This window comes from Microlunatus sp. M237, from assembly GCF_056896895.1.
On sequence record NZ_JBXHBL010000001.1, the window covers coordinates 735,935 to 793,605 of the forward strand.

General features: G+C 69.1%; 52 protein-coding genes and 4 tRNA genes (2 of these 56 running past the window's edge). 18 read left to right on the plus strand and 38 right to left on the minus strand.

The genetic code is table 11. The annotated features are described in order from the left end of the window. Together AC1XX3_RS03475 and treY are read left to right on the plus strand one after the other, a co-directional pair. Positions 1-313 carry the 3' end of a heavy metal translocating P-type ATPase gene (locus AC1XX3_RS03475; RefSeq protein WP_483319683.1) on the plus strand. 1,805 nt of this gene lie to the left of the window's left edge, so 313 of the gene's 2,118 nt are visible here — the last part of the coding sequence; its start codon lies off the left edge, out of view; the stop codon is at positions 311-313. Between the two features lie 71 nt (positions 314-384). After that, positions 385-2,631, plus strand: a complete 2,247-nt coding sequence (treY, locus tag AC1XX3_RS03480) for a malto-oligosyltrehalose synthase (protein ID WP_483319684.1) — start codon at positions 385-387, stop codon at positions 2,629-2,631. A 22-nt stretch (positions 2,632-2,653) separates the two neighbouring features. On the opposite strand, the gene AC1XX3_RS03485 is transcribed toward treY, so the two are convergent. From AC1XX3_RS03485 to AC1XX3_RS03555, 15 genes are all read right to left on the minus strand, one after another. Next, on the minus strand, positions 2,654-3,421 hold the full coding sequence (locus AC1XX3_RS03485) for an amino acid ABC transporter ATP-binding protein (RefSeq protein ID WP_483319685.1): 768 nt from the start codon (positions 3,419-3,421) through the stop codon (positions 2,654-2,656). Between the two features lie 64 nt (positions 3,422-3,485). Further along, positions 3,486-4,976 (minus strand): ABC transporter permease subunit, encoded by a 1,491-nt coding sequence (locus AC1XX3_RS03490; protein ID WP_483319686.1) that lies wholly within the window; start codon positions 4,974-4,976, stop codon positions 3,486-3,488. 100 nt (positions 4,977-5,076) lie between these two features. Then, positions 5,077-5,787: a GNAT family N-acetyltransferase gene (locus tag AC1XX3_RS03495; protein WP_483319687.1), complete on the minus strand. Its 711-nt coding sequence runs from the start codon at positions 5,785-5,787 to the stop codon at positions 5,077-5,079. Positions 5,788-5,930: 143 nt separating this feature from the next. Further along, positions 5,931-7,124 carry an elongation factor Tu gene (gene tuf / locus AC1XX3_RS03500; RefSeq protein WP_483319688.1) on the minus strand — a complete coding sequence of 398 codons (1,194 nt, stop codon included), beginning with the start codon at positions 7,122-7,124 and terminating at the stop codon, positions 5,931-5,933. A gap of 196 nt (positions 7,125-7,320) precedes the next feature. Beyond that, positions 7,321-9,366, minus strand: coding sequence for an elongation factor G (gene fusA, locus AC1XX3_RS03505; protein ID WP_483320205.1), 2,046 nt, complete (start codon positions 9,364-9,366; stop codon positions 7,321-7,323). A gap of 170 nt (positions 9,367-9,536) precedes the next feature. Then, entirely contained in the window at positions 9,537-10,007 is a 471-nt protein-coding gene (rpsG, locus tag AC1XX3_RS03510) for a 30S ribosomal protein S7 (RefSeq protein WP_483319689.1), read from the minus strand. Beyond that, on the minus strand, positions 10,007-10,378 hold the full coding sequence (gene rpsL / locus AC1XX3_RS03515; protein WP_483319690.1) for a 30S ribosomal protein S12: 372 nt from the start codon (positions 10,376-10,378) through the stop codon (positions 10,007-10,009). Before rpsL ends, rpsG begins: the two co-directional genes overlap by 1 nt. Positions 10,379-10,598: 220 nt before the next feature. Further along, positions 10,599-11,465: an aldo/keto reductase gene (locus AC1XX3_RS03520; RefSeq protein WP_483319691.1), complete on the minus strand. Its 867-nt coding sequence runs from the start codon at positions 11,463-11,465 to the stop codon at positions 10,599-10,601. 44 nt (positions 11,466-11,509) lie between these two features. After that, positions 11,510-12,178 (minus strand): MOSC domain-containing protein, encoded by a 669-nt coding sequence (locus tag AC1XX3_RS03525; protein ID WP_483319692.1) that lies wholly within the window; start codon positions 12,176-12,178, stop codon positions 11,510-11,512. Positions 12,179-12,254: 76 nt separating this feature from the next. Then, a complete protein-coding gene (locus tag AC1XX3_RS03530; protein ID WP_483319693.1) occupies positions 12,255-13,406 on the minus strand; it encodes a substrate-binding domain-containing protein in 1,152 nt (383 codons plus the stop codon). A gap of 200 nt (positions 13,407-13,606) precedes the next feature. Then, complete coding sequence (locus AC1XX3_RS03535) at positions 13,607-14,677, minus strand: ABC transporter ATP-binding protein (RefSeq protein ID WP_483319694.1); 1,071 nt, start codon at positions 14,675-14,677, stop codon at positions 13,607-13,609. Next, a complete protein-coding gene (locus tag AC1XX3_RS03540) occupies positions 14,671-15,528 on the minus strand; it encodes an ABC transporter permease (protein ID WP_483319695.1) in 858 nt (285 codons plus the stop codon). Before AC1XX3_RS03540 ends, AC1XX3_RS03535 begins: the two co-directional genes overlap by 7 nt. Further along, the gene (modA, locus tag AC1XX3_RS03545; protein ID WP_483319696.1) at positions 15,515-16,327 is read right to left on the minus strand and encodes a molybdate ABC transporter substrate-binding protein; all 813 of its coding nucleotides are present in this window, start codon (positions 16,325-16,327) and stop codon (positions 15,515-15,517) included. The genes AC1XX3_RS03540 and modA overlap by 14 nt, the downstream gene beginning before the upstream one ends. A 1-nt stretch (position 16,328) precedes the next feature. Next, a complete protein-coding gene (locus AC1XX3_RS03550) occupies positions 16,329-16,724 on the minus strand; it encodes a TOBE domain-containing protein (protein WP_483319697.1) in 396 nt (131 codons plus the stop codon). A 58-nt stretch (positions 16,725-16,782) separates the two neighbouring features. Then, positions 16,783-17,844 carry a LacI family DNA-binding transcriptional regulator gene (locus AC1XX3_RS03555; RefSeq protein ID WP_483319698.1) on the minus strand — a complete coding sequence of 354 codons (1,062 nt, stop codon included), beginning with the start codon at positions 17,842-17,844 and terminating at the stop codon, positions 16,783-16,785. 141 nt (positions 17,845-17,985) lie between these two features. Here AC1XX3_RS03555 and AC1XX3_RS03560 point away from each other — a divergent pair, with 141 nt between their 5' ends. From AC1XX3_RS03560 to AC1XX3_RS03570, 3 genes are read left to right on the plus strand one after another with little or no spacing between them, the layout of a single operon-like run. Continuing rightward, complete coding sequence (locus AC1XX3_RS03560; protein WP_483319699.1) at positions 17,986-18,690, plus strand: ThuA domain-containing protein; 705 nt, start codon at positions 17,986-17,988, stop codon at positions 18,688-18,690. After that, positions 18,687-19,796, plus strand: coding sequence for a Gfo/Idh/MocA family protein (locus tag AC1XX3_RS03565; RefSeq protein ID WP_483319700.1), 1,110 nt, complete (start codon positions 18,687-18,689; stop codon positions 19,794-19,796). The genes AC1XX3_RS03560 and AC1XX3_RS03565 overlap by 4 nt, the downstream gene beginning before the upstream one ends. Before the next feature lie 41 nt (positions 19,797-19,837). Next, positions 19,838-22,741, plus strand: a complete 2,904-nt coding sequence (locus tag AC1XX3_RS03570; RefSeq protein ID WP_483319701.1) for a helix-turn-helix transcriptional regulator — start codon at positions 19,838-19,840, stop codon at positions 22,739-22,741. A 127-nt stretch (positions 22,742-22,868) separates the two neighbouring features. Here the strand turns inward: AC1XX3_RS03570 and AC1XX3_RS03575 are convergent, their stop codons facing one another. The 4 genes from AC1XX3_RS03575 to rplJ form a co-directional block, all read right to left on the minus strand. Next, complete coding sequence (locus tag AC1XX3_RS03575) at positions 22,869-26,723, minus strand: DNA-directed RNA polymerase subunit beta' (protein WP_483319702.1); 3,855 nt, start codon at positions 26,721-26,723, stop codon at positions 22,869-22,871. Between the two features lie 100 nt (positions 26,724-26,823). Continuing rightward, positions 26,824-30,303, minus strand: coding sequence for a DNA-directed RNA polymerase subunit beta (gene rpoB / locus AC1XX3_RS03580; RefSeq protein WP_483319703.1), 3,480 nt, complete (start codon positions 30,301-30,303; stop codon positions 26,824-26,826). A gap of 391 nt (positions 30,304-30,694) precedes the next feature. Continuing rightward, positions 30,695-31,087, minus strand: a complete 393-nt coding sequence (rplL, locus tag AC1XX3_RS03585) for a 50S ribosomal protein L7/L12 (RefSeq protein ID WP_483319704.1) — start codon at positions 31,085-31,087, stop codon at positions 30,695-30,697. Between the two features lie 67 nt (positions 31,088-31,154). Then, positions 31,155-31,874, minus strand: a complete 720-nt coding sequence (rplJ, locus tag AC1XX3_RS03590) for a 50S ribosomal protein L10 (RefSeq protein ID WP_483319705.1) — start codon at positions 31,872-31,874, stop codon at positions 31,155-31,157. A gap of 470 nt (positions 31,875-32,344) precedes the next feature. Here rplJ and AC1XX3_RS03595 point away from each other — a divergent pair, with 470 nt between their 5' ends. Next, positions 32,345-33,292 (plus strand): C40 family peptidase, encoded by a 948-nt coding sequence (locus AC1XX3_RS03595; protein WP_483319706.1) that lies wholly within the window; start codon positions 32,345-32,347, stop codon positions 33,290-33,292. A 111-nt stretch (positions 33,293-33,403) separates the two neighbouring features. Continuing rightward, positions 33,404-33,916 (plus strand): GNAT family N-acetyltransferase, encoded by a 513-nt coding sequence (locus AC1XX3_RS03600; protein WP_483319707.1) that lies wholly within the window; start codon positions 33,404-33,406, stop codon positions 33,914-33,916. Here the strand turns inward: AC1XX3_RS03600 and AC1XX3_RS03605 are convergent. The 11 genes from AC1XX3_RS03605 to AC1XX3_RS03655 all read right to left on the minus strand — a co-directional run bounded on the left by AC1XX3_RS03605 (position 33,904) and on the right by AC1XX3_RS03655 (position 43,054). Next, complete coding sequence (locus AC1XX3_RS03605) at positions 33,904-34,716, minus strand: DMT family protein (RefSeq protein ID WP_483319708.1); 813 nt, start codon at positions 34,714-34,716, stop codon at positions 33,904-33,906. The two genes, AC1XX3_RS03600 and AC1XX3_RS03605, sit on opposite strands and share 13 nt — an antisense overlap. A 144-nt stretch (positions 34,717-34,860) precedes the next feature. Beyond that, positions 34,861-35,562: a 50S ribosomal protein L1 gene (gene rplA / locus AC1XX3_RS03610; RefSeq protein ID WP_483319709.1), complete on the minus strand. Its 702-nt coding sequence runs from the start codon at positions 35,560-35,562 to the stop codon at positions 34,861-34,863. A gap of 149 nt (positions 35,563-35,711) precedes the next feature. Then, positions 35,712-36,143 carry a 50S ribosomal protein L11 gene (gene rplK, locus AC1XX3_RS03615; protein ID WP_483319710.1) on the minus strand — a complete coding sequence of 144 codons (432 nt, stop codon included), beginning with the start codon at positions 36,141-36,143 and terminating at the stop codon, positions 35,712-35,714. A gap of 84 nt (positions 36,144-36,227) precedes the next feature. Further along, positions 36,228-37,145, minus strand: coding sequence for a transcription termination/antitermination protein NusG (nusG, locus tag AC1XX3_RS03620; protein ID WP_483319711.1), 918 nt, complete (start codon positions 37,143-37,145; stop codon positions 36,228-36,230). 35 nt (positions 37,146-37,180) lie between these two features. After that, positions 37,181-37,690: a preprotein translocase subunit SecE gene (gene secE / locus AC1XX3_RS03625; RefSeq protein ID WP_483319712.1), complete on the minus strand. Its 510-nt coding sequence runs from the start codon at positions 37,688-37,690 to the stop codon at positions 37,181-37,183. A 110-nt stretch (positions 37,691-37,800) separates the two neighbouring features. Continuing rightward, a tRNA-Trp gene (locus AC1XX3_RS03630) sits at positions 37,801-37,873 on the minus strand. A 123-nt stretch (positions 37,874-37,996) separates the two neighbouring features. Beyond that, complete coding sequence (locus AC1XX3_RS03635; protein WP_483319713.1) at positions 37,997-39,274, minus strand: aspartate aminotransferase type Ic; 1,278 nt, start codon at positions 39,272-39,274, stop codon at positions 37,997-37,999. 117 nt (positions 39,275-39,391) lie between these two features. Next, positions 39,392-41,146, minus strand: coding sequence for a malto-oligosyltrehalose trehalohydrolase (treZ, locus tag AC1XX3_RS03640; protein WP_483319714.1), 1,755 nt, complete (start codon positions 41,144-41,146; stop codon positions 39,392-39,394). Then, a complete protein-coding gene (locus AC1XX3_RS03645) occupies positions 41,143-42,183 on the minus strand; it encodes a UDP-N-acetylmuramate dehydrogenase (RefSeq protein WP_483319715.1) in 1,041 nt (346 codons plus the stop codon). The genes treZ and AC1XX3_RS03645 overlap by 4 nt, the downstream gene beginning before the upstream one ends. Continuing rightward, complete coding sequence (locus AC1XX3_RS03650) at positions 42,183-42,632, minus strand: MaoC/PaaZ C-terminal domain-containing protein (RefSeq protein ID WP_483319716.1); 450 nt, start codon at positions 42,630-42,632, stop codon at positions 42,183-42,185. Before AC1XX3_RS03650 ends, AC1XX3_RS03645 begins: the two co-directional genes overlap by 1 nt. Further along, positions 42,629-43,054, minus strand: a complete 426-nt coding sequence (locus AC1XX3_RS03655; protein ID WP_483319717.1) for an FAS1-like dehydratase domain-containing protein — start codon at positions 43,052-43,054, stop codon at positions 42,629-42,631. The genes AC1XX3_RS03650 and AC1XX3_RS03655 overlap by 4 nt, the downstream gene beginning before the upstream one ends. Positions 43,055-43,156: 102 nt before the next feature. On the opposite strand from AC1XX3_RS03655, the gene AC1XX3_RS03660 reads away from it, so the two are divergent. Next, entirely contained in the window at positions 43,157-43,918 is a 762-nt protein-coding gene (locus tag AC1XX3_RS03660; RefSeq protein WP_483319718.1) for a FadR/GntR family transcriptional regulator, read from the plus strand. 13 nt (positions 43,919-43,931) lie between these two features. On the opposite strand, the gene AC1XX3_RS03665 is transcribed toward AC1XX3_RS03660, so the two are convergent. The 5 genes from AC1XX3_RS03665 to AC1XX3_RS03685 all read right to left on the minus strand — a co-directional run bounded on the left by AC1XX3_RS03665 (position 43,932) and on the right by AC1XX3_RS03685 (position 45,497). Further along, positions 43,932-44,645 (minus strand): sirohydrochlorin chelatase, encoded by a 714-nt coding sequence (locus AC1XX3_RS03665; protein WP_483319719.1) that lies wholly within the window; start codon positions 44,643-44,645, stop codon positions 43,932-43,934. Positions 44,646-44,856: 211 nt separating this feature from the next. Continuing rightward, entirely contained in the window at positions 44,857-45,024 is a 168-nt protein-coding gene (gene rpmG, locus AC1XX3_RS03670) for a 50S ribosomal protein L33 (protein ID WP_483319720.1), read from the minus strand. A 43-nt stretch (positions 45,025-45,067) separates the two neighbouring features. Next, a tRNA-Met gene (locus AC1XX3_RS03675) sits at positions 45,068-45,143 on the minus strand. 74 nt (positions 45,144-45,217) lie between these two features. Continuing rightward, a tRNA-Thr gene (locus AC1XX3_RS03680) sits at positions 45,218-45,290 on the minus strand. Positions 45,291-45,415: 125 nt separating this feature from the next. After that, a tRNA-Tyr gene (locus tag AC1XX3_RS03685) sits at positions 45,416-45,497 on the minus strand. 234 nt (positions 45,498-45,731) lie between these two features. Here AC1XX3_RS03685 and AC1XX3_RS03690 point away from each other — a divergent pair. The 6 genes from AC1XX3_RS03690 (at position 45,732) to AC1XX3_RS03715 (ending at position 51,129) form a co-directional block, all read left to right on the plus strand. Next, complete coding sequence (locus AC1XX3_RS03690) at positions 45,732-46,223, plus strand: YajQ family cyclic di-GMP-binding protein (RefSeq protein ID WP_483319721.1); 492 nt, start codon at positions 45,732-45,734, stop codon at positions 46,221-46,223. Positions 46,224-46,313: 90 nt separating this feature from the next. Next, positions 46,314-46,598 (plus strand): hypothetical protein, encoded by a 285-nt coding sequence (locus tag AC1XX3_RS03695; protein ID WP_483319722.1) that lies wholly within the window; start codon positions 46,314-46,316, stop codon positions 46,596-46,598. Positions 46,599-46,679: 81 nt separating this feature from the next. After that, positions 46,680-47,732 carry an alpha-hydroxy acid oxidase gene (locus tag AC1XX3_RS03700; protein WP_483319723.1) on the plus strand — a complete coding sequence of 351 codons (1,053 nt, stop codon included), beginning with the start codon at positions 46,680-46,682 and terminating at the stop codon, positions 47,730-47,732. Positions 47,733-47,811: 79 nt separating this feature from the next. Beyond that, complete coding sequence (locus AC1XX3_RS03705) at positions 47,812-48,216, plus strand: VOC family protein (RefSeq protein ID WP_483319724.1); 405 nt, start codon at positions 47,812-47,814, stop codon at positions 48,214-48,216. Beyond that, entirely contained in the window at positions 48,213-49,496 is a 1,284-nt protein-coding gene (locus AC1XX3_RS03710; protein ID WP_483319725.1) for an alpha-L-fucosidase, read from the plus strand. Before AC1XX3_RS03705 ends, AC1XX3_RS03710 begins: the two co-directional genes overlap by 4 nt. Positions 49,497-49,563: 67 nt before the next feature. Then, positions 49,564-51,129: a beta-N-acetylhexosaminidase gene (locus AC1XX3_RS03715; protein WP_483319726.1), complete on the plus strand. Its 1,566-nt coding sequence runs from the start codon at positions 49,564-49,566 to the stop codon at positions 51,127-51,129. Positions 51,130-51,147: 18 nt separating this feature from the next. Here the strand turns inward: AC1XX3_RS03715 and AC1XX3_RS03720 are convergent, their stop codons facing one another. From AC1XX3_RS03720 to AC1XX3_RS03730, 3 genes are read right to left on the minus strand one after another with little or no spacing between them, the layout of a single operon-like run. Continuing rightward, positions 51,148-51,522, minus strand: a complete 375-nt coding sequence (locus AC1XX3_RS03720) for a 4Fe-4S binding protein (protein ID WP_483319727.1) — start codon at positions 51,520-51,522, stop codon at positions 51,148-51,150. Next, on the minus strand, positions 51,519-52,103 hold the full coding sequence (locus AC1XX3_RS03725) for an NADH-quinone oxidoreductase subunit C (RefSeq protein WP_483319728.1): 585 nt from the start codon (positions 52,101-52,103) through the stop codon (positions 51,519-51,521). Before AC1XX3_RS03725 ends, AC1XX3_RS03720 begins: the two co-directional genes overlap by 4 nt. After that, entirely contained in the window at positions 52,100-52,516 is a 417-nt protein-coding gene (locus AC1XX3_RS03730) for an NADH-quinone oxidoreductase subunit B (RefSeq protein WP_483319729.1), read from the minus strand. The genes AC1XX3_RS03725 and AC1XX3_RS03730 overlap by 4 nt, the downstream gene beginning before the upstream one ends. A 216-nt stretch (positions 52,517-52,732) precedes the next feature. Between AC1XX3_RS03730 and AC1XX3_RS03735 the strand changes: the two genes are divergently transcribed. The 4 genes from AC1XX3_RS03735 to AC1XX3_RS03750 all read left to right on the plus strand — a co-directional run. Further along, complete coding sequence (locus AC1XX3_RS03735; protein ID WP_483320206.1) at positions 52,733-54,607, plus strand: 2-oxoacid:acceptor oxidoreductase subunit alpha; 1,875 nt, start codon at positions 52,733-52,735, stop codon at positions 54,605-54,607. A 17-nt stretch (positions 54,608-54,624) separates the two neighbouring features. Then, positions 54,625-55,695 carry a 2-oxoacid:ferredoxin oxidoreductase subunit beta gene (locus tag AC1XX3_RS03740; RefSeq protein WP_483320207.1) on the plus strand — a complete coding sequence of 357 codons (1,071 nt, stop codon included), beginning with the start codon at positions 54,625-54,627 and terminating at the stop codon, positions 55,693-55,695. 19 nt (positions 55,696-55,714) lie between these two features. Continuing rightward, positions 55,715-56,674: an EamA family transporter RarD gene (gene rarD / locus AC1XX3_RS03745; RefSeq protein ID WP_483319730.1), complete on the plus strand. Its 960-nt coding sequence runs from the start codon at positions 55,715-55,717 to the stop codon at positions 56,672-56,674. Between the two features lie 137 nt (positions 56,675-56,811). Then, positions 56,812-57,671, plus strand: partial view of a hypothetical protein gene (locus AC1XX3_RS03750; protein WP_483319731.1) — the 5' portion only. The gene runs 460 nt beyond the window's last position; only the first 860 of its 1,320 coding nucleotides appear in the window; it begins with the start codon at positions 56,812-56,814; the stop codon falls past the right edge of the window.

A 57,671-nucleotide genomic window follows, 5' to 3' on the forward strand; every position in this document is an offset into this window, starting at 1 on the left:
CGACGTCGCCATCGCCTCTGCCGGGGTGGTGCTGGCCAGTGACGACCCACGATCGGTGCTGTCGGTGTTCGAGCTCTCCAGCGCCAGCTATCGCACGATGACACAGAACCTCGCCTGGGCCGCCGGCTACAACCTGATAGCCGTACCGCTCGCGGCCGGTGTGCTCGCCCCCGTCGGGTTCGTGCTCCCGATGGCGGTCGGCGCGTTACTGATGTCCGCCTCGACCCTGGTTGTCGCGGCCAACGCCCAGCTGCTGCGCCGTCTCGACCTTCGCCCAGACATCAGCACCCGGCGGATCCTTCATCGTTCCTGACGGGCTCCCGTCCGCCGCCCGAACCGAGGCTGGCTGCGGCCGTCGTGGTCGCTCACCTTAGGCTCGTTGCCGTGACGACTCCCAGCTCGACCTACCGTCTCCAGATCCGCGCCGGCTTCACCCTCGCCGACGCCACGGCGATCGTGGACTACCTGCGCGACCTCGGTGTCGGCGCTGTCTACCTCTCGCCCCTGCTGCAGTCCACCACTGGTTCCGACCATGGGTACGACACCGTCGACGTGCGCCGGGTCGACCCGGCCCGCGGCGGCGAGGAGGAATGGCAGCAGCTGCTGGCTGCGGCGTCCGATGCCGGTCTGCAGGTGGTGGTCGACATCGTGCCGAACCACCTCGGCATCTCCGTCCCGGCGGAGAACCCAGCCTGGTGGGACGTGCTGCGCAACGGGCAGGAGTCGGCCTACGCCGCCTGGTTCGACATCGACTGGAGCCGCGGCCGGATCGTCGTCCCGATCCTGGGTGACGACGCCGAGCTAAGCGTGACAGACGGCGAGCTGCGCTACTTCGAGCACCGCTTCCCGCTCGCCCCGGGCAGCTGGTCCGAGGGCGATGACCCCGACACGGTGCACGGCCGCCAGCACTACGAGCTGGTGCACTTCCGCCGCGGGAACTCCGAGCTGAACTATCGCCGCTTCTTCGCCGTCACCACCCTCGCCGGCGTACGAGTCGAGGACGAGCGCGTCTTCGACGCGACCCACGCCGAGATCCGCCGCTGGGTGGAGGCCGGCATCTCCGGGCTCCGGGTGGACCACCCGGACGGCCTGGTGGACCCGGGGCAATACCTCGAGCGACTCCGCGCGCTGGCTCCGGAGGCCTGGATCACCGTGGAGAAGATCCTCGAGCACGGCGAGGAGCTGCCCGTCGACTGGCCGGTCGACGGGACCACCGGCTACGACGCGATGCGCGAGGTCAACGGCCTGTTCATCGACCCGGCCGGTGTCGAACCGTTCACCGCCGCCTATCAGCGCCTGACCGGGGACCAGCTGTCGATCGCCGAGCACATCGAGATCGGCAAGCGGATGGTCACCGACGAGCTGCTGGTGGCAGAGATCCGTCGGATGGCCGCCCTCGCGCCGGACGTACCCGATGCGGGTGCGGCCATCGCGGAGGTCGCCATCGCGTTCGCCGTCTACCGCTCCTATCTTCCCGCCGGTGCTGAGCAGCTGGACGCGGCACTCGCCCTCGCCGCCGAGCGGCGGCCGGCGCTCGCCGAGACGCTGGAACAGCTCAGCCCACGGCTGCACGACCCGGACGACGAGCTCGCCCGTCGGATGCAACAGCTCAGTGGAGCGACCATGGCCAAGGGGGTCGAGGACACCGCCTACTACCGTTATGCCCGCTTCATCGCCCTCAACGAGGTCGGCGGCGACCCTGACCAGTTCGGCATCGAGGTGGCGGACTTCCACCGGCTGCAGCAGGTGCGCCAGGAGACCCAGCCCCAGTCGATGACCGGACTGTCGACCCATGACACCAAGCGGGGCGAGGACGTCCGCGCCCGGCTGGCCGTGCTCAGCGAGCTGGCCGACGCCTGGACCACCTTCGCCGAGACCTTCCTGGCCTCGACGGCCATCCCCAATCGTGCGTACGCATACTTCGTCGCCCAGACGCTGGTCGGCGCCGGTCCGATCGAGCGGGAGCGGATGCACGCGTACGTCGAGAAGGCCATGCGCGAGGCCGCCGACGGCACCGGCTGGGTGGACCAGGACGAGGCGTTCGAGGCGGCGGTGCACGCCGCAGTGGACAAGGCCTATGACGACCCGGAGCTACGTGGCGCCTGGGAGCAGCTGCTGGCTGCGGTCAGCGCACCGGGACGGGTGAACGCCCTCGGTCAGAAGCTGGTGCAGCTGACCATGCCCGGCATTCCCGACGTCTATCAGGGCACGGAGATCTGGGAGGACTCGCTGGTGGACCCCGACAACCGGCGCCCGGTCGACTTCGCCGCCCTGCGTACGCTGCTGCAGAGCAGCGAGGCACCCGCGGTGGACGACAGCGGCGCCGCAAAGCAGTGGCTGGTCAGCCGGGTGCTGCGGCTGCGGCATGACGAGCCCACCCGTTTCACCGGCTACACCCCACTGGCGGTGCACGGATCGGCCGCCGACCACCTGGTGGCGTACGACCGGGGCGGGGCGATTGCGCTGGCCACCCGGCTGCCGGTCGGCCTCGCCGCGGCAGGTGGCTGGGGCGACACCACGGTGGAGCTGCCCGGCGGCTGCCACGACCTGCTCACCGGTCGCCGGTGGTCCGGTGAGGTCGCCCTGGCCGAGGTGCTGTCGGACTACCCGGTGGCGGTGCTCGCCTACTGACGCCGGGACCAGGGGTTTCGGCTCAGATCGGTTCAAGGATCCGGCGCAGGAAGGTTCGGGTACGGTCCTGCTGCGGATCCGTCAGCACCTGCGCCGCGGTCCCGCGTTCCACGATGACGCCGCCGTCGATGAACAGCACCTGGTCGGCCACCTGCTGGGCGAACCGGATCTCGTGGGTGACGACGATCATGGTCCAGCCCTCCCCCGCCAGGTCCCGCATCACCGAGAGCACCTCGCCGACCAGCTCCGGGTCGAGCGCGGAGGTCGGCTCGTCGAACAGCAACAGTTCGGGCTGCATCGCCAGCGCCCTGGCGATGCCGACGCGCTGCTGCTGGCCACCCGACAGCTGATCCGGGTATTGCTCGGCCTTGTCGGCCAGCCCGACACGGTCGAGCAGCGCCAGCGCGTCGCGGCGTACCTGTGCCACCGGTCGGCGCTGCACCACGGTTGGTCCCTCCATCACGTTGCGGAGGACGCTCATGTGCGGGAACAGATTGTGTGCCTGGAAGACCATCGCACTCTGCCGCCGTAGCCGTACCAACTCGGACTTGTGGGGCGCGGCCGCGTAGTCCACCGCGACGTCGCCGATTCGCACCGTCCCCGTCTCGGGGACCTCGAGCGCGTTCACGGTCCGCAGCACAGTGGTCTTGCCCGACCCGGACGGCCCGATCAGCACCGTCACCGACCCGGCGGGCACGGTGAAGTCGACCCCGGACAACACCTCGTGGTCGCCGAAGGTCTTGCGGATGCCGCGCACCTCGACCAGGTCAGGTGCGGTGCCGTCGCTCATCGTCGTCTCCCTGCGGTCGTGGTCCAGCCAAGAGCGCTCATCGCGCTGTCACATTGGCGAGCGCTCATCGCGCTACGTGCCGATCGAGACGCTTCTCCAACCGCCCCTGCGCGAACGACAGCACCAGACACAGCACCCAGTAGAAGATCGCCGCCACCCCGTAGAGGGCGAAGAACTGGAAGGTCGGCGCGGCTGCGACCTGAGCCACCCGGAGCAGCTCGGTAACCAGCACGACTGAGGCCAGCGAGGTGTCCTTGACCAGCGAGATCAACGTGTTGGACAGCGGCGGCACCGCGGTGCGGGCAGCCTGCGGCAGGATCACCCGGCGCAGGGTGGTCCAGTAGCCCATCCCCAAGGTGAGCGCCGCCTCGGTCTGTCCTCGCGGCACCGACAAGATGGCGGCGCGGATGATCTCCGCGGCGTAGCCACCGACGTTGAGGCTGAAGGCGATGGTTGCGGCGGTGAAGGAGTCGAAGGTCAGTCCGAGGGCCGGCAGTCCGAAGAAGATCAGATACAGCTGGACGAGCAGCGGGGTACCACGGATCAGCGAGACATACACCCGCGCGAGCTGGGACAGCAGTGGCAGCGACGACAGCCGCATCAGGGCGACGCCGAGCGCGATAGCGAGCCCGATCACGAAGCTGATGGCGGTCAGCGGAATGGTGGCCTTGACCATGGCCAGCAACATCGGTCCGGACGAGTCCTTGATCAGCTGCCAGGTGCTGGTCCTCGCCGCGGCCGCCGCTCCCGGATCGACGTCGGCGGTGCCTGAGGAGACGTTCTGGCCGAAGTACTTCTGCGAGATCCGCGCCAGCGTGCCGTCGGTCTTGAGGACCTGCAGCTGGGTGTTGATCTCGGCGGTCAGCGCCGTGTCGTCGGGCCGTAGCGCGAACACCTGCTCGCTGGTGTTGCCGGTCTGAGCGACGATCTTGACGCTGGTGTCCCCGGTGGTCTTGAAGTACTCCAGCGCGGCCAGGTTGTCGTTGACGGTGGCGTCGACCCGCCCCTCCTTCACCAGCGCGATCGCCTGGGTGAAGCCCTCCACCGCTTCCACCTTGGCTCCGGCGTCGATCGCCACCTTGTTCCAGTTGCTGGTCGAGCTCTGTGCTGTGGTCTTGCCCTTCAGGTCGCTCAGCTTCGTGATCGAGGTGTTGTCGCTGCGGGCGATGATCACGCCGTCGGAGAAGGTGTAGGGCTCAGACAACGAGTACGTCGCTGCGCGCTCGGCGTTCTTGGTCACCTGGTTGGCGACCACGTCGAAGCGGTCCGACATCAGGCTGGCGAAGAGGGCGTCGAACGGCGCCTCGACGAACTCGGTCTCGAGTCCCATCTTCGCCGCCACCGCATCGATCACATCGACGTCGTAGCCGGTCAGCTTGTTGGTCGCGGGGTCGTGATAGCTGAACGGCGGGTACGTCCCCTCCGTCCCCACCCGCAGCACTCCGCTGGAGCGCACCTGCTCGAGGGTGGTGTCTCCACCGCCGGAGCTGCAGGAAGCCGCCAGGACCACGAGCAAGACCAGCGCCGACACGGCGGCGACCAGACGACGCAGCACGACAACCTCCGCTCCTCGCCGTCGCGGGCGCCGCTGCGGGCGGGCAGGGCGGTCGACGCGTGTCCGAGTCTACGTGGCGTCGCACCGCGAGCCGACGAGCTCAGGCGCCGAAGATCACGGTGGTCTGGGACCCCACCCAGGAGTAGCCGAGGCGTCGTGCCACCCGCCGCGACGCCACGTTGTCCGCCCGGGCACGCCACTGCGGCACCAACCCCCGGTCGAGGGCCTCGTTGGTGGCGATCCCTGCGGCCAGGGCCCCATGGCCGGCGCGGCGTCGGGTCGGTGGCGTCAGCACCCCCACATGGCCGAGGATCCGTTCCCACTCCTCGAACCCGGCTCCCGCCAGCAGCTCGTCAGAGTCGTCGAGCATGGCGAACTTCCAGGTCATGGTGGACAGGCCCACTTCGGCGATGTCGTCGGGTGGGCACAACCGCTCCAGGTCGGCCACGGCAGCCGGATCATCAGTGACCCCGGTCGACTTCAGCTCCTCACCGGGCACGTAGGCGTCGGTGAAGCCGAGCGCCGCCTCGCCCAGCAGCCGGCCGGAGTGCGGTCCGCCCGAGGGATCGGCACCCAGCCCGAGCAGGGTCGCACCGTCGCGGAGCTCGCGATGGTGCAGGCCCGCAGCGGCCTCGAGGACGTGCTCCGGCCCGATCAGCACCTCGTGGTCCCACAGGGTGACGAACATGATCATCGAGGGGTTGACCCGGGTGATGCGCTCGCCGGGCAGGGCACTCGTCAGGGCGTCGTCCGGCAGGCCCAGCACCCGGGACCACGCGAGCTCGACGATGGCCTTGGTGTTCTCCTCCACCCACCGAGTCTATGGGCTCGCCCCCGGCCCTCCGAACCCACAGAAGCCCGAACGCACAGAAGCCCCGAGCCGTTCGGCTCGGGGCTTCTGGGTGGTGCTGGTGTGGCTAGTTGGTCACTTGAGGATCCAACCGACGGAGTCGGTTACTTCAGGATCTTCGTGACGCGACCGGCGCCGACGGTCCGGCCACCCTCACGGATGGCGAACTTGAGCTCTTCCTCCATGGCGATCGGCTGGATCAGCTGAACGGTCATGTCGGTGTTGTCACCGGGCATCACCATGTCGGTGCCCTCAGGCAGGTTCACAACACCGGTCACGTCAGTCGTACGGAAGTAGAACTGGGGACGGTAGTTGTTGAAGAACGGCGTGTGACGGCCGCCCTCTTCCTTGCTGAGGATGTAGACGCGTGCCTCGAACTCGGTGTGCGGGGTGGTCGTGCCCGGCTTGATCACGACCATGCCGCGCTCGACGTCCTCGCGCTTGGTGCCACGGAGCAGCAGGCCGACGTTCTCGCCCGCCTGGCCCTCGTCGAGGAGCTTGCGGAACATCTCAACACCGGTGACGGTGGTGGTCTGCTTGGTGTCGCGGATACCGATGATGTCGACGGTCTCGTTGACCTTGACCACGCCACGCTCGATACGACCGGTGATGACGGTGCCACGACCGGTGATCGTGAAGACGTCCTCGACGGGCATCAGGAACGGCTTGTCGATCTCGCGCTCCGGCTGCGGAATGAAGCTGTCCACAGCGGCCATCAGCTCCATGATCGAGTCGGCCCACTTGGCGTCGCCGTTGAGGGCGGGGAAAGCCGCGACGTGGACGACAGGGGTGTCGTCGCCGTCGAACTCGTACTCGCTCAGCAGCTCACGGACCTCGAGCTCGACGAGCTCCAGGATCTCCTCGTCATCAACCATGTCGCACTTGTTGAGCGCGACGACGAGGGCGGGAACGCCGACCTGACGGGCCAGCAGCACGTGCTCGCGGGTCTGCGGCATCGGGCCATCGGTGGCGGCGACCACGAGGATCGCGCCGTCCATCTGAGCCGCGCCGGTGATCATGTTCTTGATGTAGTCGGCGTGACCGGGGCAGTCGACGTGCGCGTAGTGACGAGCCTCGGTCTGGTACTCGACGTGCGCGATGGAGATGGTGATACCGCGCTGACGCTCTTCGGGCGCCTTGTCGATCTGGTCGAACGCCGACGCCTCATTGAGGGTCGGGTACTTGTCGTGGAGCACCTTCGTAATCGCCGCGGTCAGCGTGGTCTTGCCGTGGTCGATATGCCCGATGGTGCCGATGTTGACGTGCGGCTTTGTCCGCTCGAACTTGGCCTTTGCCACTTGGGCTCCTTCTAGGATGGTCGCCACGCGGTCGCGGGGCGTACTGTTTGGACTTCTGTCCAGCTTTCGCTGGAAGCATTGACTCTCAGGTCCGGTCTTGATCCGGCCTAAGTTTTGTGTACGAACTCGCCTTCGTCAAACTCGTTCGTCCACGGTGGTGCCGCCCCGGTCCTCGCAGACACGGGGCGGCCCTTGATCACTCGCCGCGGGCCTTCTGGATGATCTCCTCGGCCACGTTGCGCGGGGTCTCGGCGTAGGAGTGGAACTCCATCGAGTACGACGCCTGGCCCGAGGTCTTCGACCGCAGGTCACCGACGTAGCCGAACATCTCCGACAGCGGCACCAGGGCCTGGACGACCTTGTTGCCGTGCATGTCGTCCATCGCCTGGATCTGACCGCGACGGGCGTTCAGGTCGCCGATGACCGTACCGAGGTAGTCCTCGGGGGTGGTCACCTCGACGGCCATCATCGGCTCGAGCAGAGCCGGGTCGGCCCGGCGGGCAGCTTCCTTGAACACCATCGAGCCGGCGATCTTGAAGGCGAGCTCGGAGGAGTCGACATCGTGGTAGGCGCCGTCCTGCAGCGTCACCTTGATGTCCTCCACCGGGTAGCCGGCCAGCACACCGAACTGCATCGCGTCCTGGACGCCGTCGTCGACGGCCGGGATGTATTCGCGCGGGATGCGACCACCGGTCACCGCGTTGACGAACTCGTAGCCCGAGCCCGGCTCCAGCGGTTCCAGGTCGATGATGACGCGGGCGTACTGCCCCGAGCCACCCGACTGCTTCTTGTGGGTGTACTCGACCTTCGTCACCGGGCGACGCAGCGTCTCCCGGTAGGCCACCTGCGGCTTGCCGATGTTGGCCTCGACCTTGAACTCGCGCTTCATCCGGTCGATCAGCACCTCGAGGTGCAGCTCGCCCATGCCGGCGATGATGGTCTGACCGGTCTCGTCGTCGGTGTGGACCCGGAACGTCGGGTCCTCCTCCGCCAACCGCTGGATGGCGATCGACAGCTTCTCCTGGTCGGACTTGGTCTTCGGCTCGATAGCCTGCTCGATGACCGGGGCCGGGAAGTCCATCGACTCGAGGACGACCGGGTTGGCCTGGTCGCAGAGCGTCTCTCCGGTGGTGGTGTCCTTCAGACCCATCACGGCGACGATCTGGCCGGCGCCGACGCTGGCGATCTCCTCACGCTTGTTGGCGTGCATCTGGTAGATCTTGCCGATCCGCTCCTTGCGACCCTTGGTCGCGTTCAGCACCGTGGTGCCGGTCTCCAGCTTGCCGGAGTAGACGCGGATGTAGGTCAGCTTGCCCAGGTGCGGATCCGCAGCGATCTTGAAGGCCAGCGCCGCGAACGGGTCGGTCACGTCGGGGTGCCGGTCGATCTCGACCGTCTCGTCGCCGGGCTTGAAGCCCTTGATGGCGGGAACGTCCATCGGGGAGGGCAGGTAGGCCAGGACGGCGTCGAGCAGCGGCTGGACACCCTTGTTCTTGAACGCGGTGCCACACAGGACGGCGGTGATCTGGGACGAGAGGATCGCCCGACGCAGCGCAGCCTGGAGCTGCTCAGCGGTCGGCTCCTCGCCCTCGAGGAAGACCTCCATCAGCTCGTCGTCGTATTCGACGACCAGCTCGACCAGCTCGGAGTGGGCCTGGGTGGCCCGCTCCAGCATGTCGGCCGGGATCTCCTCGACGGTGTAGTCCTCACCGATCGCGGTCTCGCCACGCCAGGTCAGCGCACGCATCTTGACCAGGTCGACGACGCCGATGAAGTCGGCCTCGGCGCCGATCGGCAGCTGCAGGATGGCCGGGACGGCGTTCAGACGGTTCTTGATGGTCTCGACACAGAAGTCGAACGAGGCACCGGTGCGGTCCAGCTTGTTGATGAAGCAGATCCGCGGCACCTGGTAGCGGTCGGCCTGACGCCACACGGTCTGGCTCTGCGGCTCGACGCCCGCGACACCGTCGAAGACCGCGACAGCACCGTCGAGGACGCGGAGCGAACGCTCCACCTCGACCGTGAAGTCGACGTGCCCGGGGGTGTCGATGATGTTGATGGTGTGGTCTTTCCACTGACAGGTGGTCGCAGCGGACGTGATCGTGATGCCACGCTCCTGCTCCTGCTCCATCCAGTCCATGGTGGCCGCGCCGTCGTGGACCTCACCGATCTTGTAGTTGATACCGGTGTAGAACAGGATGCGCTCGGTCGTGGTGGTCTTACCCGCATCGATGTGGGCCATGATCCCGATGTTGCGGACCTTGGAAAGGTCAGTCTTGATGTCGACAGCCACGAGGGCTCAACCTCTTATCTGTTGCGAAGGGCTGACCGTACGAGGAGCTATCGAGGCGCCGGTACGGGCAAAATACTTGGTTCGGGGCCGTCGGCCCCGAAGGGGCCGCGGCCGGATGGCTACCAGCGGTAGTGCGCGAACGCCTTGTTGGCTTCAGCCATCTTGTGGGTGTCCTCACGCCGCTTCACCGCGGCGCCGAGACCGTTGGACGCGTCCAGGATCTCGTTCATCAGGCGCTCGGCCATCGTCTTCTCGCGGCGCTGCCGGGAGAAGGACACCAGCCAGCGCATGGCCAGCGTGGTGGACCGGCCGGGCTTGACCTCGATCGGCACCTGGTAGGTGGCGCCACCGACACGGCGGCTCTTGACCTCCAGAGCCGGCTTGACGTTGTCGAGAGCGCGCTTCAGCGTCTGCACGGGGTCGACACCGGTCTTGGTGCGGGTGCCCTCGAGAGCGGTGTAGACGATGCCCTGGGCGATCGTCTTCTTGCCGTCGAGGAGGACCTTGCTGACGAGCTGGCTCACCAGCGGCGACCCGTAGACGGGGTCGACGAGGAGCGGGCGCTTCGGGGCGGGACCCTTGCGAGGCATTACTTCTCCTTCTTCGCGCCGTAGCGGCTGCGAGCCTGCTTGCGGTTCTTGACACCCTGGGTGTCGAGCGAGCCGCGGATGATCTTGTAGCGAACGCCGGGCAGGTCCTTCACGCGACCGCCGCGGACGAGCACCATCGAGTGCTCCTGCAGGTTGTGCCCGACACCGGGGATGTAGGCCGTGACCTCCATGCCGCTGGACAGCTTGACGCGAGCGACCTTACGCAGCGCTGAGTTCGGCTTCTTGGGCGTGGTCGTGTACACCCGTGTGCACACGCCACGACGCTGAGGGGAACCCTTCAGAGCGGGCGTCTTGTTCTTGCTCACCTTGTCGGAGCGGCCCTTTCGGACCAACTGCTGGATTGTGGGCACCGCGTGGTATCTCTTTCTTCTTGGATGTGGGTCGTGTGCCGCCGACTTCTCGGTGGCACACCGTGCGAACTCCACCACATCGATCACCAGAAGTCGTCCGGACGGACGCCTTCACTTCGATCAGATCTTTGGGGCACGCACAAGAGTCGGGCAAGCCCGAACACAAGGGTCAAGGTTATCTCGTCCCCGGCGCACGGTCAAAACCTGCCGCAGGCCGGCGTCAGGCCGCGGCTGCGGCGCTGATCTCGGCGTACGTGGCATCGTCCAGCTCAAGCGACCCGGCGGCCATGTTCTCCTCCAGGTGCGCCACCGACCCGGTGCCGGGGATCGGCATCATCACCGGTGAGCGGCGCAACAGCCACGCCAGTGCGACCTGGGACGCCGTGGCGTCCAGCCGCTTGGCCGCGGCCTCGAGCGGACCACCGATGGCGGCCAGCTCGCCACCCGAGATGGGCGCCCACGGGATGAACCCGATGCCGTTGGCCTCGCAGTAGTCGAGGACGTCGGTGGACTTGTCGTCGGTGAGGTTGAAGCGGTTCTGCACGGTCGAGACCGTGAAGTAGCCGGCGGCCGCCTTGATCTCGTCAACGCTCACCTCCGACAGGCCCAGGGCGGCGACCTTGCCTTCGGCCTGGAGCTCGGCCAGCAGGCCGAACTGCTCCTCGGCCGGGACCTTGGCGTCGATGCGGTGCAGCTGGAACAGGTCCAGTCGCTCGACCCGCAGCCTGCGCAGGCTCAGCTCAGCCTGCTGGCGCAGATATTCGGGTCGACCGACCGGGGTCCACACGTCCGGACCCTGGCGGGTCAGGCCTGCCTTGGTCGCGACCTTGATCCCGGCCGGGTACGGAGCGATCGCCTCCGCGATGATCTCCTCGCTGACGTTCGGCCCATAGGAGTCGGCGGTGTCGATGAAGTCGACGCCCAGCTCGACCGCCCGCCGGACGACCTGACGGGCGACCTCGCGGTCGGCCGGCTCACCCCAGATGCCGGGGCCGGTGATCCGCATGGCGCCGTACCCGAGGCGGTGCACGGTGCCCAGGTCGGCCAGATCGATGGTCGGGGACAGGGTCGAGGTCTGGTCGGTCATGCAACGTACAGCGCTCGGCGCGGTCTCGATATTCCCCCGGCCCCTCAGTCCAGGGCGACCGTCTCCCGCCGCAGCGCCATCTCCCGCAGCTCCTCGGTCAGATCGTCGCCGGCCGCCAGCAGCGACGGCAGGAGATCGCGGCGGGTGGTCATCGCCTGGTAGGTGAGCGACACCGTCACGTCGTGATCGGGCCGATGGATGACCTCGATGGTGCTCCCGGCCTCGATCCGACCGGGAACGGCGACGCTCAGGTACGCCCCCGGGCGGGCGACCTCGGTGAACGTGCGGAGCCACCCCTTCTCCCCCACCCAGCCGCGGAAGGTCGAGCACGGGATCCGGGGGCAGGTCACGACCAGCACCACCTCGTCACCGATCCGCCACCGCTCCCCGAGCCGAGCTCCGTTGACGTCCAGCTGCCGGGTGGTCAGGTTCTCGCCGAAGAAGCCGTTGGGCAGCGGCCGCTCCAGCCGGGCCTCCCAGTCATCCAGATCCTCCCGGGCGTACGCGTAGACCGCCTGCTCGTCACCCCCGTGGTGCTTGCCGTCGCCGATGTAGTCACCGACCAGGCCGCTGCCCAGACCGGTGGTCTTGGGACCGGGGTCACGGACCTCGACCGGACCGATCACCGGCTGCTTGTCGATGCCGGTCGCCCGGGTGTCCTTGTAGGGGTTGGGCTTGGGAGCGCCCACGTTGACGCTGTCGAGGATGGCCACGCGCTCAGCGTACTGACCGGCGGCGGCCCGACCGACCGGTTATCCGGGCTGACCGGCGAGCGGGGCATCGCCTCCGCTACGCGCCGCTGCTGACCTCGTCCGCGGTGTAGTAGCCGGTGTCGACGATCTCCTTCTTCAGGTTGGCCTTGGTGACGATGACCGACGTGTGCAGGTAGGCCGGGACCACCTTGACCTGGTTGTCATAGGTCGTGGTGTCGTTGGTCTCGGGCTGCCTGCCGGTCAGCACCGTGTCCACCATCGTGGCGGCGGTGCTGCCCAGCTCGCGGGTGTCCTTGAAGATCGTCGAGTACTGCACACCTTCCAAGATCAGCTTGTCCGACGGCTTCTCGGCATCCTGTCCGGTGACGACCGGCGTGGTGATGCCGGCGGAGCGGGTCGCGGCCAAGATGCCGCGGGAGATGCCGTCGTACGGCGACAGCACGCCGTCCAGCTTCGCCGAACCGCGGCGGGCCGAGTTCGTGGTCGCACCCTCGGCGTAGAAGCTGGTGAGCAGGGTCTCCATCCGCAGCTGCGCGGTCTCGAGCTTCCACTGCTGCGTGGCGACCTGCTCGAACGTGGTCTGTCCCGACGCGATCGTGAGGATGCCACGGTCGAGATAGGGCTGCAGCACGCCGAGAGCGGCGGCGTAGAAGATGTGTGCGTTGTTGTCGTCAGGGCTACCGGCGAACAGCTCGATGTTCTTCGGATCGGTGGCGCCGGTGTCCTTGCCGTTGGCGTCGACGATGCCGAGCCCCTGCAGCAGGGAGGTGGCCTGCTGCGCGCCGACCAGGTAGTTGTCGAAGGTGACGTAGAAGTCGACGTTGGGCGTCTGGTTGATCAGCCGGTCATAGGCGATCACCTTGACACCGGCTGCGGCCGCCCGATCCAGCTCCTCGGTCAGCGCCGTGCCGTCGATCGGCGCGATGACGAGAGCTTTGGCGCCCTGGTCCAGCATGGCGATGATCTGCCGCCGTTGATCGGCCACCTGGTCGTCGGCGTACTGGAGATCCACCCGGTATCCCAGTGCCTCCAGCTTGGCCTTGACGTTGTCGCCGTCGTCGATCCAGCGGGCGGAGGTCTTGGTCGGCATCGCCACGCCGACCAGTGCTCCGGCGTTGCTCGCTGCCTCGGCGCCGTCCTCGCCGTCGCGGTTGACCGCACAGCCAGCAGCGGCCGCGAGCAGCGCACTGAGGACAACGAGCTGGACCAGAAACCTCTGAATGATCATGCCTGGCCCTCTCGGCCGCTCGGCCCGCGGCGTGGGCGCTGGCCCACCCGAACGGGGATGGTCGTCGGTCACCCCCGAGACCGTCTGCTCCGACCGGCGGCGGACGGCGGGCGGAGTCCGATCCGGTGCCGCGGGGTCGAAGCAGCACACCCTACCGGCACCGTCGCGACGGCCGTGATGCTGCTGCCGGGCGGGTGTTCTCATCGGGGATAGACGTCCACCTCGGAGGCCTTGACGCTGACCCACACCTCCACCCCGAGGCCGAGACCAAGATCGGCGACCGCCGCCGCGGTGATCTCGGCGATCACTGTGGCCCCCGGCCCGGGTGCGCCGCCGACCTCCACCCGGACCCCGTCGCCGTGGGGTTCGAGGCCGGTGATCGGTCCGCGCCAGAGATTGCGCGGACTGCCGTCCGGACGGCTGCGGAACAGCGCGACGGCGGCCGGGCGGAACGCGACGTGCACGGCACCCTGGGCCGGTTGTCCGAGCTCGACAGATCCCCCGCCCGCCAGCTGCACCTGCCGGCCGGTGGCAGTGCCAGCCACCAGGTTCAGCCCGACCAGCCGTGCGACGTAGTCGGTCCGCGGCCGGCGGGCGACCTCGGCCGGGGTCCCCTGCTGCACCATCCGGCCCTCCTCCAGCACGACCAGCCGGTCGGCCAGCACGGCGGCGTCCACCGGGTCGTGGGTGACCACCACCGAGGCGCCGCCGAACGCGCGCAGGTGTCGGCGCAGCTCGCTCCGGACGGTCAGGCGGGTTCGCGCGTCCAGCGCCGCCAGTGGTTCGTCGAGCAGCAACAGCGCAGGTTCGACAGCCAGGGCACGCGCCAGTGCCACCCGTTGCGCCTGGCCGCCGGAGATCCGCCGTGGTCGCAGGGCTGCCAGGTCGCCGGCTCCCACCCGCTGCAGCATCGCGGCAGCCGTGGCGCGGGCTTCGGCTCGGCCGCGGCCCTTGGCCCGGGGGCCGAAGGCAACGTTGTCGAGCACGGTGAGGTGGGGGAAGAGCAGGTAGTCCTGGAACACCATCCCCACCGGACGATCATGGACGGGCAGTCGGATGCCGCGCGCCACGTCGTCCAGCACCAGGTCGCCACAGACCGTACGCCCCGCCTGCAGCGCGAGCAGACCGGACAGGGCGCGCAAGGTGGTCGACTTGCCGGCTCCGTTCGGTCCCAACAGCGCCACCACCTCGCCCTCGGCCACCGCGAGCCGCAGGTCCAGGGTCAGGTCGCCGCGGACCAGCCGCAGCTCCGCCTCCAGCCCGCTCACCACCGGTTCACCCAACGATCACGGAGCAGGACCAGGACCACGACCGACACCACCAGCAGCAGCACCGACAGCAGCAGGGCGGCGCCCGGGTCGGTCTCCAGGGCCAGGTAGACCTCGAGCGGCATCGTCCGCGTGGTCCCGGGGAAGCTGCCCGCGAAGGTGATCGTGGCGCCGAACTCCCCCAGCGCACGCGCCCAGGCCAGCACCGCTCCCGACGCGATCCCGGGCCCGATCAACGGCAGGGTGACCCGGGAGAACACCACGACGGGTCGGGCGCCGAGCGTCGCCGCTGCCTCCTCGTATCGCCGGTCCGCGGCCCGCAGCGCCCCCTCGACCGAGAGGACGAGATACGGCAGCGCCACGAACACCTGCGCCAACACCACGGCGTACGGCGTGAAGGGGAAGGCGAAGCCGGTGAGCTCGTACAGCGGTCGACCGAGCAGGCCGGAGCGCCCCAGCACGGTGAACAGCGCAACCCCGCCGACCACCGGCGGCAGCACCAGCGGGACCGTGACCAGCGCACGCAGCACACCCGAGCCACGCACGCCCGGCTGAGCGAGCAGCCAGGCCATCGGCACCCCGAGGACGACGGCGACCACCGTGGCGATGGAGGCGGTGATCACCGACAGCCGCAGCGCCGTCATCGCGGCACCGTCGGTCAGCACCTGCCACGCATCCGGCCACGGGGCTCGGATGACCAGACCGACCAGCGGCAGGACCAAGAACGCGCAGCCGATCGCGGCCGGGACGCCGAGCAGGGCGGGGACACCGGCTGCGCGCCAGCGCTGGCCTCCGGGCAATGCTCGCCAGCGCCGGCCGCGGCGCTCGGTCGGGACCGGGTCAGGGCGAGCCAAAGCCGGCCTCGGTCATGATCCGGCGGCCGTCGGCCGAGGTGACGTAGTCGACGAAGGCCTGCGCGGCGGCGGGATGGGGGGCGTCGGCCAGCCGCACGATCGGATAGACGTTCACTGCGGCCGTCGCCTCGGCCACGTCGATCCCCTGGACCTCGGCGCCGGCGGCAGCCACGTCGGTCCGATAGACCAGGGCAGCGTCCACCTCGTTCAGCCGCACCTTCTGCAGTGCGGCCTTGACGTCGGACTCGAAGGTGTCGGGCCTGGCGTCGATGCCGGCGTCGGCGAACACGGCCTGCGCCGCAGCACCGCAGGGCACCTGGGGGGCGCAGACGGCGAGCGTACGGTCGGGATCGGCGAAGTCGGCCAGCCCGGTGATGTTGCCGGGATTGCCCCGCGGCACCGCGATCTGCAGCGTGTTGGTGGCGAAGCTCACCGGTCCGGCGGCCGCACCGACGGCGGTCACGGTGGCCATCGTCGCCTCGCTCGCCGCGGCGAACACGTCCGCCGGCGCACCGGAGGTGATCTGGGTGGCCAGCGTCGAGCTGGAACCGAAGCTGAAGGTCAGCGTGGTGCCGGGATGTGCGGCTTCGAACCGGTCGCCCATGGTCGTGAACGACTCGGTCAGGGACGCGGCAGCGAGCACGGTCAGTGGTCCGGTGACCGGCTGGCGAACCGCGGGATCCGGCGCGGATGTTCGCCCACTGCAGCCGGTCATCATGGTCACCGCGAACAGCAGCGCGGCGATGACGCCGACCCGGACCGGGGGGCGGTGCGGAACTGACCGTGGGCCGGGCGACACGTCAGGCGTCCGGTGTCTCAACCACGACGTGGGTGGACTTGACCGAAGCGACGGCGAGCACGCCGGGCGCCAGGCCCAGCTCGGCGGCCGCTTCGGCGGAGATCAGCGACACGACGCGGAACGGCCCGCACTGCAGATCCACCTGCGCCATCACCGTGTCGGCGACGACCCGGGTGACCAACCCGGTGAAGCGGTTGCGGGCACTGACGGCAGTCGGGGTGCCCAGCTCGGGGGTGGTGGCGATCTCCTGCGCCAAGGCGGCGAGCGCAGCACCGTCCACGGCTCGAGGGCCCGGTCCCCCGACGACCGGCAGCCGGCCGGTGTCGATCCAGCGACGTACGGTGTCGTCGCTGACGCCGAGCAGCGACGCGGCCTGGCTGATCCGATATTGCGGCACCTGGGCAGCATATCGCCCGCATCTGCGGAAATATTGGGCCGGCGCTTCCCGAATTCGGCTAGCGAGGCGCGGTGGCGGTGGAGCCGCGGACGACCAGCACGGTGGCCAGCTCCTCGCGATGGGTGATGGGCGCCTCCGAAGTGCTGCCGCCCTCGTCCTGCAACCGCAGCAGGGCTCGCAGCGCAGCCGCACCCATCTGCTTGATCGGCTGGCCCACCGTGGTCAGCCCCGGCGACACCCACTGCGACTCGGGAAGGTCGTCGAAACCCACCACGCTGAGGTCGGACGGGACCGAGAGCCCTCGCGCCCGGGCCGCCAGATAGACCCCGAGGGCCATCGTGTCGGAGCAGGCGAAGACCGCGGTCGGCGGCTCCGCGAGGTCGAGGAGCTGACCCGCCGCGTGCTCGCCCCCGGCCGTGTCCCAGGCGGCGTGCCGCAACAGCTCCGGCGGCAGGCGAAGCCCGGCGTGCTCCAGGCCCGAGCGGAAGCCGTCGATCCGGGCCTGGCTGTAGAGGTGGCGACGCTGACCACCCAGCACCGCGATCCGCCGGTGCCCCAGCGCGACGAGGTGTTCCGCCGCGGAACGACCGCCGGCCCAGTTGGTGGCTCCCACACTCGCGGTGTCCGGGGCGGCCTCGACCGCCGGGTCGAGCTGCACGACCGGAATGCCGGCGGCAGCCAGCGCTGCCAGCTCCGCGCGGGTCGGGGTGACCAGGGCCAGCACGGCTCCCCGTGAGCGTCGGCTCAGCAGCCGCGCCACCCAGTGCCGCTCTCCGGTGTCCTCGGGCCGGGCCACGGTGACGACCACGTCGACGCCGGCGTCGGCGGCGGCCTGCTCCACCCCGCTCAACACCCGGTTGGACCACGACCCTTCGACCACGCGCAGGACGAGGTCGACCAGGGCGCCGGGGTGCGCGCCCCCGGACCGTGACCGCGAGGTCGCCCCCGCTCGCCGGGGCGATCGGTAGCCCAGCTCCGCGGCCGCGGCCAGCACCGCCGTCCGCGTCGCCGCCGAGACGTCACTGCGCCCGTTCAGGACCTTCGAGACCGTCGGCACCGTGGTCCGGCAGTGCCGTGCCACGTCCGCGAGAGTGGTCGGTCGCCCCGGGGTCTCGGTCATATCCTCATTATGGAGAGCCGCCAGAGTTTCGCAACACTATGCGTAGAAGTGGCGCTGCTTGACCGTCCGTACGGACAGTGAAACGATCATCGAAGATCCGAGTTGCGCAAGGATGACACTCGGCGAAGTGAGAGAGCACCCATGACAATCGCAGAGAAGTCGGCCCTCGTCGTACGCGGCGGCTGGGACGGCCACGCCCCGGTCGAGGCGACCGACCTGTTCATCCCCTATCTGGTCGAGAACGGCTATGACGTCCGGGTCGAGGACTCGCCGGCGGTCTACGCCGACGCCGAGACGATGGCCCGCACCGATCTCATCCTGCAGTGCGTGACCATGAGCGCGATCGAGCCCGACCAGCTGGTCGGTCTGCGCGAGGCCGTGGCCAACGGCACCGGAATGGCCGGTTGGCACGGCGGCATCGCCGACTCGTATCGCAACTCCTCGGACTATCTGCACCTGATCGGCGGTCAGTTCGCCTGCCACCCGGGCAAGGACCCCCAGACCATCACCGAGCAGTCGGCGGCCAACAACTACGTGCCCTACCGGGTGGAGATCTCACCCGAAGCCGCCGACCATCCGATCGTGGCCGGCCTGGAGGACTTCGACCTCACCACCGAGCAGTACTGGGTGCTCAGCGACGACTACTGCGATGTGCTGGCCACCACCACCCAGCAGGTGCGCGCCTGGGACCCGTGGCACCGGCCGGTCACCTCACCGGCGATCTGGACCCGTCAGTGGGGCCAGGGCCGGGTGTTCGTGACCACGCCCGGCCACAGCGTCGACGTCTTGGAGCACCCGAGCGTGCGCACCATCATCGAGCGGGGGCTGCTGTGGGCGAGCCGGTGACGCCCTGGCGCGTCGGGCTGGTCGGCTGCGGGAAGATCTCCGACGCCTATCTCACCACCATCGCCCGGCTGGCCGCGCTGCGGCTGACAGCGGTGGCCGACCTGGACGCTGACCGGGCGGCGGCGGTGGCCGCGACCTACGGCGTCCGGGCGCTGACCGTGGCCGAGCTGGTGGCTGACCCCGACGTCGACGTCGTGCTGAACCTGACCATTCCGGCCGCGCACGCCGAGGTCGCCCTGCAGGCCATCGCCGCCGGCAAGAGCGTCTACGGCGAGAAGCCGTTGACCGCCGACACCGCCGCCGGCGCTGCTGTGCTGGACGCCGCCCGCGAAGCCGGCGTCCGGGTGGGCTGCGCGCCCGACACGGTGCTCGGCACCGGCACCCAGACGGCCCGCAAGGCCATCGACGACGGACTCATCGGTGCGCCGATCGCCGCCACCGCCACCATGGTGACGCCGGGCCACGAACGCTGGCACCCGAACCCTGACTTCTACTACCAGCCCGGCGGCGGGCCGCTGTTGGACATGGGCCCGTACTACGTCAGCGCGCTGGTCACGCTGCTGGGTCCGGTGTCGTCGGTGATCGGGGCGGCGAGCCACACCCGGACACAGCGCACCATCGGCTCCGGTCCGCGGCAGGGCGAGGTCATCGACGTCACCGTCGACACCCATGTCACCGGCGTGCTGGTGCACACCGGTGGGGTGCTGTCCACCCTGGTGATGAGCTTCGACTCGGTGGCCAGCCGGTCGTCGCGGATCGAGGTGCACGGCGAGCGCGGCTCCCTGGTGGTCCCCGACCCGAACACCTTCGGCGGTGACGTGGAGCTGCAGACGCTCGGCGAGGGCGGCTGGCAGGTGCTGCCGGTCAGCGCCGGCTATCGCGACAGCGCCCGCGGATACGGACTGGCGGACCTCGCCCTCACCCCGGCCGGCCAGACCGCGCGGGCCGGCGGCGAGCTCGCCTTCCATGTGCTCGACGTCATGACGTCCCTGCTGTCCTCGGCTGAGACCGGACGCTCGGTCGCGGTGCAGAGCAGCTGCGAGCGACCGGCCGCCGTACCCCTGTCGGAGGCACCCGGAGGGTTGCGCCCGTCGTCTGACGGCTAAATCGCTGCGGTCTGTCAGCCGCCTCGGCCACAATGAGGCACGTGTCGCCTCCCTTCGCCACCGTGCCGATGATCGGCCGGGCCGACGAGCTGCGCCGACTCGCGGAGCTGGCCGGCGTGACCGCGTCGCCGCAGCCGGCGACGGTGCTGCTGGCCGGCGACGCCGGCATCGGGAAAACCCGGTTGCTGGCGGCGCTGGCCGACCGGGCCCGACGCGCCGGGTGGCAGGTGGCCACCGGGCACTGCATCGACCTCGGCGGCAGTCCGCTGCCTTATCTGCCGTTCAGTGAGCTGGTGGGCAGGCTGGAGGCGTCGCGGCCGCAGCGACTGGCCGGACTGGTGGAGGCCTACCCCGCCCTGCAGCGGCTGGTGCCACGGCAGCGGCGCGCGATCGTGGCCGCCGATCCGATGGACCGAGGGTCACTGTTCGAGGCGGTGCACTCAGCGCTCGAGGACCTCGGCTCCGAGCGGCCGGTGCTGGTCGTGCTGGAGGACCTGCACTGGGCCGACCAGTCGACCTGTGACCTGCTGAGCTATCTGTTCGCTCGCCGGTTCGAGGCGCCGGTGTCGCTGGTCGCCACCTACCGCAGCGATGACCTGCACCGCCGGCACCCGCTGCGCACCATCGCCGCCAACTGGAGCCGGCTGCCCGGGGTGGGACGGCTGGAGCTGACCCCGCTGCCCGACGCCGCGGTCCGGCATCTGGTGACGGCACTGCACCCTGCGCCGCTGCGGGAGGAGCAGGTACGCACCGTGGTGGAGCGCGCCGACGGCAACGCCTTCTTCACCGAGGAGCTGGTGGCAGCCACCGCTTTCGGCCCGTCCGCCCTCCCCCGCGACCTGGCCGGACTGCTCTTGGTCCGGCTGGACCAGCTGGATCCCGACACCCGGCAGGTTGTTCGCGCGGCCTCGGTCGCCGGCCGCACGGTGCACGACGCGGTGCTGGCCGCGGTGTCCGGGCTGGATCGGCCCCGGTTCGAAGCCGCCGTCCGGACCGCGATCGAGTTCAACGTGCTGGTGCCCGACGGCGCGTCGTACGCCTTCCGGCACGCGATGCTGGCCGAGGCGGTGTATGAGGACCTGCTGCCCGGCGAGCGGGAACGGCTGCACGCCAGCTATGTCGCCATGCTCACCCTGGCCGGCTCGGTGGGCACCGCTGCGCATCTGGCGCGGCACGCGTTCGCGGCCGGCGACCACGTCACCGCCTATCGGTCGAGTGTGCTGGCCGGGGACGAGGCCATCTCGGTGGCCGGGCCGGACGAGGCGCTGCAGCACTACGAGCTGGCCATGGATGTCCTGGGCGGCTCGGCTCGGGTGACCCCGGAGCCTGACAACGACCTCGTCCACCTGACGGAGAAGGCAGCTGCCGCTGCCGCGGCGGCCGGACTGCTGCAGAAGGCCATCGACCTGGTCCAACAGCGACTCGATCGGATCCCTGCGGACGCACCGGCCGAGCATCGAGCCCGCCTGCTGGTGGCCCTCGCGACCGCCGCGCTGCTCACCGGCACCACGATCGACATCACGGCAGCGACCACGGAGGCGGTCGCACTGGTGCCGGACGAGCCGACGCCGCTGCGCTGCCGCACCATCGCCACCCATGCTCAGGCTCTGGCCGACCGGCATCGAGACGAAGATGCCATCCGCTGGGGCGACGAGGCGGTGGCGCTGGCCCGGCAGCTAGGTCTGACCGATCTGGCCGGGCAGGTGGAGACGGCGCTGGCCCGCGTCCGGGAGCGGGGCGGCGACGCCGAGGAGTCCCGCCGGATGCTCGAGCGGGTCGTCGCCGAGGCCCGGGCAGCCGGTGACCCGGCCGAGCTCCGAGCCCTGCACCACCTCGCCGGCCTGCACTACGAACGGGGCGATCTGCCCACCGCGCTCGAGGTATACCGCCAGGCCGCGCACCGCAGCGCCGATCTCGGTCGCCCGTATGCGCCGTACGGGATCGACTCCCGGATGCTCGCCGGTCTGGTGGCCTATCAGCTGGGCCGCTGGGACGAGGCGACGGCGATCGTCGACAGCACCGGCGAGTCCCCACCCCCGCTGGCCGAAGCCGCCCTGCTCAGCATCCAGCTGCAGCTGGCGGCCGGCCGGGGCGAGACCGCTCGCGCCGGGTTGCTGGACCGCATCCGGCCGCAGTGGAGCACCGACGGCATGGTGGCCATCGCCAGTGCCGGTGCCATGATCGACCTGTGGGGCGACGCGGGCGATCTCGACCGGGCGATCGCGGTGCACGACGAGGTCGTCCGGGAGGTCGGCGAGCTCTGGTGGATGACCGACTTCCAGGCCCGGATCCGACTGAGCGCCCTGCTGATCGGTCAGTTCGGCCGGGCGATCCAGACGGTGGACGCGCAGCGTCGGCTGGAGCTGCTGGATCGGGCCACGGTCCTGGCCGGGGCGGCCGACCGGGCCGAGGCGATGGGCCGTCGCCGCAACCATCGCGGGCCGGAGAGCCAGGCCTGGCTGGCCCGGGTGCAGGCCGAGCTGTTGCACCTGCGGTGGCGGGTGGGCGCCGAGGCCGTCGATCGTTCGGCCCTGCGTGAGGCCTGGCAGCGCACGGTCGAACAGTTCGACCGCTACGGTCACCGCTTCGAGCAGGCGCGCTCACTGGCCCGCTACGCCGACGTGCTGCGCGCCGACGGCCGGGCGGCCGAAGCGAGCGCGGCCAGCCGCGACGCTCGGGCGGTGGCCACCGAGCTTCGTGCCGGGCCGCTGCTGGCCGAGCTGGGCGACGCCGCCCCGCCCGCCGGCGGGCTGCTCACCCCGCGCGAACACCAGGTGCTCACGCTGGTCGCGGCGGGGCGCAGCAACCGCGAGATCGGCCAGAGCCTGTTCATCTCCACCAAGACGGCCTCGGTGCACGTGTCCAACATCTTGGCCAAGCTCGGGGCCGGCGGTCGCACCGAGGCCGCCGCGATCGCACGCGGTCGCGGGCTGCTGGACACCTAGCCCCGCCCGGGGGCGTCGCGCGCTACGCATGGCGGTGTTCGGACCGCCAACGCCACAGGGGCGGGTCCGGCGAACCGGTCCCGCCCCTGTGGGCTGTCCTGCTGAGCACTGCCTGGTGCGGTGCTACCTAGCGGTAGTCGCCCAGGTCGAACTCCTCGAGCGGCACGGCCGCACCCGACCCCTGACCGAAGTCATAGTCGAACGGGTCGTAACCCACCATCGAGTAGGCCTGAGCCTTGGCTTCCGCCGTGGCCTCGACCCGGATGTTGCGATAACGCTCCAGGCCGGTGCCGGCCGGGATCAGCTTGCCGAGGATCACGTTCTCCTTCAGGCCCACCAGGCTGTCCGACTTGCCGTGGATGGCGGCGTCGGTCAAGACCTTGGTGGTCTCCTGGAAGGACGCTGCCGACAACCACGACTCGGTGGCCAGCGACGCCTTGGTGATGCCCATCAGGACCGGACGACCCGAGGCCGGGGTGCCGCCCTCGGAGACGACCTTGCGGTTCTGCCCCTCGTAGGTGAGCCGGTCGACCAGGTCGCCCGCCAGCAGGTTCGAGTCGCCGGACTCGATCACGGTCACCCGGCGCAGCATCTGCCGGATGATGATCTCGATGTGCTTGTCGTGGATCGGCGCACCCTGCGTGCGGTACACCGACTGGACCTCGTCCACCAGGTGCTCCTGCACCTTGCGGACACCCAACACCCGGAGCACGTCCTGCGGGTCCGGCGTACCGGCGGTGAGCTGCTGCCCGACGGCGACATGGTCGCCGTCCTCCACCAGCAACCGGGCACGACGGCTGACCGTGAACTCGGCCTCCTCAGACCCGTCGTCGGGGACGACGATGATCTTCTTGAGACGGTCCGCATCCTCGATCTGCACCCGACCGGCAGCCTCCGAGATCGGAGCCTTGCCCTTCGGCTGGCGAGCCTCGAAGAGCTCGACCACACGCGGCAGACCCTGGGTGATGTCGTCACCGGCCACACCACCGGTGTGGAAGGTACGCATCGTCAGCTGGGTGCCGGGCTCACCGATGGACTGGGCGGCGACGATGCCGACGGCCTCGCCGACGTCGACCAGCTTGCCGCTGGCCAGCGAACGCCCGTAGCACATGGCGCAGGTGCCGGTAACGGCCTCACAGGTGAGGACGCTGCGGACCTTGACCGTGGTGACACCCGCGTCGACGAGCAGCGCGATGTTGACGTCACCCAGGTCGACCCCGGCGGCCAGCAGGACGTTGCCGTCCGAGTCCAGCACGTCGGTGGCCAGCGAGCGGGCGTAGACGGCGGTCTCGACGTGCTCATCGAGCACGATCTTGCCGTTCTCCTCGACACCGATGGTCTTGGTCAGACCACGCTCGGTGCCACAGTCCTCTTCGCGGATGATCACGTCCTGGCTGACGTCGACCAGACGACGGGTCAGATAACCCGAGTCGGCCGTCCGCAGCGCGGTGTCCGCCTGACCCTTCCGCCCACCGTGGGTGGAGATGAAGTACTCCAGGACCGAGAGGCCCTCACGGAAGTTGGACTTGATCGGGCGGGCGATGATCTCGCCCTTCGGGTTCACCACGAGGCCACGCATAGCGGCGATCTGGCGCATCTGCACCATGTTTCCGCGGGCACCGGAGTGGACCATCATGTAGATCGGGTTGGTCTTGGAGAAGTTGGCCTCCATCGCCGCACCGAGTCGCGAGGTCGCATCCGTCCAGATCTCGATGAGCTCTTGGCGACGCTCGTCGGAGGTGATCAGACCGCGCTCGTACTGCTTGTCGATCTTGTTCGCGCGGTCCTCATATCCAGCCAGGATCTGCGGCTTGTCCGCCGGGGTGGTGACGTCGCCGATGGACACGGTCACGCCGGACCGGGTGGCCCAGTGGAAACCGAGGTCCTTCAGCGCGTCCAGGCAGAAGGCCACCTCGACCTTCGGGTAGCGCTCGGCCAGGTCGTTGACAATCTGACCCAGCTGCTTCTTGCCCACCTCGTAGTCGGCGTACGGGTAGTCCGCCGGCAGCGCCTCGTTGAACAGCGCCCGACCCAGGGTGGTCTCGAACACGATCGCACCGCGGTCGTTGAGCTCGAAACCGGCGGGCGGGACGATGTCGGTCAGCCGCAGCTTGATCTTCGCCTGGACCGACAGCTCCTTGCGGTCGAAGGCCATCAGGGCCTCGGAGACGCTACCGAACGCACGGCCTTCGCCGTTGGCGCCGTCCACCTGCATGGTGAGGAAGTAGTGGCCGATGATCATGTCCTGGGTGGGCATGGTCACGGGTCGACCGTCGGCGGGCTTCAAGATGTTGTTGGTCGACAGCATCAGGATGCGGGCCTCGGCCTGCGCCTCCGCGCTCAGCGGCAGGTGCACAGCCATCTGGTCACCGTCGAAGTCGGCGTTGAACGCCGTGCAGACGAGCGGGTGGATCTGGATGGCCTTGCCCTCGATGAGCTGCGGCTCGAACGCCTGGATACCCAGACGGTGCAGGGTGGGTGCGCGGTTCAGCAGCACCGGGTGCTCGGAGATGACCTCTTCGAGGACGTCCCACACCACGGGGCGCTGACGCTCCACCATGCGCTTGGCCGACTTGATGTTCTGCGCGTGGTTCAGGTCGTCGAGCCGCTTCATCACGAACGGCTTGAACAGCTCCAGCGCCATCGCCTTCGGCAGACCGCATTGGTGCAGCTTGAGCTGCGGGCCGACGACGATGACCGAACGGCCGGAGTAGTCGACGCGCTTGCCGAGCAGGTTCTGGCGGAACCGGCCCTGCTTGCCCTTCAGCATGTCCGAGATGGACTTCAGCGGCCGGTTGCCCGGACCGGTGACCGGACGGCCACGACGGCCGTTGTCGAACAGCGAGTCCACAGCCTCCTGGAGCATCCGCTTCTCGTTGTTCACGATGATCTCGGGTGCACCGAGGTCGAGCAGGCGCTTCAGCCGGTTGTTGCGGTTGATCACGCGGCGGTACAGGTCGTTCAGGTCCGACGTCGCGAACCGGCCACCGTCGAGCTGCACCATCGGACGCAGGTCCGGCGGGATCACCGGGACGCAGTCCAGCACCATGCCGGTCGGGCTGTTCTTGGTGGTGAGGAACGCCGAGACGACCTTCAGCCGCTTCAGGGCCCGGGTCTTGCGCTGCCCCTTGCCGGTCTGGATGGTCTCCTTCAGCGACTCGGCCTCAGCCTCGAGGTCGAAGGTCTGCAGCCGCTTCTGGATCGCGTCGGCGCCCATCGAACCCGCGAAGTACTTGCCGAAGCGGGTCTTCATCTCGCGGTAGAGGATCTCGTCGCCCTCGAGGTCTTGGACCTTGAGGTTCTTGAACCGGGTCCAGACGGCGTCGAGGCGGTCCAGCTCACGCTGGGCGCGGTCGCGCAGCTGCTTGACCTCACGCTCGGCACCTTCACGGACCTTGCGCTTGACGTCGGCCTTGGCACCCTCGGCCTCGAGCGCGGCGGTGTCGTCCTCGAGCTTCTTCATCCGGTTCTCGATGTCGGAGTCCCGGCGGGTCTCGAGCTGCTTGCGCTCGACGTCGATCTTCGCCTCGAGCGAGGACAGGTCGCGGTGACGCGCCTCCTCGTCGACGCTGGTGATCATGTACGCAGCGAAGTAGATGACCTTCTCCAGGTCCTTCGGCGCGATGTCGAGCAGATAGCCCAAGCGCGAGGGGACGCCCTTGAAGTACCAGATGTGGGTGACCGGGGCGGCGAGCTCGATGTGGCCCATCCGCTCACGACGCACCTTGGAGCGGGTCACCTCGACACCACAGCGCTCGCAGATGATGCCCTTGAAGCGGACGCGCTTGTACTTGCCGCAGTAGCACTCCCAGTCCCGGGTGGGACCGAAGATCTTCTCGCAGAACAGTCCGTCACGCTCGGGCTTGAGCGTGCGGTAGTTGATGGTCTCCGGCTTCTTCACTTCACCGTGTGACCATTGACGGATCTCGTCAGCCGTTGCCAGGCCGATGCGGATCTCGTCGAAGAAGTTCACGTCGAGCACGTTGTCTGTCTTCTCTCTCTAATGAATCTAGGTACCTGCGATGACTGAGACCCGACCGGCCGGGCGGCGCCGAGACGCTGCCCGACCGATCGGAACGTGCTCAGACTTCTTCGACGCCCAGCGACTCGCCGGGACGACGTGACAGGTCGATGCCGAACTCGTCGGACGACCGGTAGTTGTCGTCGTCGGAGTCGCGCAGCTCCACCTCGGTGCCATCGGAGGAAAGCACCTCAACGTTCAGGCAGAGGGACTTCATCTCCTTCACCAGCACCTTGAAGGACTCCGGGATCCCGGGTTCGGGGATGTTCTCGCCCTTGACGATGGCCTCGTAGACCTTCACCCGGCCGGGTACGTCGTCGGACTTGATGGTGAGCAGCTCCTGCAGTGCCCAGGCGGCACCGTAGGCCTCGAGCGCCCACACCTCCATCTCGCCGAACCGCTGGCCACCGAACTGGGCCTTACCGCCCAGCGGCTGCTGCGTGATCATCGAGTACGGACCGGTCGAGCGAGCGTGGATCTTGTCGTCGACCAGGTGGTGGAGCTTCAGCATGTAGATGTAGCCCACACCGACCGCGTCCGGGAACGGCTCGCCGGAGCGACCGTCGAACAGCCGCGCCTTGCCGTCGCTGTTCACCAGGCGGACACCGTCGCGCGTCTTCAAGGTGTTGCCCAGCAGACCGGTGATCTCCTCCTCGGTGGCGCCGTCGAAGACGGGCGTCGCGAGGCGGGTGTTGCCATCGACATGACCGACACCGACGTCACGCAGTCGGGCAGCCCACTCGCCCTCGACGCCTTCGAGGTCCCAGCCGGTCTTGGCCACCCACCCGAGGTGGGTCTCCAGCACCTGACCGACGTTCATCCGGCTCGGCACACCCAGCGGGTTCAACACGATGTCGACCGGAGTCCCGTCCTCCAGGAACGGCATGTCCTCGATCGGCAGGATCTTGGAGATGACGCCCTTGTTGCCGTGACGGCCGGCGAGCTTGTCACCGTTGGAGATCTTCCGCTTCTGGGCCACGTACACGCGGACCAGCTGGTTGACGCCCGGGGACAGCTCGTCGTCGCCGTCGCGGTCGAAGACCCGGACACCGATGACGGTGCCGGACTCGCCGTGCGGGACCTTGAGTGAGGTGTCGCGGACCTCGCGGGCCTTCTCACCGAAGATCGCCCGGAGCAGCCGCTCCTCCGGGGTCAGCTCGGTCTCACCCTTGGGCGTGACCTTGCCGACCAGGATGTCGCCGGTGCTGACCTCGGCACCGATGCGGATGATGCCCCGCTCATCCAGGTCAGCCAGCATCTCCTCGCTGACGTTCGGGATGTCGCGGGTGATCTCCTCCGCACCCAGCTTGGTGTCACGGGCGTCAACCTCGTGCTCCTCGATGTGGATCGAGGTGAGGATGTCGTCCTGGACCACCCGCTGGCTGAGGATGATCGCGTCCTCGTAGTTGTGACCCTCCCACGGCATGAACGCCACCAGCAGGTTGCGCCCCAGTGCCATCTCGCCGCCATCGGTGCACGGACCGTCGGCCAGCGGAGTGCCGACCTCGACCCGCTGACCGGCAGCGACCAGCGGACGCTGGTTGATGCAGGTGCCCTGGTTCGACCGACGGAACTTGCTCAGCCGGTAGGTGCGGTAGGTGCCGTCGTCGTGAGCGATCTCGACCAGGTCGGCGCTCACCGAGGTGACCACACCGGGCTGGGCGGCGACGGTCACGTCACCGGCGTCGACAGCTCCGCGGTATTCCATCCCGGTGCCCACGAAGGGGGCGTCGGAACGGATCAGCGGCACAGCCTGACGCTGCATGTTCGAGCCCATCAACGCACGGGAGGCGTCGTCGTGCTCGAGGAAGGGGATCATCGCGGTCGCGACCGACACCATCTGCCGCGGCGAGACGTCCATGTAGTGCACGTCGGACGGCGGGACCGTGTCGACGTCACCGTGGCGCTTGCGGACCAGCACCCGCTCCTCGGAGAACCGGAAGTTCTCGTCGAGCTTGGCGTTGGCCTGCGCGGTGATGTAGCGGTCCTCCTCGTCGGCGGTGAGGTAGTCGATCTGGTCGGTGACGACCCCGTCGACAACCTTGCGGTACGGCGTCTCGACGAAGCCGAAGGCGTTCACCCGGGCGAAGGAGGCGAGCGAGCCGATCAGGCCGATGTTCGGGCCTTCCGGGGTCTCGATCGGGCACATCCGGCCGTAGTGCGACGGGTGGACGTCACGGACCTCCATGCCGGCGCGGTCACGAGACAGACCACCCGGGCCGAGCGCCGACAGGCGACGCTTGTGGGTCAGACCGGCGATCGGGTTGGTCTGGTCCATGAACTGGCTCAGCTGCGAGGTGCCGAAGAACTCCTTCAGCGCCGCGACGACGGGCCGGATGTTGATCAGCGTCTGCGGCGTGATGGCCTCGACGTCCTGGGTCGTCATCCGGTCACGAACCACGCGCTCCATCCGGCCGAGTCCGGTGCGCAGCTGGTTCTGGATCAGCTCGCCCACCGTACGCAGCCGGCGGTTGCCGAAGTGGTCGATGTCGTCTTCCTCGACCACCAGCTCACCGCGCGGGGCGTCGAGGGTCTCTTTGCCCTCGTGCAGCGCGACGACGAAGCGGATGGCGGCGACGATGTCGTCGATGGTGAGGACCTGGGTGTCGAACGGCTGCTCGAGGCCCAGCTTCTTGTTGATCTTGTAACGACCGACCTTGGCCAGGTCGTAACGCTTCGGGTTGAAGTAGTAGTTCTCCAACAGCGCCTGCGCAGCCTCACGCGTCGGCGGCTCGCCCGGACGCAGCTTGCGGTAGATGTCGAGCAGCGCCTCGTCCTGGGTCGAGGTGTGGTCCTTCTCCAGGGTCAGCCGGATCGACTCGTACTCGCCGAACTCCTCCAGGATCTGCGCATCCGTCCAGCCGAGCGCCTTGAGCAGGACGGTCACGTTCTGCTTGCGCTTGCGGTCCAGCCGGACACCGACCATGTCGCGCTTGTCGATCTCGAACTCCAGCCACGCACCGCGCGACGGGATCACCTTGCAGGTGAAGATGTCCTTGTCGGAGGTCTTGTCGGTGGTCTGCTCGAAGTAGACACCGGGCGAACGGACCAGCTGCGACACCACGACACGCTCGGTGCCGTTGATGACGAACGTGCCCTTGTCGGTCATCAGCGGGAAGTCGCCCATGAAGACCGTCTGGCTCTTGATCTCGCCAGTCTCGTTGTTCATGAACTCCGCGGTGACGAACAACGGCGCGGCGTAGGTGACGTCGCGCTCCTTGCACTCATCCACGGTGTTCTTCGGCGGCTCGAAACGGTGGTCGCGGAACGACAGCGACATCGTGCCGGAGAAGTCCTCGATCGGCGAGATCTCTTCGAAGATCTCCTCCAGACCGGACTTCGTGTTCACATCGGTACGGCCTTCGGCCAACGCGGCGTCGACGCCGCTGCGCCAAACGTCGTTACCGATCAGCCAGTCGAAGGAGTCGATCTGCAGGTCCAGCAGATCAGGGACCTCCATCGGTTCGGCGATCTTGGCAAACGAGATACGACCAGTGGAGGAGATGATTTTGTTCTTTGAGGCGGTGCGCGAGGCGGCCAACAGTGGGTCCTTCCGAGGGCTCGCGGGCGGTTGTTGCGAATGCTTCTGCGCATGGTGAACGGCCCGTGTCAAGCGAAACGGGTCGACAATTCTGCGAGGGCAAACCCCCACTATACGTATTGGATCGCAAGTTGTAAACCCCGCGCGCACGCCGAGGAGAGCGGGCCCAGAGACTTCGCACCGCTTGGCGATGAGCATACCCCGGCCGGTGACCCTGCGGTGGCGCAACGACACCCAGTTGTGACCAACTTATTGCGGTCGGGTCGTGCCACCTCGCCCCACCTGCGCCGACGCCCTCCTGCGCTGACGCCCACCTGGGCCGAGGGCCAGGAAACGACGAACGGCGGGCTCCCCGAAGGGAACCCGCCGCCGGCGGTGAGATCTGGCTAGCTCACTTGTAGGACACGGTGGCGCCAGCGCCCTCGAGGGCAGCCTTGGCCTTGTCCGCGGTCTCCTTGTTGACCTTCTCCAGGACAGCCTTGGGGGCGGCCTCGACGAGCTCCTTGGCCTCCTTGAGACCGAGGCTGGTGAGGGTACGCACCTCCTTGATGACCTGGATCTTCTTGTCGCCGGCTGCCTCGAGGATGACGTCGACCTCGTCGCTCGCCTCTTCCTCTTCAGCAGCGCCACCGGCGCCACCGGCGGCCGGAGCGGCGGCCACGGCCACCGGAGCGGCGGCGGTCACGCCGAAGGTCTCTTCGAATTCCTTCACGAACTCGCTGAGCTCGATCAGGGTCAGTTCCTTGAACGCGTCAAGGAGCTCTGCAGTGCTGAGCTTCGCCATGGTGGCGGTCCTTCCTTCTTGGATTACGCAGCGTGTCGCGGCGGCGCCGCGGCAGCAAGGGTGCTGCTTAAGGGGTTGAGTCCTCCGCAGCAGGCGCTGCCTCGGTTGCCTCGGCAGCGGTAGCTGCGTCGGTTGCCTCGGCAGCGGTAGCTGCGTCGGCCTCGGCAGCGGGTGCTGCCTCGTTACCCGCCGCGTTCGCGGCAGGCTCGTCGTTCGTCGGCTCCTGGGCCTGCTCGTCGGCCGGCGCACCAGCGCCGGCGATCAGAGCGGGGTTCTCACCGGCAGCGGTCTCGAGGGCACCCAGCACACGGGCGGCCTGCGAAAGCGGAGCGGCGAGCAGGGAGACGGCCTGCTGCAGGGTTCCCTGCATGGCGCCGGCCATCTTGGCCAAGAGGACCTCGCGCGACTCGAGGTCGGCGAGCTTCTTGACGTCGTCGGCATCCAGGAACTTTCCGTCCAGGACACCGCCCTTGATCACCAGAAGCGGGTTGGCCCTGGCGAAGTCACGCAGACTCTTCGCGACGGTGACCGGGTCCCCGTCGATGAAGGTGATCGCGGTCGGGCCAACGAGGCTTTCCTCGATGCCCTCGACGCCCGCTTCGCGGGCAGCGATCGTGGTGAGCGTGTTCTTCGACACGGCGTAGGTGGCGTCGTCACCGAGCGAGCGGCGCAGGTTCTTCAGCGCTGCCACGGTGAGTCCGCGGTACTCAGTCAGCACAACACCCGCGGAGTTGGTGAACTTGTCAGCCAACTCGGCGACCGTAGCTGCCTTGTCCGGCCTCGCCATAGTCTCCTCCACTTCTACTTCGTGCTACTTGTGTAGCCACACCGAAGCACTGGCACAGACGCGAGGGAACGGTCCCGGGGCAAACAAAAAGCCCCGGCGCACAGGCGTCACGGGGCGAAGACAGACCTCAGTCTGAAACTTTGTCGCGATCACCTGCGCGGGCCATTCCGGACGGAATCTTCGGGCGAGCCTGGGCTCGACCAACCAGCGGTCTTCGGCACCGATGAGACTACCCGCCGACCGGAGTACGGCCAAATCGTGGCCGCGGCGTCCCTCCCCCAGACCCGCCTGGGCGGGTGTCGTTGAACCTTGTAGCACATCCTGGGGCGATTCTGTGACCTTTTGCTTGAAAAGTATCGGTTTGATAACGTCCGATCGCCGGCCCGGGAAGTCGGTGCAACACACCGGTCACGCGACACCTCGTCGTCTCACTCCAGGACCGGTCGCCTAACTCCTAGGGGGAGCCAAGCATGCGGAGAATCCTCAAGAGTGTGGTCGCACTCGCTGCCGGACTGGCGCTGACCTTGACGGTCGCGATCGGTACGGAGCTTCCGGCCAACGCAGCATCGGGCTGCAACGTCACTCTCAAGTCCTACGGCACCGTGAAGTCGGGTAGCCGCGGGGCCAAGGCCAAAGCCGCCCAGTGCCTACTTCGGTCGGCCGGCTACTCGGTCAAGGCAGACGGCAGCTTCTCCTCCGGCGACGCTCGCAAGGTCAAGTCCTTCCAGCGTTCAAAGAAGCTCAGCCAGTCCGGACGTGTCGACAAGGCCACCTGGACGGCGCTGCTGTCTCGTGGGTCCAAGCCCAGCCTGTCGTACGGCGACTCCGGTACGTCGGTCAAGCGGCTGCAGCGGTCGCTGACCGCTTCGGGCCGCAAGGTGCCGGCCACCGGCTACTACGGCTCCATCACCCGCGACGCGGTGAAGTCGCTGCAGCGCAGCCAGGGCTGGAAGGCCACCGGCAAGGCGACCTCGGGCGTCTGGAAGGCACTGCAGTCCGGCGCGAAGTCGAAGGTCAGCAAGCCCAAGGCTGCTCCGGCCAAGAAGAAGGCCACCAAGAAGTCGAGCTCCGGCAAGGGCGCCAAGGCGGTTGCCTTCGCCAAGAAGCAGCTGGGTGACTCCTACCGCTACGGCGGCACGGGACCGAACTCGTGGGACTGCTCCGGTCTGACCGGCGGTTCGTGGAAGGCGGCGGGCGTCAAGCTGCCGCGTACCTCCCAGGCGCAGTACCGGGTCGGCAAGAAGGTCACCAAGTCGAACCTCAAGCCCGGTGACCTGGTCTTCTTCTACTCCGGCATCAGCCACGTGGCGATCTACGCCGGCGGCGGCAAAGTCATCCACGCCTCGCAGCCGGGTCGTCCGGTGTCCTACATCAAGATGAGCTACATGCCGTACCAGGGCGCTCGCCGCCCTGCCTGATCCCAGCTGCTGAGGTCGAACTCAGCCACGGGTCGTCTGAACGGGCGCGCTCCCCTGCTGAGGGGGCGCGCCCGTTTCGGCGTCCAGCCGGGCGATGGGTACGCTGCCGAGGTGACGTCCGCCCTCCCCCCACTGCCGCCGGCCATCCGCCCGGCCACCGAGGACGACGCCGCCGACATCTTCCGGCTGGTCACCGAGCTGGCGTGCTACGAGCGGGCCGCGGACCAGGTGAAGACCACCGAGGCGCAGCTGCGGGAGGCGCTGTTCGGCCCCGACCCGGCCGTGTACGCCCTGGTGGCGACCAGCGGCGGTGCCGTGGTCGGTTTCGCGGTCTGGTTCCTCAGCTTCTCCACCTGGGAGGGCGTCCACGGGATCTATCTCGAGGACCTCTACGTGCAGCCCGAGCACCGGTCCACCGGCCTGGGCAAGGCGCTGCTGCGCAGTCTGGCCGCGATCGCCGTCCACCGGGGCTACGCCCGGGTGGAATGGTCGGTGCTGGACTGGAACACCCCCGCGATCGACTTCTACCAGGCGTTGGGCGCGGTCGGCATGCAGGACTGGACCGTCAATCGGCTGAGCGGCGCCGCCCTTACCGCCCTCGCCGGGCCGAGCTACTCCGCGTAACGCGTCAGGCCGACCGTCCCGGCCACCGCCAGCCCGAAGCCCGCCAGAGCGTACGCCTCCAGCCCGGAGTGCACGGTGTCACCGAACAGCGCCAGCCCGAGTGCCGAGGGGACCACCATCTCGACCACGAAGGTGACAGCGCTGACCGACGTCACCGCACCGCGCTGGAGGGCCAAGGCGAAGCAGCCGGTGCCCACGACGCCGTGGACGGCGATCGCCCAGATCAGCGGGCTGGCCAGCAGCGACCAGTTCAGCTCGGACAGGTCCACCCCGCGCGACGCCACGGCCACCCCGGTGAAGGCCAGCCCGGCGGCCAGGGCGAGCAGCAGGGCCGAGGACCGGTCGCGCAGCCGTACGGCCACCAGTGCGAGCGCGGTCGGCACCGCCGTGCTGAGCAGGATGACCCACTGCGACAGCTCCGACACCCGGATCGCGGTCTCGGGGTCCGCAGTCAGGCAGAGCAGCACCAGTCCGGCGCCGAGGACGGCCAGGCAGACCCAGTCGCGCCAGCCGAGCCGGTCCCCGCGGGCCACGGCGATGACAGCGGTGACCCCGACGCTGGCGGTCATGATGGACTGCACCAGAAACAGCGGGAGCGCCTGCAGCGCGAGCACGTTGGCCCCGAACGCCAGCGCGTCAACGCCCAGCCCGAGCAGATACGGCAACTGCGTCACAATCAGCCCCACCCCACCGAACCCGGCCACGTGGGCCGCCCGGCGGGCACCGACGGCCTGCAGCACCGATCCGACGCCGTAGCCGAGGCAGGCAGCGAAGGCCGCGAGCCAGCTCAGCCAGACCATCCCCGCTCCCCCCTCAGAACGCCGACGACCGGGCCGCGCATCCAAGGATGCGTGACCCGGTCGTTCGTGGCGCCATCGTCACCGAGACGAAGACCATCTCTCGCGCACCGCGGGGGCCGCGACGAGAAGGGGTTCCGGTTCGATCTACTCGGCGTCGGGCTTGACCTTGTTGGTGTCGATGTTGACGCCGGGGCCCATCGTGGTCGAGAGGGTGACCTTGCGCAGGTAGCGACCCTTGGAGCTGCTCGGCTTGAGCCGCAGCACCTCCTCGAGGGCGGCGAAGTAGTTCTGCGACAGCTGCTCGGGGCTGAACGACTTCTTGCCGATGATGAAGTGCAGGTTGGCGTGCCGGTCGACCCGGAACTCGATCTTGCCACCCTTGATGTCGGTCACGGCCTTGGCCACGTCGACGGTCACCGTGCCGGTCTTGGGGTTGGGCATCAGACCGCGCGGGCCGAGGACGCGACCCAGACGGCCCACCTTGCCCATCAGGTCCGGCGTCGCCACCACGGCGTCGAAGTCGAGGTAGCCGCCCATGACCTTGTCGATGAGCTCGTCGGAGCCGACCTCGTCGGCCCCGGCAGCCAGCGCCGCCTCTGCGCGGTCACCGGTGGCGAAGACGAGGACCCGTGCCGTCTTGCCGGTGCCGTTGGGGAGGTTGACGGTGCCGCGGACCATCTGGTCGGCCTTGCGGGGGTCGACCCCGAGGCGGATGGCCACGTCGACGGTCTCGTCGAACTTCGCCGTGCCGCCGCTCTTGGCCAAGGTGATGGCCTCGTCGGGCGCGTACAGCTTGTCGGCGTCGACCTTCTCGGCTGCTGCGTTGTATGCCTTGCTGCGCTTCATGACTGGTGTCCTTCGTTCGGGACGACCGGTGGGTCGTCGACCAGGTGTGGTGCGGACCGCGCAGGTCCTCCCACAGGGACCCGGTTCGCGATGGCGCGAGCCGGGGTGGAGCGGTGTTACGTGGAGCCGGTGTTACGGGGAGAGACGCCTCACTTGGAGACGGTGATCCCCATCGAGCGGGCGGTGCCCTCGACGATCTTCATCGCGGCATCGACGTCGTTGGCGTTGAGGTCCGGGAGCTTCGTCGTGGCGATCTCGCGCACCTGGGCGGCGGTGATCTTGCCGACCTTGGCGGTGTGCGGGGTGCCGGATCCCTTGGCGACGCCGGCAGCCTTCTTGATGAGCTCGGCGGCAGGAGGGGTCTTCGTGACGAAGGTGAAGGTCCGGTCCTCGTAGATGGTGATCTCTACGGGGATGACGTTGCCGCGCTGGGCTTCCGTCGCGGCGTTGTACGCCTTGCAGAACTCCATGATGTTGACGCCGTGCGGGCCCAGCGCGGTACCGACCGGCGGGGCGGGCGTGGCGGAGCCGGCGTTGAGGGCGACCTTGACGAGCGCCGCAACTTTCTTCTTGGGAGGCATGTCTGTACGGGTCCTTGCTCAGGGTCGGGCCGGGATGGTCCGACGGGTGGTGGATGGGTACGAACCGTGAACGGCTCGGCGTCCTCAGACCTTCTGGATCTGCGGGAACGTCAGGTCGACCGGGGTCTCCCGACCCAGGATCTCGACCAGCGCCTTGAGGCGCTGATTGTTCACGTTGATCTCGGTGATGGTCGCGTGCACCCCGGCGAAGGGGCCGTCGACCACCATGACCGAGTCGCCCACGGTGAAGTCGGCGACCTCGATCTTCTTCTTCTTCCGCGACGGGGTCTCCGAAGCGGCGTTCGCGGCGGCGATGACCCCGGGAGCGAGCATCTTCTCGACCTCGTCCAGGCTCAGCGGCACCGGCTGGTTGGAGTGGCCGACGAAGCCGGTCACCGACGGCGTGTGCCGCACCGTTGACCAGGACTCGTCGGTCAGGTCCATCCGGACCAGGACGTAGCCGGGCAGGACGGTTCGGCTGATCTGCTTGCGCTGACCGTTGCGGATCTCGGTGACGTCCTCGGTCGGCACGATGACCTCATAGATGAAGTCCTCCATGTTGAGCGAGGTGACGCGGTTCTCCAGGTTCTGCTGGACGCGCTTCTCCATCCCGGAGTAGGTGTGCACGACGTACCAGTCGCCCAGCTTGGCGCGCAGGTCGCTGCGGAAGGCCTCGAGCGCGGTGTTGACCTCGTCGGACTCGCCCTCGTCCTCATCCTCGGTCTCGTCCTCGGGCTCCTCGACCTCGGCGAACTCACCGAAGTTGAGGTTGATGCCCTCGTCCTCGTCCTCGACCGGTGCCGGCGTCGAGCCCTCGAAGTCCAGGTTGATGTCGACATCGTCGGAGTCGGACGGGGCGAACGTATCCGAGCCCAGGTCGATCTCGAAGTCGTTCTCGGAGCCGCTGTCGTCGGACGCGGAGGTCGCCGACTGCGGCGCGCTCACCGGGCTTTCCGGCTCGAGGCTCTCGTCGGAGCGATCGGCTGAAAAGTTCTCTGACACGTGGGTATCTCCGTAACTGGTTTGGTCTGCTGGCATCAGCTGAAAATCTTGAAGATTGCCCAGCCGAAGGCGAGATCGAGGACACTGACGACGGCGATGATGAACAGTACGAAGATGAGCACGACTACGAAGTACTGGGCCAGCTGCTGGCCGGTCGGGTAGACGACCTTGCGGAGCTCGCCCGCGCTCTCCCGCACGAACTTCACCGGTCCGGTCCGCCGCGGTGCCTCGACCGCTTGGTTCTGTTTGGGAGTCGGCCGGCCCTTCTTGGCCGGGCCGGCCTGCGCATCGTCGGAGTCAGCGGCCTTGGCGGCTGCAGCCCGGCGAGTCGGGGCCCCGGCCGGGACGAGCTCGGCGTCGCCGTCGGTCTCGGGCTCGTCGGTCTCGAGGAGCTCCTCGGGGACCTCAACGACCACACCCTCGTCGTCGACCTGGTCCCCCAGCGCGGAGGAGCCGTGCGGCTCGACGGCGTCGGAGGACTCGTCTGCGGGGTCGACGTCAGCGGGGTTCGACTTGGTCGAATCCACGTCTTCTTCGTCAGCCACGCTGTGTCCTTCGGTCGTCCGGTGTTCGGTGCGGTTCCGCACGTCCGGATAGGCGTGCCCTCCGGGGATGGGCCGCACGCGTTCCGCACGAGCGCCGCGGAGGTGATCCGCAGGGCAAGAGGGACTTGAACCCCCAACCTTCGGTTTTGGAGACCGATGCTCTGCCAGTTGAGCTATTGCCCTTCGATGGTCCCCCGGGCTGCGATCGCTACCGGTCGGGCGCACGAAAGCAGTGGTGGTTCCACCAAGAGGTTGAGTGTACTTATCTTTGCAACGCGAGTCGAACTGAGGGTGTTCCGGCCCCGGTCACGCGCCCAGCAGCTGTTCGCTCGCGGCCAGCAGCACGCAGGTCGACAGACCTTCGATCGCCGTCCGCACGTCGGCTGGGGACGGGAAGGTCGGGGCGATCCGGATGTTGCGGTCGTTCGGGTCCGAACCGTAGGGGAACGCCGCCCCGGCCCCGGTCATGGCGATGCCGGCAGCCTTGGCCAACCCGACGACGCGGGTGGCGGTGCCGTCGGCGACGTCGAGGCTGATGAAGTAGCCGCCCTCGGGATGGGTCCAGGTCGCCACCGAGTGGGGCCCGAGTCGCTCGGACAAGATGGCGTCCACCAGCGCGAACTTCGGCGCGATCAGCTCGCGGTGGCGAGCCATCAGGGCACGGACCCCGTCGGCGCTGCCCAGGAACCGGGCATGCCTGAGGTGGTTCACCTTGTCCGGGCCGATGGTCCGCTTGCCGAGGTGGCCCAGATACCACGCCACGTTGGCCGGCGAGCTGCCGAAGAACGACACCCCGGCGCCGGCGAAGGTGATCTTCGAGGTCGACGCGAAGACGAACACCCGGTTGGGATGGCCCGCCTCCGCGGCCAGGCCGAGCACGTCCAGCGCCGGCACCTCGTGGTCGGTCAGGTGGTGCACCGCGTACGCGTTGTCCCAGAAGAGCCGGAAGTCCGGTGCCGCGGTCGGCATCGAGACCAACGCCCGGGTCACGTCCTCGGAGTACACCGCACCCGTCGGGTTGGCGTAGGTCGGCACCACCCACATGCCGCGGATCGACGGGTCACTGGCGACCAGCTCACGGATCTTGTCCAGGTCGGGGCCGTCAGGACCCAGGGGGACGCTGACCATGTCGATACCGAACTGCTCGCAGAGGGCGAAATGCCGGTCGTAGCCGGGAACCGGGCAGAGGAAGGTGATCCGCTCCTCCCGGCTCCAGGGCCGCTCGGAGTCGACCGTGCCCTTGAGCAGGGAGTAGACCAGCGTGTCGTGCATGATGGCCAGGCTCGCGTTGTCGCCGGCCACCAGCTGGTCGACGTCGACGTTCAACAGCTCGGCGAAGATCTGCCGGAGCTCCAGCAGACCCGTGGTGCCACCGTAGTTGCGACAGTCGATGCCGCTGGCGTCGGTGTAGTTCCCGTCGCCGGGCAGGCTCAGCAGCTCGTTGGACAGGTCGAGCTGGGCCGAACTCGGCTTGCCGCGGGTGAGGTCCAGCGTCAGACCGCGAGCCACCAGCTCGTCGTAGGCACGGGTCTGCTGCGCGTGCAGCGCCGTCAGGTCGTCGCGGCTCAGGTCAGCCAGGCTCATCGGTCATCCATCCGTGGGGGGAAGCATCAGTCGGTTCGAGCAGCCGGAAGTCTAGCCGTACCGCCGCAATCCCCACCGGCAGTTCCATCCGGACCCGACTGCCCGACCGATCCCGGATCAGACCGCGACCCGCCCGACCAGCGCGCTGTGCGCCGCCAGCTTCGCGGTGGTGTCGGACAGCTGGACGTCGCCGACGTCGAGCAGGGTGGTGAGCCCAGCCGGCACGGTGACCTCCGAGGCGGAGTCGCTGAAGTTCACCAGCAGCACCATCGCCCCCCGTTCGATCATCAGCCAGCCCTCGTCGTCGTCGGAGGTGGCGATCGAGCGGTCGAACCGAGGGTCTGTCAGGTCCGGGTAGGTGCGGCGCAGCCTGATCAGCTTCTGGTGGAACTCGAGCATCTCGGCGTGGGTCCCCTGCTGCGCCTCGTCCCAGTTGAGCCCGGAGTTGGCGAAGGTGGCCTCGTCTTGGGGGTTCGGCACCGCGGTGACGTCCCAGTGCATCCGGGCGAACTCCTCCAGCCGGCCCTTGGCCACGGCTTCGGCCAGCTCCGGCTCCGGGTGGGAGGTGAAGAACTGCCACGGCGTGGAGGCCGCCCACTCCTCACCCATGAAGATCATCGGGGTGAACGGGCTGAGCAGGGTCACCAGGGCGGCGATCCGCAGCTGGTCGGCGTCCAACCGGGTCGCCAGTCGCTCACCGGCGGCGCGGTTGCCGATCTGGTCGTGGTTGTCGGAATAGACCACCAGCCGCCAGGTCGGCGTCCGGAAGGTGTCGATCCGGTTGCCGTGGCCACGGCCGCGGAAGGAGGACCGGGTGCCGTCGTGGAAGAAGCCGGCCTCGAACACCTTGCCCAGCGCCGCCAACGAGTCGAAGTCGGCGTAGTAGCCGGTGGTGTCGTGGGTCAGGCTGACGTAGAGGGCGTGGTGGAAGTCGTCGCTCCACTGCCCGGTCAGCCCGTAGCCGCCCCCTTCGCGGGGGGTGATCAACCGGGGGTCGTTCAGGTCGGACTCGGCGATCAGCGACAGCGGCCGGTTGAGGAAGGTGCTGAGCGCGTCCGCCTCGATGGCCAGCTCCTCCAGCAGATGGATCGCCCGGGTGTCGAGCAGGGCGTGCACCGCGTCCAGCCGCAGACCGTCCACGTGATAGTCGCGCAGCCACATCAAGGCGTTGTCGAGGATGTAGCGGCGTACCTCGTCGGACTGCTCGCCGTCCAGGTTGACGGTGTCGCCCCAGGTGTTGGACGAGCCTTCCTTCAGGTACGGCCCGAAGATCGGCAGATAGTTGCCGCTGGGTCCCAGGTGGTTGTAGACCACGTCCTGGATCACGGCGAGGCCACGCTGGTGGCAGGCGTCGACGAACTGCTGGTAGGCCGCCGGGCCGCCGTAGGACTCGTGCACGGCATACCAGAGGACGCCGTCGTAGCCCCAGCCGTGCGGGCCGTTGAAGCCGTTCACCGGCATCACCTCGACGAAGTCGACCCCGAGCTCGACCAGGTGGTCCAGCCGATCGATCGCCGACAGCAAGGTGCCCTGCTCGGTGAAGGTGCCGACGTGCAGCTCATAGATCACGCCACCCGCCAGCTGGCGACCGGTCCACGCACCGTCGCCCCAGGCGTAGGAGGACGGGTCGTAGGTGCGGGACAGCTCGTGCACGCCGTTCGGTTGACGTCGCGACCGCGGATCAGGCAGCACCTGGCCGTCATCGATCTGGAACCCGTAGTCGACGTCGCCGTCCACGCCGGCCGTCACGTCCTCGCTGGGACGCCACCAGCCTTCATCGCCGGCCACCATCGGGAGGCGGCGGTCGGGAAGGACCAGGGTGACGTTGTGCGCGCGAGGCGCCCAGACGCAGAGGTCTTCGATCGGATTCACAGTTCGCAACCCACCAGTACAGGTTCGGGGACAAGGACGATGCCGAAGGTGCCGCGCACGCCGTCGCGCACCTCCCGGGCGAGGGCCAAGATATCCGCGGCTCGGGCGTCGCCGCGGTTGGTCAGCGCCAGGGTGTGCTTGGTGGAGAGGGTCGCCGGACCTGCTCCATGTCCCCTGGCGAAGCCGGCCTGCTCTATCAGCCAGGCCGCGCTGGTCTTTACCCCGTCGGGGCCGGGATAACGCGGAGCGGCCGCGGGCAACTTCGCCGCCTCCTCGGGGGTCAGCACCGGGTTGGTGAAGAACGACCCGGCGCTCCACGTGTCGGGGTCGGCGTCGTCGAGCACCATGCCCTTGCTTCGCCGCAGCTGCAGCACCGCCTCGCGGACCTCCGCGGTGGGCACCCGCTCCCCCAGCTCGACGCCGAGGCTGCGGGCCAGCTGGTCGTAGCGCACCGGGGCGGACAGGGAGCCGGGGCGGAGCTGGAAGGTCACCGACAGCACCAGATAGCGGCCTGGCTCGACCTTGAACCTGGAGCTGCGGTAGCGGAAGTCGCAGTCGCTGACGGCGAAGGTGGCGCGCTGGCCGGTGCGCCGGTCGAGGGTGCGTACCGTCTCGATGGTCTGGCTGACGTCGCTGCCGTACGCCCCGACGTTCTGGATCGGGGTGCTGCCCACCAGGCCGGGGATGCCGGACAGCGCCTCCAGCCCACTCCACTCCTGCGCCACGGTGTGTGCCACCAGGTCGTCCCAGCCTTCGCCGGCCGCCACCGTGACCACGGCGCCGGAGCAGCCGGAGACGTCGGCGGCGATGCCGCGGGTCTCGACCTTCACCACGGTGCCCTCGAAGCCGGCGTCGGCGACCAGCAGGTTGGAGCCGCCGCCGACGACGAGCAGTGGCTCGCCGGCGGCGTCGAGGTCGCGGACGCAGGCGATCAGCTCGTCCTCGGTGGTGACCGGGACCACCGCCCGGGCCGGACCGCCGACCCGCAGGGTGGTGAGCTCGGCCAACGTCGGCTGGGTCCGGGTGGCGGCGGGCATCAGCTGGTCCGCACGTCGGCCGGGAGGGTGACGGTGGCCCGGGCCGCGCCGAGGACCTTTACGGCGTCGACGGTGGCCTCGATGCTCACGGTGGCCGTCGACTCGGCCACCGCTGTCACCGAACCGGTGAGCAGCAGCTCCACCCCGGTGTCGTCGTCGGGCACCACCACCGGCTTGGTGAACCGGGCCGAGTAGGCGGTCACCGCGCCCGGGTCGCCGATCCAGTCGGTGACCACCCGCAGCGCCAGCGCCATGGTGAGCATCCCGTGGGCGACCACGCCGGGCAGGCCGACCTGGGCGGCGAACCGGTCGGAGTAGTGGATGGGGTTGAAGTCGGTCGACGCCCCGGCATAGCGGACCAGATCGGCCCGGGTCAGCCGCACGGTCAGGCTCGGCAGGGTGAGGCCGACGGCGACGACGGCCGGGTCGGTGTGCTCGGCGGTGCTCATGCCGCGGCCTCTCGCGAGTGATAGAAGGCGGCGGTGGCGGTGGCCACCAGCTCGTTCTCGATCGTGCGCAGCTGGACGGTGGTGGTGAGGATGTCGGCCGCGCCGCGGGTGCGTACCTTGTCCAGGCTCAGCACCGCGACGACCCGGTCCCCCGCCCGGAGTGCCCGCTGGTAGTCGAAGCGCTGGTCGGCGTGCACGATCCGGTGGAGCGCGAGGCCCAGCTCGGGGTCCTCGAACAGCGCGGTCCAGGCGGTGGAGGCGATCACCGCGACGAAGGTGGGCGGTGCCACCGGGTGGTCCCCCGCGTACGCCGGGTTCAGATCCCCGATTGCGGCGGCGAGCTCGGCGATCTTGGCCGCCGAGACCTCGTACGGTGCGGTCGGCGGGTACGTCCGCCCCACGTGCGCTTCGGAGATGGCCATGGCTGCAGGCTATCGGCCGCCGGCCGCGCGGCTGAATCGCCAACACCGGACGGGCTCGACACGGACGCCGCGGCCAGGGCGGCCAGGCCGCATAATATTCAGATGAACGCTGGAGCCGAGGCCGCAGCCCTCGCGACGGGTGCGCCGTCGGCCGCGACGAACCGCGAGTCGCAGACCGACGTGGTGCTGAACGGCATCAAGCAGATGATCACCGACGGCACCCTCACCGCCGGCGGTCGACTGCCGATCGAGAAGGAGCTCGCCACCCAGCTCGGGGTGTCGCGCGGCTCGCTGCGCGAGGGCGTCCGGGCGCTCTGCATCATGGGGGTGCTCGAGACGCGACAGGGTGACGGGACGTACGTCACCTCGCTCGACTCCAACCTGCTGCTGGCGCCGATGGCCTTCATGGTCGACCTCCAGCAGCCCGAGCATCGTTCCGACGTGCATGCCGTCCGCCGGGTGCTGGAGTCCGAGGCGGTCGCTCGGGCCGCGCTCCGGATGGACCCCGAACGGCTGCGGGCGGCCGGGGCCGTGCTGGACGCGGTCGAGCCGGCCATCCAGCGCGGCGGCGAGCAGGATGCCTTCGTCGACGCCGACATCAAGTTCCACTCGATGATCGCCAAGGCCTCGGGCAACTCGGCGCTGGCCGCACTGATCGACGCGCTGGCCAGCCGGACGGTGCGGGCGCGACTGTGGATGGGGCTGCACAGCGACGGCCAGGTTCAGCGGGCCCACAACGAGCACCGGGCCATCTGGGGTGCCCTGGAGCAACGCGACCCCGACCGGGCGCGGCTGTTGATGAACTATCACCTGCTCAACGTCGAGGACTTCGTCAGCCGTCACCCCGCGGCCGACATGAGCTGATCTGCCGCCGAGCTCAGGCCGGGTCGTCGAGGGCCGCGCCGTAGCGCGCCAGCACCAGGTCGGCGACCAGGTCGCCCAGCGGCTCCGCCACGACCAGCTCGCGCCCCCGCGCCCAGCTGACCAGGGGGTCCAGCAGCAGCCCCGGCGACACGAACAGCGGCACGACCGCCACCGGTCCGGGCAGGGTGTCCACCACGTCGGCGGCACGCGGGTCCCGGGTACCGAAGGCGGCCGCGGCACTGCCTGCTCGCCGGGCGGCGAGCCGGCGGGCCAGATCCCGCACCGCGTCATTGGCGGCCGGGTCCGACGATCCGACCGCGAACACCAGCACCGACGCGTCCTGCCCGATTCCGGCGCGCCGCAGGCTGTGCTGCAACAGTGCGAGCACGTCGTCGCCGGTGCCGAGGATGTCTGCGGTCAGCAGCTGCAGCCCGGAAGCCTGGGCGGCCTCGCCGACCGCGGTCGGCACGTCCACGGTGGCATGGAAGGCCGAGGTGAACAGCAGCGGCGCCACGACGGCCCGGCGGTGACCGGCCGCGGCCAGGTCGAGGGCCACGGCGGTGAGATCCGGCGCCGCGAGGTCGAGAAACGCGGTGCGGGTCGCGACCCGGCCAGCGCTGCGCTGCCCGGCGGCCGCCATCAGCGAGTCGATCGAGGCGGTGACGCCCGGATGACGGCTGCCGTGGGCCAGCCCGATCAGTGCCGGCGCGTCCTGGTCGGGGATCATCGGGCGCACCAGGGCTGGCGGCAGCGGCTCGCGCGGGCGGGAACGCAAAGAAGCCGCCCGCGTAGGCGGACGGCTGGATGACGGGTCGACGACCCGTCGACTGTCTCGGTCAAGCACGACGTTGCCGCGCTGGGTGAGCCCGACGACAGCTGCCACGCCACGGCCCGCGTGCCTCGACGTGTCGTGGGCACGCGGCGGCCGTGGCTCGCGGTCAGCGGGTTTCGCGGTGCGGGGTGTGGCTGTGGCAGCGCGGGCAGAACTTCTTCAGCTCAAGACGATCCGGGTCGTTGCGCCGGTTCTTCTTGGTGATGTAGTTCCGCTCCTTGCACTCCGTGCACGCGAGCGTGATCTTCGGCCGTACATCCGAGCTCTTGGCCATGGTTCTGCCCTCAATCTGGTTGACGTCTTGCGAGAGTCGTACGTGGTAGCGGGAGCGGGATTCGAACCCGCGACACAGCGATTATGAGCCGCTTGCTCTACCGCCTGAGCTATCCCGCTGGGGTCCGGGCGATCGAAGGCCCGGGTCTCCCGGTCTCTCGCCGGTGCGCGGCGGCACCGGACCCGAACTTCCGGGCCCCCATGCGGAATCGAACCGCAGACCTTCTCCTTACCATGGAGACGCTCTACCTACTGAGCTATAGGGGCCTGTCTTCGACGCCCGATCCTGCAGCGCCGACGCACAAACATACACAATTCCCCCGGCTCAGCGCTAATCGCTGAGTCCTGGGACCCAGCGAGGCCCCGACGCGAACGTCGGGGCCCCGGCGGGGTGGCAGGTGTTGGGTTCGAACCAACGTAGGCATAGCCGGCAGATTTACAGTCTGCTCCCTTTGGCCACTCGGGCAACCTGCCATGCCATCCGAGATCAATCGGCTGGCGGGGAGAAACAATAGCAACATCATCGGCCGGACCCAAAGCGGCGCACCCGGCAGCCATCACTTCCGGGTCGCGGACGGATTCGGCACAATGAGGGCGAGCGGGTGAGATGACGGTGCGCCCTGCGCACCCCGCACGCAGGTATGGCCCTGCGCATCCCGCAGGTGCGCCAGCGCACCGAACAGCGCACAGGAGAAACGGAGCAACCCGATGGCATCAGAGAGTTCGTTCGACATCGTCAGCAAGGTCGACCGGCAAGAGGTCGACAACGCGCTCAACCAGGCCGCGAAAGAGGTGCACCAGCGCTTCGACTTCAAGAACACCGACGCCTCGATCCGGTGGTCCGGAGAGGTGATCGAGCTGGAGGCCATCTCCGAGGAGCGGGTCAAGGCGGTCCTCGACGTGTTCCAGTCCAAGCTGGTCAAGCGCGGGGTGAGCCTCAAGGCGCTCGACGCGGGCGAACCACGATCCTCCGGCAAGGTCTACAAGATCACCGCCTCGACCAGCGAAGGGATCAGCCAGGAGAACGCCAAGAAGATCTCCAAGCTGATCCGTGACGAGGGCCCGAAGGGGGTCAAGGCGCAGATCCAGGGCGACGAGCTGCGGGTGAGCAGCAAGAGCCGTGACGATCTGCAGACGGTCCAGGCCCTGATCAAGGAGCAGGACTACGACTTCGCGGTCCAGTACACCAACTACCGCTGACCACACCGACGACCGCTGACACCGGGCACACCGATCACCGCGGTCACCGCCAGACCGGCGATGGCCACCAAGCACGAGAGGGTAGACGACATGGGACTTCTGGATGGGATGAAGGACAAGGCCGAGCAGCTGGGCGACAAGGCCAGCGAGCTGGTCGACGGCGTTCGGGACCGGTTCGACGGCGATGGACCTGCTGCCGACTCCGGGGCAGTTTCCGACCCGGCAGCAGCTGCCGCACCGGTGATCGACCCCGGTGCGCCGACACCCGGTGAACCGCCGGCCACGGCACAGCCCGCCGACGAGCTCGATCCCCCGTCCGCCGACGAGCTGTTCGACGCGGCGCAGGACAAGTCCGCCACGCTGCCGCCCGCCTGAGTCCCGCATTCGACCCAGCGCAGCGCTCCGCCGCCGAGCCGGACTGGCCGGTGGCGGAGCGCTGACGCCATACTGGCCGGCATGAGCGCCTTCGACTTCGAGGCCGACGCGCGAGCCGGACTGCCGGACTACGTCGCGACCTACTACGCCTCCGCGGCCGGCACCGGCGCCGGCCTGCCAGAGGGCATCGCCGACTGGAGTGCGCTGCGCTTCCGCCCACGGGTGCTGCGGGACATGAGCACCATCGACCTGAGCACCACCGTGCTGGGCACACCGGTGCGTACCCCGGTCCTGGTGGCGCCGATGGCCCAGCAACGCGCGGCGCACGATGAGGCTGAGATCGCGATGGGCCGCGCCGTCGCGAGGCACGGTTCGCTGCTCGGGGTGTCGACCAACTCGGCTGTCGCGTTCGCCGACATCGCCGCCACCGGCGCGCCGTGGTGGTTCCAGGTCTACATCACCCGCGACCGTGCCCTGACCGAGCTGCTGGTCGCGCGGGCGGTGGCCAACGGGGCACGCGCCCTCGTCCTGACCGTCGACATGATGGCGTTGCTGCCGCCCGGGGTGAATCCCCGCGACTGGCCGGACGGCCCCGGCAAGGCCCGGATGACCAACCTCACGCCCGAGGAGCTGGTGGCGGCCGGACCGCACGGGACCGAGATGAACTACGCCCTGACCTTTGCCGACATCGCCTGGCTGGGTGAACTGAGCGGACTCCCGGTGCTGGTCAAGGGGGTGGTCCGCGCCGACGATGCGCGGCAGTGCCGCGATGCCGGAGCAGCGGGGATCGTGGTGTCCACCCACGGCGGGCGCCGGATGGGCCCGACCACCAGCTCGGCCCGCGCCCTGACCGAGGTGGTGGCGGCGGTCGGCGATGACCTCGAGGTCTACGTGGACAGCGGCATCCGTAACGCCGAGCACGTCGCCGGCGCCCTCTCTCTCGGTGCCCGGGCGGTGTTTCTCGGTCGGGCGGCGCTCTGGGCACTGGCAGCCCGGGGTGAGGATGGTGTCTCGACGGTGCTGGACGCCTTCGCCGTCGACCTCGCCCAGGTCATGCTCCAGCTCGGGGTCCGCCGGATCGACGAGTTCGCACCCGACCTGCTCGCCGACCTGCCCTGGGCACCGCGCGGCTGATCCCGCCCGTGCGGACCCGCAATGCCGGACCCGCACGGCCGGACCCGCACAGCCGGCGCAGGTCTGGCAGGGTGATGCCATGACGAGTCGGATCTCCCATACCTCGGTGGACTCAGCTGACGCCTACGCCCAGTCGGTGTGGTGGGCCCAGGTGCTGGGCATGAGCGAGGACCCGGACGACCCCAACGAGCCGGGCCACGAGGAGTGCATGATCTTCTCCGCCGACGGGCGGACCCGGGTGCTGTTCATCGAGGTGCCGGAAGCCAAGAGCAGCAAGAACCGGCTGCACTTCGATCTGCGGCCCGACAGCGGGACCCGGGACGAGGAGATCGAGCGGGTTCTCGGACTGGGCGCCACCTGCGTGGACGACCTGCGTACGCCCGACGGCGCCGGCTGGATGGTGCTCGCCGACCCGGAGGGCAACGAGTTCTGTATCCTCCGTTCCGAGGCCGAGCTGACCCGTCCTGCGATGGCCACCGCGTGACGGCCCCCGTCCCGACGAGCCCGGCGCTGCCGGCTCCGGTGCTGCCGAGCGCCGGTCAGCTGGCCTGGCAGCAGCGCCGTCTCGGGTTCTTCTGCCACTACGGCCTGAACACCTTCTTCGGTCAGGAGTGGAGCGACGGGACGCTGCCCGCCGCCGCCTTCGACCCGACCGATCTCGACGCCCGCCAATGGGTCCGGGTGGCCAAGGAGGCCGGCGCTCGCTATTTCGTGCTGACGGCCAAGCACCACGACGGGTTCTGCCTGTGGCCGACAGCGACCACCGACTACTCCGTCCGTAGCGCGCCGTGGCGTGGCGGCACCGGTGACCTGGTCGCCGAGGTGGCGCAGGCCTGCGCCGAGGAGGGCGTGGGACTGGGGCTGTATCTGTCGCCCTGGGATCGCAACGCCGACTGCTACGACGACCCGGCGGCGTACGACGCCTTCTATCTGGCCCAGCTGCGCGAGCTGTGCACCGGCTACGGCCCGCTGGTCGAGCTGTGGTTCGACGGTGCCGGCTCGCAGGGACGGACGTACGACTGGAACGCCATCGGCGACCTGATCGCGGAGCTGCAGCCGGACGCCATGGTGTTCAACATGGGCCGGCCCACCATCCGCTGGGTCGGCAACGAGGACGGCCTGGCTGCGGACCCGGTCACCTATGTGGTGGACCGCACCGAGTTCTCCAACTACACCGTGCTCTCCACCGCCCTCGACCAGGCGCTCTATCTGCCGCCCGAGTGCGATGTCTCGATCCGGCGGGGCTGGTTCTGGGCGGCCGACGACGCAGCCAAGGACCTCGACCACCTGCTCGCCATCTACTACCGCTCCATCGGGCTGGGAGCGAATCTGCTCCTCAACTGCCCGCCGGACGACCGGGGCCGGATCCCCGACGCCGACGTGGCCCGACTGCGCGAGTGGCGGGCCGCACTGGACAGCCGGTTCGGGCAGCCGATCCCGGCCCGCCTTCGCCGGACCGGGCCGACGACCTGGTCGGCCGACTTCGATGCTCCGGTACGGCTCGACCACGTCGAGCTGGCCGAGGACCTCACTGGTGGCCAGCGGGTGGTGGCGCATTCGGTGTCCACCGCCGACCAGGTGCTCGCGGGTGGCCAGACGATCGGGGCGCAACGGCTGCATGTGTTCGAGCCGCGGGAGGTGTCCACGCTGACGGTCTCGGTCGAGGGCGACGGCGCCGTCCTGTCCTCGGTGACCGGGTATGCGGCCGGCACCACCAACACCGGCCAGATCGACTACCTGGCCGGCACCGAGGCACCGGGCTGACCAGCACCCGACCCGGTCGGGTCCGGGCTGTTGTGCCACCGCACCGGTGTCTGGCACGCTTCAGACCGTGAATCTGGTCCCGCAGCCGTCCTCCGTCCTCCCCGGCTCCGGCCGCTACGTGTTGCCCGCAGATCTCGGCGTGGCCGCTCCCCCGGCTCAGGCGGCGATCGTGCGCCGGCTGCTCGGACCGGGCACCGGGCTCGACCTGCCGACCACCGACGACGGCGCGCTGCGGGTCCTGGTTGACCCGGCGATGGCGTCGGAGAGCTACCGGCTCGAGGTGGACGCCGACGGCATCACCATCACCGCGGCCGACGACCGCGGCGTGAACTGGGCCACCCAGACGCTGCGGCAGCTGCTGCCGCCGGCGGCGCTCCGGCCGGCCCCCAGCGGCGTCCCGCTGGAGCTCGAGCACGTCCGGATCGAGGACCAGCCGCGGTTCCGCTGGCGTGGAGTGATGCTCGACGTCGCCCGGCACTACATGCCGCTGCAGCACCTGTTCGGCTTCGTCGACCTGCTGGCGCTGCACAAGTACAACACCTTCCACCTGCACCTGACCGAGGACCAGGGCTGGCGGTTCGAGTCCAAGAAATACCCGCGACTGCAGGAGGTGGCCAGCTGGCGGGCGGAGACCCGCAAGCATCTCGACGCCGAGGGCGACGGCACCCCGCACGGTGGCTTCTACACCCAGGACATGCTGCGGGCGCTGGTGACGTACGCCGACCAGCGGGGCATCACCATCGTCCCCGAGATCGAGTCCCCCGGCCACGTCCTCGGCCTGCTAGCGGCCTATCCCGAGCTGGGCAACCACCCGGAGACCGGCTATGCCCCCGCCACCACGTTCGGCATCTTCGACGAGGTGCTGAACATGTCGGACGACGCGATGACCGTGGTGTTCGACCTCTACACCGAGCTGCTCGACGTGTTTCCGGGGCGCTATGTCCACGTCGGTGGCGACGAGTGCCCGCGGACCGAGTGGCTGGACAACCCGGCGGCCCAGGAGCTGGCCCGCTCGCGCGGTCTGCCCGGGCCCGACCACCTGCAGCGTTGGTTCACCGAGCAGCTCCGGGACTGGCTCGCCGAGCGCGGCCGCCAGCTGGTGGGTTGGGACGAGATCAACGACGAGGGCGCGCTGCACGGCGCTGTGACGATGGCGTGGCGGGACGCGAAGTATGGCGTCGAGGCGGCCGAGGACGGGTTGGACGTGGTGATGTCCCCCTCCCCCAGCACCTACTTCGACTACTACCCCAGCGCCGATGACACCGAGCAGTACGCCGTCGGCGGGCTGCTGACCACCGAGACCGCATACGCCTTCGAACCACTGACCGGCATCCCGGCGACGGCGCACGAGCGGATCATCGGCACCCAGTGCCAGGTGTGGACCGAATACATGCCCCAGATGCGCCGGGTGGAGTACATGCTGTTCCCCCGCGCCTGCGCCCACAGCGAGGTGGCCTGGTCCGATCCCACCGACCGCTCCTGGTCTGAGTTCCAGCCCCGGCTGGCGGCCCACCTCGAGCGGCTGGACGCGCTGGGCGTGAACTACCGCCCCGAGTCCGGTCCGCGACCGTGGCAGCAGGGTGGCACGGGCGCCCTGGCCCGGCCCGCCGCGCACCGCCGCCCGGTCGAGTAGCCGCGGCTGCCCGGCTGGTCAGTCCCGGCCGGGCCGGGTCAGCTCGGGGATCTCGTGGGTCAGCTCGGCCAGCGAGATCGCCGGCACCACGGCGTCGCCGGCCCAGGCCAGCGCGTCGAACGGGCACTCCTCGACGCAGATGCCGCAGTACATGCACAGCGACCAGTCGATGGCGAACCGGTCCAGCACGTTGCGGGTCCGCTCCCGCGTCCCCGGCGGCAGGTCCTCGACCGGCTCGGTGTGTGAGTCGATGGTGATGCACCAGCTGGGGCACTCCCGGGCGCAGACCATGCACGAGGTGCAGGCCGACTCGATCAGCACGATGGACCCGTGCGGGGATGACTCGTGCGCGGACGACCCGTGCAGGGCCGACCCGCCGGCTGGGGCGGTCACCGGGTCCGCCGCCGGACTCGACCGCCGACAGCCGACGCGGCGACCTCCGACGGGTCCGCGGGCGCGGCTGCCGGATCCCGGTCACCCCAGACCGCCGGGTCGGGTACGCCGGGGGGCACCATCCGCCGCCGGCTGGGGGCGGCTGCGGTCTCGCCGGGCTCCTTGGCTCCCGGCCATCCGACCACGGCCCGGGCAGCCAGCACCTCGTCCTTGCGCAGCGGGGTCCCCTCGTACGCCGCTCCCAGCAGCAGCCGCCGCGGGTCACCACCGAGGAACGTCACCCCGAACAGCTCGGCCGCCTCGCGTTCGTGCCAGCCGGCCCCGGCGAAGACCTCGCGCAGGCTGTCCAGCCGGGGCTCGTCCCGCGGCACGTCGGTGCTGAGCATCAGCGTGGGAACGTCGGCCATCGTCAGGTTGCGCAGCACCAGATCGACCCGGAAGACGTCGCGGCGGCCGATCTCGTCGGTACAGCCCAGCCAGTCGAGGAAGGCGAAGCCGTCGCTTCGGGCTCGCTGCGCGGCCTCGCGCCACTGCTGCGGCTCGACGCTGCGGCGGTGATCGGTCTGCGGTGAGGTGGTCATCCGAGCCGCTCGCGAACCGAGGCCAACGCCTGCTCCAAGGCCTGCGGCGTCGGCGGACAGCCGGGCACGAAGATGTCCACCGCCACCAGCTGGTCGACCCCCTTGGTCACCGCGTAGGAGTCCCAGTACGGTCCACCCGAGGAGGCGCACGCGCCGAAGGACAGCACCGCCGGCCGCCGGCCGCCATACCGGGCGGCGGCGTCCACCACGGCGGCGACGGTGGGCGCCAGCCGGTCGGTCACCGTGCCGGACACGACCACAGCCACCCGGGCGGAGTCGCTCAGCTGCGTTCCCGGGCCGAGTGGGCGCCGAGCCGCGGCGGCCTCGAACTCCAGCGCACAGCAGGCCAGCGCGATGTCGACGACGACCAGCGACCCGTCGCCGTACCAGTCCAGCCACTGCACCCCTGCCACAGCCGACAGGGTAGTCCGGCCCAGCCGCCGGTGGCCGCAGGTCATCGGGTCCCGACGTCCACGCGGTGGAAGGCGTTGGGCCGTAGTGAGGCACGCCTTATCATTGGTGACGGTGCCGTGAGGCAGAACACGCCGATGACCGGCGGGGCCAGGGCACCGCTCCCCGACATTCCAGGTCCGGGGAATAGCTACGCCAGGAAGAAGGCTATCTCCGAGGTGAAACAGGTCCACACCCTCGATCGCGTCGTCATCCGCTTCGCCGGTGACTCCGGCGACGGGATGCAGCTGACCGGCGACCGCTTCACCGCGGACGCTGCCGTGTTCGGCAACGACATCTCCACCCTGCCGAACTTCCCGGCCGAGATCCGCGCACCTGCCGGAACTCTGCCAGGAGTCTCGAGCTTCCAGCTGCACTTCGCCAACTACGACATCATGACGCCCGGCGACCGCCCGGACGTGCTGGTGGCGATGAACCCGGCCGCGCTGAAGGCGAACATCGCCGACGTGCCACGCGGCGGCGTCATCATCGCCGACACGGCGGACTTCACCAAGCGGAACCTGACCAAGGTCGGCTATCACACCAACCCGCTGGAGGACGGCTCGCTGGCCGACTATCAGCTCCACGCGCTGGACCTGACCGGGATGACCGTCGAGGCGGTCAAGGCGTTCGGGCTGAGCCGCAAGGACGCGTCCCGAGCGAAGAACATGTTCGCGCTCGGCCTGCTGTCGTGGCTCTACCACCGCCCGACCGAGGGCACGCTCAACTTCTTGGCGTCGAAGTTCGCCAAGAAGCCGGCGATCCGCGACGCCAACATCACCGCATTCAAGACCGGGTACGCGTTCGGCGAGACCACCGAGGTCTTCGCCGTCACCTACCAGGTGGCGCCGGCGCCGATGCCGCCGGGTCAATACCGCCAGATCTCAGGCAACCTCGCGTTGGCGTACGGGCTGATCACCGGTGCCCGCAAGGCCGACCTGCCGCTGTTCCTCGGCTCCTACCCGATCACCCCGGCCTCCGACGTGCTGCACGAGCTGAGCAAGCACAAGCGATTCGGCGTCACCACCTTCCAGGCCGAAGACGAGATCGCCGGCGTCGGCGCCGCGCTCGGCGCCAGCTTCGCCGGCCATCTCGGAGTGACCACCACCTCCGGTCCCGGCGTCGCGCTCAAGGCCGAGACCATCGGCCTGGCCGTCATGACCGAGCTGCCGCTGATCATCTGTGACGTGCAACGCGCCGGCCCCAGCACGGGCATGCCGACCAAGACCGAGCAGGCCGACCTGCTGCAGGTGATGTACGGCCGTAACGGAGAGTCGCCGGTGCCGGTCATCGCCGCGCAGTCGCCGGCCGACTGCTTCGACACCGCGATCGAGGCGACCCGGATCGCCATCAAGTACCGCACTCCGGTGATCGTGCTCTCCGACGGCTACATCGCCAACGGCGCCGAGCCGTGGCCGGTACCCGACGTGTCGGCCATCCCGGAGATCGAGCCGGGTTTCGCGACCGAGCCGAACGGCACCGACCTGGCCGGCAAGGACGTCTTCTACCCCTATCGCCGCGACCCCGAGACACTCGCCCGGCCCTGGGCCATCCCCGGCACCGCCGGTCTGCAGCACCGGATCGGCGGCATCGAGAAGGCCAAGGACACCGGAGCCGTCTCGTACGACCCCGCCAACCATGACGAGATGGTCCGCACCCGGCAGGCCAAGATCGACGGCATCGTCCGCGACATCCCGGACCTGGTGGTCGACGACCCGAGCGGCGACGCCCGCGTCCTGGTGCTCGGCTGGGGCTCGACCTACGGGCCCATCACGGCAGCGATCCGGCGGGTGCGCAAGACGGGCCGCGCCGTGGCGCAGACGCATCTGCGCCACCTCAACCCGTTCCCGGCCAACCTCGGCGAGGTCCTCGCCGGGTACGACCGGGTGATCGTGCCCGAAATGAACCTGGGTCAGCTCGCCATGATGCTGCGGGCGAAGTACCTGATCGACGTACAGAGCTATTCCCGCGTTCGCGGGCTACCCATCTCGCTCAGCGAGCTCGCTACGGACCTCGAGTCCGAGATCGACCATCTCGAAGGAGTGACAGCGTGACCGCCGTCGACGAAGGTGTGGCCACCGCCGCACAGAACGGCTACCGAGGACTGGCGGGCGTGCCGCTGTCCCTGGAACCGCTGACCCGCAAGGACTTCACCAGCGACCAGGAGGTCCGCTGGTGCCCCGGCTGCGGCGACTACGCCGTGCTGGCCGCGTTCCAGGGCTTCATGCCCGAGCTCGGCATCAAGAAAGAGAACACGGTCATCGTGTCGGGCATCGGCTGCTCGTCGCGGTTCCCGTACTACGTGGACTCCTACGGCATGCACTCCATCCACGGTCGGGCGACCGCGATCGCCACCGGGGTGGCGACGGCGCGGGAGGACGCGGCGGTGTTCGTCATCACCGGTGACGGGGACGCGCTGTCGATCGGCGGCAACCACCTGATCCACGTGCTGCGCCGGAACGTGAACGTCACCATCTTGCTGTTCAACAACCGGATCTACGGTTTGACCAAGGGGCAGTACTCCCCCACCTCCGAGATCGGCAAGGTGACCAAGTCGACCCCGATGGGGTCGCTGGACAACCCGTTCAACCCGGTCTCCCTGGCGCTGGGCGCCGAGGCGACGTTCGTGGCCCGCACCATCGACTCCGACCGCAAGCACCTCACCTCGGTGCTCCGTGCCGCCGCCGCGCACCGCGGCACCTCGTTCGTGGAGATCTACCAGAACTGCCCGATCTTCAACGACGGCGCCTTCGACGTCATCAAGGACGCCGAGACGTCCGCCGACGCGATCATCCCGCTGGTGCACGGCGAGCCGATTCGCTTCGGTGTCGACGGGCGGCTGGGTGTGGTTCGCGATGCGGTCACCGGCAGCTTCGAGGTGGCCGAGGTCGACTCCGTCGGAGTCGAGGCGCTGGTGGTCCACGACGCGCACCAGCAGGACCCGACGTACGCCTTCGGCCTGTCTCGGCTGACCGCCTCGGGGATGCTGAACCGTTCGCCGATCGGCGTCTTCCGCGACGTCGACGCCGCCACCTACGACGACCTGGCGCGCGAGCAGGTCACGCTGGCCCAGGGCGCCGGCAACGACGACGACGCGCTGCAGGCGCTGATCGCCGGTGGTGACACCTGGACCGTGCGGTGACACCCGCACGGTCCGCATGGTGAGCGGCACCCCCACCGCGGTCAGCGAGACCGTCCCGACCGGGCAGGAGCGGAGCAGCAGGCACGGGGTCGCCTACGGGGTCGCGGCCTACACGCTGTGGGGACTGGTGCCGCTGTTCTGGCCGCTGGTCGCCGCCTCCGGCGCACTCGAGCTGCTCGCGCACCGGGTGGTGTGGTCCCTGGTCATCGCTGCGGTGCTGCTCGCGTTCACCGCCCGCAAGGGCTGGTGGGTCCGGCTGCGGACCCGCCGGAACCTGACCCTGCTGGCGGTGGCGGCGGCGACCATCTCGGTCAACTGGGGGCTCTACATCTGGTCGGTCAACTCCGGCCACGTGATCGAGACGGCCCTCGGCTACTACATCAACCCCATCTTCTCGATCCTGGTCGGGGTGGTGATGCTGCGCGAGCGGCTGGCGGTGGTCCAGTGGGTCAGCGTCGCACTGGCCGGGCTGGCCGTCGTGGTGCTCACCATCGACTACGGCCGGTTGCCGTGGATCGCGCTGGTGCTCGCCGCGAGCTTCGCGACGTACGGGGTGATGAAGAACCGGCTGAACGCGGGAGCGGTCGAGACCCTCACCCTGGAGTCGGCCATCCTCACCCCCGCCGCGCTGGCGTATCTGATCTTCCTGCAGGTCAACGGCACGCTGACCTTCGCCCACCTGGGCTGGTCGTACTCGCTGCTGCTGGTGTCCACCGGCGTGGTGACGATCATCCCGTTGCTGTGCTTCGCCGCCTCGGCCACCCGGCTGCCGCTGAGCACCCTCGGCCTGCTGCAGTATCTGGCTCCGACGTTTCAGTTCCTGCTCGGCGTGCTCTACTTCGGCGAGTCGATGTCGACCGGGCGCTGGGTCGGTTTCGGTCTGGTCTGGCTGGCCCTGATGGTCCTCACCGGGCACAGCCTGCTGCGGGCGCGTACCAACCGTCGGGCTCGCCTGGACGCCGTCCCCGGAACAGCCTGACCCTTTCTGGGCCCAACCTCACCGGCGGCTCCGGGGCACTGCGGCGCGGCGGCCGACGCCTGGGCCGCCGATGGCCCCGCGGCTGGATAGAGTGTGCGCGAATCCCCACCCGCAACGTCACGACGGAGAACTCGACCATGAGCGGAAACTACCCACCTGGCGGCCAGCCCGGACCCTACGGTCCGGAGCAGCCCCGCGATCCACAGCAGCCCGGCTTCGGGCAGCCCAGCGGACCTGCCTACGGTGGCGGGTACCCGCAGCAGCCGCCGCCCGGCTACGGCCAGGCCCCCGGCAGCTTCCCCGGCAACGCCGGCAGCCCGGGTACGCCCGGCTACTACGGCGGTCCTGGCCAGCCCGGACCTGGTGGACCGACCGGACCTGGTGGACCGACCGGACCTGGTGCTCCGATGGGTCCTGGTGGCCCCACCGGCCCCGGAGCACAGAAGAAGAACAACAACAAGGTGTTCCTGATCGTGGGCGCCGCAGTGCTCGCCCTGATCATCCTTGGCGTCACCGGCGGCGTCCTGCTGCTCAACCGTGGCGGCTCCGCCTCGGGACCCGTCGATCCCAGTGACCCGCAATCTGCCGCCGAGGCGGCCAGCAAGCCGTCTGATGCTGTCAAGGGCTATCTCGAGGCCCTCGCCGCCGGCCAGGCCGAGACCGCGCTGGCGCTGTCCAGCGAGCAGCCGGCCGACAAGACGTTCCTGACCGATGCCGTGCTGGCCGCCTCCAACAAGGTTGCCCCGATCACCGAGATCAACGTGCCCGAGGTGAGCGACGACAACACCTACAGCGTCGACGCGACCTACAAGATCGGTGAGGAAGCCGTCAGCGAGTCGTTCTCGGTGGAGAAGTCGGGTGACACCTGGAAGCTGCGCGAGGGTGTGTCCGAGCTGAACCTGTCCTACGTCCGCTCCAAGACCCTGCCGCTGAACGTCAACGGGGTCCCGGTCAAGACCGACAAGATCAAGATCTTCCCGGGGTCGTACGAGTTCAC

Bases quoted from the DNA above. Each gene is read 5' to 3' on its own strand.
- AC1XX3_RS03485 (WP_483319685.1), bottom strand. From the start codon at position 3,421: ATGAGCGACGGCACCGCACCTGACCTGGTCGAGGTGCGCGGCATCCGC.
- fusA (WP_483320205.1), bottom strand. From the start codon at position 9,366: ATGGCCCACATCGATGCGGGTAAGACCACCACGACCGAGCGCATCCTG.
- rpsG (WP_483319689.1), bottom strand. From the start codon at position 10,007: ATGCCTCGCAAGGGTCCCGCCCCGAAGCGCCCGCTCCTCGTCGACCCC.
- AC1XX3_RS03520 (WP_483319691.1), bottom strand. From the start codon at position 11,465: ATGACCGACCAGACCTCGACCCTGTCCCCGACCATCGATCTGGCCGAC.
- AC1XX3_RS03530 (WP_483319693.1), bottom strand. From the start codon at position 13,406: ATGATCATTCAGAGGTTTCTGGTCCAGCTCGTTGTCCTCAGTGCGCTG.
- AC1XX3_RS03555 (WP_483319698.1), bottom strand. From the start codon at position 17,844: ATGACCGAGACCCCGGGGCGACCGACCACTCTCGCGGACGTGGCACGG.
- AC1XX3_RS03560 (WP_483319699.1), top strand. From the start codon at position 17,986: ATGACAATCGCAGAGAAGTCGGCCCTCGTCGTACGCGGCGGCTGGGAC.
- rplL (WP_483319704.1), bottom strand. From the start codon at position 31,087: ATGGCGAAGCTCAGCACTGCAGAGCTCCTTGACGCGTTCAAGGAACTG.
- rplJ (WP_483319705.1), bottom strand. From the start codon at position 31,874: ATGGCGAGGCCGGACAAGGCAGCTACGGTCGCCGAGTTGGCTGACAAG.
- AC1XX3_RS03595 (WP_483319706.1), top strand. From the start codon at position 32,345: ATGCGGAGAATCCTCAAGAGTGTGGTCGCACTCGCTGCCGGACTGGCG.
- AC1XX3_RS03605 (WP_483319708.1), bottom strand. From the start codon at position 34,716: ATGGTCTGGCTGAGCTGGCTCGCGGCCTTCGCTGCCTGCCTCGGCTAC.
- rplA (WP_483319709.1), bottom strand. From the start codon at position 35,562: ATGAAGCGCAGCAAGGCATACAACGCAGCAGCCGAGAAGGTCGACGCC.
- rplK (WP_483319710.1), bottom strand. From the start codon at position 36,143: ATGCCTCCCAAGAAGAAAGTTGCGGCGCTCGTCAAGGTCGCCCTCAAC.
- AC1XX3_RS03635 (WP_483319713.1), bottom strand. From the start codon at position 39,274: ATGAGCCTGGCTGACCTGAGCCGCGACGACCTGACGGCGCTGCACGCG.
- AC1XX3_RS03645 (WP_483319715.1), bottom strand. From the start codon at position 42,183: ATGCCCGCCGCCACCCGGACCCAGCCGACGTTGGCCGAGCTCACCACC.
- AC1XX3_RS03650 (WP_483319716.1), bottom strand. From the start codon at position 42,632: ATGAGCACCGCCGAGCACACCGACCCGGCCGTCGTCGCCGTCGGCCTC.
- AC1XX3_RS03655 (WP_483319717.1), bottom strand. From the start codon at position 43,054: ATGGCCATCTCCGAAGCGCACGTGGGGCGGACGTACCCGCCGACCGCA.
- AC1XX3_RS03660 (WP_483319718.1), top strand. From the start codon at position 43,157: ATGAACGCTGGAGCCGAGGCCGCAGCCCTCGCGACGGGTGCGCCGTCG.
- AC1XX3_RS03665 (WP_483319719.1), bottom strand. From the start codon at position 44,645: ATGATCCCCGACCAGGACGCGCCGGCACTGATCGGGCTGGCCCACGGC.
- rpmG (WP_483319720.1), bottom strand. From the start codon at position 45,024: ATGGCCAAGAGCTCGGATGTACGGCCGAAGATCACGCTCGCGTGCACG.
- AC1XX3_RS03690 (WP_483319721.1), top strand. From the start codon at position 45,732: ATGGCATCAGAGAGTTCGTTCGACATCGTCAGCAAGGTCGACCGGCAA.
- AC1XX3_RS03695 (WP_483319722.1), top strand. From the start codon at position 46,314: ATGGGACTTCTGGATGGGATGAAGGACAAGGCCGAGCAGCTGGGCGAC.
- AC1XX3_RS03700 (WP_483319723.1), top strand. From the start codon at position 46,680: ATGAGCGCCTTCGACTTCGAGGCCGACGCGCGAGCCGGACTGCCGGAC.
- AC1XX3_RS03705 (WP_483319724.1), top strand. From the start codon at position 47,812: ATGACGAGTCGGATCTCCCATACCTCGGTGGACTCAGCTGACGCCTAC.
- AC1XX3_RS03725 (WP_483319728.1), bottom strand. From the start codon at position 52,103: ATGACCACCTCACCGCAGACCGATCACCGCCGCAGCGTCGAGCCGCAG.